The organism is Lutibacter aestuarii, from assembly GCF_042676885.1.
GTDB classification, from domain to species: Bacteria; Bacteroidota; Bacteroidia; order Flavobacteriales; family Flavobacteriaceae; genus Lutibacter; species Lutibacter aestuarii.
In genome coordinates this window covers 749,034-798,381 of record NZ_JBHTIC010000008.1, presented here as the reverse complement: position 1 = coordinate 798,381, position 49,348 = coordinate 749,034, and the positions used below count along the sequence as shown (strand labels likewise).

At 29.8% G+C, this 49,348-nt stretch carries 47 protein-coding genes (1 of these 47 running past the window's edge); 20 read left to right on the top strand and 27 right to left on the bottom strand.

Annotated features, from left to right (window positions below):
- Nucleotides 1–148: 148 nt before the first annotated feature.
- Nucleotides 149–841 (top strand): (d)CMP kinase, encoded by a 693-nt coding sequence (gene cmk, locus ACFQZW_RS11250; protein WP_298288299.1) that lies wholly within the window; start codon nucleotides 149–151, stop codon nucleotides 839–841.
- On the opposite strand, the gene ACFQZW_RS11245 is transcribed toward cmk, so the two are convergent.
- On the bottom strand, nucleotides 827–1,459 hold the full coding sequence (locus ACFQZW_RS11245; RefSeq protein WP_372801279.1) for a 7-carboxy-7-deazaguanine synthase QueE: 633 nt from the start codon (nucleotides 1,457–1,459) through the stop codon (nucleotides 827–829). The two genes, cmk and ACFQZW_RS11245, sit on opposite strands and share 15 nt — an antisense overlap.
- Before the next feature lie 107 nt (nucleotides 1,460–1,566).
- Between ACFQZW_RS11245 and ACFQZW_RS11240 the strand changes: the two genes are divergently transcribed.
- Nucleotides 1,567–3,078 carry a helicase HerA-like domain-containing protein gene (locus ACFQZW_RS11240; RefSeq protein ID WP_386783044.1) on the top strand — a complete coding sequence of 504 codons (1,512 nt, stop codon included), beginning with the start codon at nucleotides 1,567–1,569 and terminating at the stop codon, nucleotides 3,076–3,078.
- A 60-nt stretch (nucleotides 3,079–3,138) separates the two neighbouring features.
- Nucleotides 3,139–3,705 (top strand): hypothetical protein, encoded by a 567-nt coding sequence (locus ACFQZW_RS11235; RefSeq protein ID WP_386783042.1) that lies wholly within the window; start codon nucleotides 3,139–3,141, stop codon nucleotides 3,703–3,705.
- Here the strand turns inward: ACFQZW_RS11235 and ACFQZW_RS11230 are convergent.
- Nucleotides 3,702–5,060, bottom strand: coding sequence for an MBL fold metallo-hydrolase RNA specificity domain-containing protein (locus ACFQZW_RS11230; protein ID WP_386783040.1), 1,359 nt, complete (start codon nucleotides 5,058–5,060; stop codon nucleotides 3,702–3,704). The two genes, ACFQZW_RS11235 and ACFQZW_RS11230, sit on opposite strands and share 4 nt — an antisense overlap.
- Nucleotides 5,061–5,213: 153 nt before the next feature.
- Between ACFQZW_RS11230 and ACFQZW_RS11225 the strand changes: the two genes are divergently transcribed.
- On the top strand, nucleotides 5,214–5,570 hold the full coding sequence (locus tag ACFQZW_RS11225) for a cupin domain-containing protein (protein ID WP_298263361.1): 357 nt from the start codon (nucleotides 5,214–5,216) through the stop codon (nucleotides 5,568–5,570).
- A gap of 59 nt (nucleotides 5,571–5,629) precedes the next feature.
- Here the strand turns inward: ACFQZW_RS11225 and folD are convergent, their stop codons facing one another.
- Both folD and ffh read right to left on the bottom strand, forming a co-directional pair.
- Complete coding sequence (gene folD, locus ACFQZW_RS11220) at nucleotides 5,630–6,505, bottom strand: bifunctional methylenetetrahydrofolate dehydrogenase/methenyltetrahydrofolate cyclohydrolase FolD (protein ID WP_386783037.1); 876 nt, start codon at nucleotides 6,503–6,505, stop codon at nucleotides 5,630–5,632.
- A 57-nt stretch (nucleotides 6,506–6,562) separates the two neighbouring features.
- A complete protein-coding gene (gene ffh / locus ACFQZW_RS11215) occupies nucleotides 6,563–7,894 on the bottom strand; it encodes a signal recognition particle protein (protein WP_298263359.1) in 1,332 nt (443 codons plus the stop codon).
- A gap of 352 nt (nucleotides 7,895–8,246) precedes the next feature.
- On the opposite strand from ffh, the gene ACFQZW_RS11210 reads away from it, so the two are divergent.
- Nucleotides 8,247–8,987 carry a hypothetical protein gene (locus ACFQZW_RS11210; RefSeq protein ID WP_298263357.1) on the top strand — a complete coding sequence of 247 codons (741 nt, stop codon included), beginning with the start codon at nucleotides 8,247–8,249 and terminating at the stop codon, nucleotides 8,985–8,987.
- Between the two features lie 52 nt (nucleotides 8,988–9,039).
- Here ACFQZW_RS11210 and ACFQZW_RS11205 read toward each other — a convergent pair whose 3' ends face one another.
- The 4 genes from ACFQZW_RS11205 to ACFQZW_RS11190 all read right to left on the bottom strand — a co-directional run bounded on the left by ACFQZW_RS11205 (nucleotide 9,040) and on the right by ACFQZW_RS11190 (nucleotide 13,447).
- The gene (locus ACFQZW_RS11205; protein WP_386783034.1) at nucleotides 9,040–9,639 is read right to left on the bottom strand and encodes a DUF1801 domain-containing protein; all 600 of its coding nucleotides are present in this window, start codon (nucleotides 9,637–9,639) and stop codon (nucleotides 9,040–9,042) included.
- 31 nt (nucleotides 9,640–9,670) lie between these two features.
- Entirely contained in the window at nucleotides 9,671–10,153 is a 483-nt protein-coding gene (msrB, locus tag ACFQZW_RS11200) for a peptide-methionine (R)-S-oxide reductase MsrB (protein ID WP_298263354.1), read from the bottom strand.
- A 56-nt stretch (nucleotides 10,154–10,209) separates the two neighbouring features.
- Nucleotides 10,210–12,453, bottom strand: coding sequence for a tetratricopeptide repeat protein (locus tag ACFQZW_RS11195; protein ID WP_386783032.1), 2,244 nt, complete (start codon nucleotides 12,451–12,453; stop codon nucleotides 10,210–10,212).
- A 112-nt stretch (nucleotides 12,454–12,565) separates the two neighbouring features.
- Entirely contained in the window at nucleotides 12,566–13,447 is an 882-nt protein-coding gene (locus ACFQZW_RS11190) for an alpha/beta hydrolase family protein (RefSeq protein ID WP_386783030.1), read from the bottom strand.
- 73 nt (nucleotides 13,448–13,520) lie between these two features.
- Here ACFQZW_RS11190 and ACFQZW_RS11185 point away from each other — a divergent pair, with 73 nt between their 5' ends.
- The 6 genes from ACFQZW_RS11185 to ACFQZW_RS11160 all read left to right on the top strand — a co-directional run bounded on the left by ACFQZW_RS11185 (nucleotide 13,521) and on the right by ACFQZW_RS11160 (nucleotide 18,781).
- Entirely contained in the window at nucleotides 13,521–14,327 is an 807-nt protein-coding gene (locus ACFQZW_RS11185; protein ID WP_298263349.1) for a M48 family metallopeptidase, read from the top strand.
- Nucleotides 14,328–14,416: 89 nt separating this feature from the next.
- Nucleotides 14,417–15,727: an MFS transporter gene (locus ACFQZW_RS11180; RefSeq protein ID WP_386783027.1), complete on the top strand. Its 1,311-nt coding sequence runs from the start codon at nucleotides 14,417–14,419 to the stop codon at nucleotides 15,725–15,727.
- Nucleotides 15,717–16,913, top strand: coding sequence for an L-2-hydroxyglutarate oxidase (gene lhgO, locus ACFQZW_RS11175; RefSeq protein ID WP_386783025.1), 1,197 nt, complete (start codon nucleotides 15,717–15,719; stop codon nucleotides 16,911–16,913). The genes ACFQZW_RS11180 and lhgO overlap by 11 nt, the downstream gene beginning before the upstream one ends.
- Before the next feature lie 5 nt (nucleotides 16,914–16,918).
- Nucleotides 16,919–17,341, top strand: coding sequence for a secondary thiamine-phosphate synthase enzyme YjbQ (locus ACFQZW_RS11170; RefSeq protein WP_386783066.1), 423 nt, complete (start codon nucleotides 16,919–16,921; stop codon nucleotides 17,339–17,341).
- A gap of 127 nt (nucleotides 17,342–17,468) precedes the next feature.
- Nucleotides 17,469–18,071: a transcriptional regulator gene (locus ACFQZW_RS11165; RefSeq protein WP_298288334.1), complete on the top strand. Its 603-nt coding sequence runs from the start codon at nucleotides 17,469–17,471 to the stop codon at nucleotides 18,069–18,071.
- Nucleotides 18,065–18,781: a DUF3307 domain-containing protein gene (locus ACFQZW_RS11160; RefSeq protein WP_386783022.1), complete on the top strand. Its 717-nt coding sequence runs from the start codon at nucleotides 18,065–18,067 to the stop codon at nucleotides 18,779–18,781. Before ACFQZW_RS11165 ends, ACFQZW_RS11160 begins: the two co-directional genes overlap by 7 nt.
- Nucleotides 18,782–18,928: 147 nt before the next feature.
- On the opposite strand, the gene ACFQZW_RS11155 is transcribed toward ACFQZW_RS11160, so the two are convergent.
- The 5 genes from ACFQZW_RS11155 to ACFQZW_RS11135 all read right to left on the bottom strand — a co-directional run bounded on the left by ACFQZW_RS11155 (nucleotide 18,929) and on the right by ACFQZW_RS11135 (nucleotide 25,854).
- Nucleotides 18,929–19,372, bottom strand: coding sequence for a hydrogenase maturation protease (locus ACFQZW_RS11155; RefSeq protein ID WP_386783020.1), 444 nt, complete (start codon nucleotides 19,370–19,372; stop codon nucleotides 18,929–18,931).
- Nucleotides 19,356–20,807 carry a Ni/Fe hydrogenase subunit alpha gene (locus tag ACFQZW_RS11150; RefSeq protein WP_298263340.1) on the bottom strand — a complete coding sequence of 484 codons (1,452 nt, stop codon included), beginning with the start codon at nucleotides 20,805–20,807 and terminating at the stop codon, nucleotides 19,356–19,358. Before ACFQZW_RS11150 ends, ACFQZW_RS11155 begins: the two co-directional genes overlap by 17 nt.
- 17 nt (nucleotides 20,808–20,824) lie before the next feature.
- Nucleotides 20,825–22,087 carry an NADH-quinone oxidoreductase subunit B family protein gene (locus ACFQZW_RS11145; RefSeq protein ID WP_298263339.1) on the bottom strand — a complete coding sequence of 421 codons (1,263 nt, stop codon included), beginning with the start codon at nucleotides 22,085–22,087 and terminating at the stop codon, nucleotides 20,825–20,827.
- A gap of 17 nt (nucleotides 22,088–22,104) precedes the next feature.
- Nucleotides 22,105–23,832 (bottom strand): NAD(P)H-dependent oxidoreductase subunit E, encoded by a 1,728-nt coding sequence (locus ACFQZW_RS11140; RefSeq protein WP_372802170.1) that lies wholly within the window; start codon nucleotides 23,830–23,832, stop codon nucleotides 22,105–22,107.
- Nucleotides 23,833–24,129: 297 nt separating this feature from the next.
- Nucleotides 24,130–25,854, bottom strand: coding sequence for an NAD(P)H-dependent oxidoreductase subunit E (locus tag ACFQZW_RS11135; protein ID WP_386783016.1), 1,725 nt, complete (start codon nucleotides 25,852–25,854; stop codon nucleotides 24,130–24,132).
- A 338-nt stretch (nucleotides 25,855–26,192) separates the two neighbouring features.
- Between ACFQZW_RS11135 and ACFQZW_RS11130 the strand changes: the two genes are divergently transcribed.
- Nucleotides 26,193–26,825 (top strand): DUF5020 family protein, encoded by a 633-nt coding sequence (locus tag ACFQZW_RS11130; protein ID WP_298263334.1) that lies wholly within the window; start codon nucleotides 26,193–26,195, stop codon nucleotides 26,823–26,825.
- A 14-nt stretch (nucleotides 26,826–26,839) separates the two neighbouring features.
- On the top strand, nucleotides 26,840–28,135 hold the full coding sequence (locus ACFQZW_RS11125; protein WP_298263333.1) for an NCS2 family permease: 1,296 nt from the start codon (nucleotides 26,840–26,842) through the stop codon (nucleotides 28,133–28,135).
- Nucleotides 28,136–28,212: 77 nt separating this feature from the next.
- On the opposite strand, the gene ACFQZW_RS11120 is transcribed toward ACFQZW_RS11125, so the two are convergent.
- Entirely contained in the window at nucleotides 28,213–29,430 is a 1,218-nt protein-coding gene (locus tag ACFQZW_RS11120; RefSeq protein ID WP_298263331.1) for a uracil-xanthine permease family protein, read from the bottom strand.
- A gap of 583 nt (nucleotides 29,431–30,013) precedes the next feature.
- On the opposite strand from ACFQZW_RS11120, the gene ACFQZW_RS11115 reads away from it, so the two are divergent.
- From ACFQZW_RS11115 to ACFQZW_RS11105, 3 genes are read left to right on the top strand one after another with little or no spacing between them, the layout of a single operon-like run.
- Nucleotides 30,014–31,570, top strand: coding sequence for an acyl-CoA carboxylase subunit beta (locus ACFQZW_RS11115; RefSeq protein WP_298263329.1), 1,557 nt, complete (start codon nucleotides 30,014–30,016; stop codon nucleotides 31,568–31,570).
- 10 nt (nucleotides 31,571–31,580) lie between these two features.
- Nucleotides 31,581–31,763 carry a hypothetical protein gene (locus ACFQZW_RS11110; protein WP_298263327.1) on the top strand — a complete coding sequence of 61 codons (183 nt, stop codon included), beginning with the start codon at nucleotides 31,581–31,583 and terminating at the stop codon, nucleotides 31,761–31,763.
- A gap of 26 nt (nucleotides 31,764–31,789) precedes the next feature.
- Nucleotides 31,790–33,691, top strand: coding sequence for a pyruvate carboxylase subunit B (locus ACFQZW_RS11105; protein ID WP_372800315.1), 1,902 nt, complete (start codon nucleotides 31,790–31,792; stop codon nucleotides 33,689–33,691).
- Nucleotides 33,692–33,773: 82 nt separating this feature from the next.
- Here ACFQZW_RS11105 and ACFQZW_RS11100 read toward each other — a convergent pair whose 3' ends face one another.
- From ACFQZW_RS11100 to ACFQZW_RS11040, 13 genes are all read right to left on the bottom strand, one after another.
- Nucleotides 33,774–36,032 (bottom strand): TonB-dependent receptor, encoded by a 2,259-nt coding sequence (locus ACFQZW_RS11100; RefSeq protein WP_386783011.1) that lies wholly within the window; start codon nucleotides 36,030–36,032, stop codon nucleotides 33,774–33,776.
- 41 nt (nucleotides 36,033–36,073) lie between these two features.
- The gene (locus ACFQZW_RS11095; protein WP_386783009.1) at nucleotides 36,074–36,403 is read right to left on the bottom strand and encodes a hypothetical protein; all 330 of its coding nucleotides are present in this window, start codon (nucleotides 36,401–36,403) and stop codon (nucleotides 36,074–36,076) included.
- Nucleotides 36,404–36,438: 35 nt separating this feature from the next.
- Complete coding sequence (locus ACFQZW_RS11090) at nucleotides 36,439–36,624, bottom strand: YgaP family membrane protein (protein ID WP_298263322.1); 186 nt, start codon at nucleotides 36,622–36,624, stop codon at nucleotides 36,439–36,441.
- Between the two features lie 16 nt (nucleotides 36,625–36,640).
- Entirely contained in the window at nucleotides 36,641–36,946 is a 306-nt protein-coding gene (locus tag ACFQZW_RS11085; RefSeq protein WP_298288372.1) for a hypothetical protein, read from the bottom strand.
- Between the two features lie 7 nt (nucleotides 36,947–36,953).
- Nucleotides 36,954–40,145 carry an efflux RND transporter permease subunit gene (locus ACFQZW_RS11080; RefSeq protein WP_386783006.1) on the bottom strand — a complete coding sequence of 1,064 codons (3,192 nt, stop codon included), beginning with the start codon at nucleotides 40,143–40,145 and terminating at the stop codon, nucleotides 36,954–36,956.
- A 2-nt stretch (nucleotides 40,146–40,147) separates the two neighbouring features.
- On the bottom strand, nucleotides 40,148–41,218 hold the full coding sequence (locus ACFQZW_RS11075; protein ID WP_386783004.1) for an efflux RND transporter periplasmic adaptor subunit: 1,071 nt from the start codon (nucleotides 41,216–41,218) through the stop codon (nucleotides 40,148–40,150).
- A gap of 33 nt (nucleotides 41,219–41,251) precedes the next feature.
- A complete protein-coding gene (locus ACFQZW_RS11070; protein ID WP_386783002.1) occupies nucleotides 41,252–42,562 on the bottom strand; it encodes a TolC family protein in 1,311 nt (436 codons plus the stop codon).
- 164 nt (nucleotides 42,563–42,726) lie between these two features.
- Nucleotides 42,727–43,761, bottom strand: a complete 1,035-nt coding sequence (locus tag ACFQZW_RS11065) for an AI-2E family transporter (RefSeq protein ID WP_298263315.1) — start codon at nucleotides 43,759–43,761, stop codon at nucleotides 42,727–42,729.
- Nucleotides 43,762–43,797: 36 nt separating this feature from the next.
- The gene (locus tag ACFQZW_RS11060) at nucleotides 43,798–44,649 is read right to left on the bottom strand and encodes a TerC family protein (RefSeq protein ID WP_298263313.1); all 852 of its coding nucleotides are present in this window, start codon (nucleotides 44,647–44,649) and stop codon (nucleotides 43,798–43,800) included.
- 3 nt (nucleotides 44,650–44,652) lie between these two features.
- Nucleotides 44,653–45,024, bottom strand: coding sequence for a hypothetical protein (locus ACFQZW_RS11055; protein ID WP_298263311.1), 372 nt, complete (start codon nucleotides 45,022–45,024; stop codon nucleotides 44,653–44,655).
- Between the two features lie 10 nt (nucleotides 45,025–45,034).
- Entirely contained in the window at nucleotides 45,035–46,378 is a 1,344-nt protein-coding gene (purB, locus tag ACFQZW_RS11050; protein ID WP_298288382.1) for an adenylosuccinate lyase, read from the bottom strand.
- A gap of 58 nt (nucleotides 46,379–46,436) precedes the next feature.
- Entirely contained in the window at nucleotides 46,437–47,006 is a 570-nt protein-coding gene (locus ACFQZW_RS11045; RefSeq protein ID WP_386782998.1) for an adenylosuccinate lyase, read from the bottom strand.
- The gene (locus tag ACFQZW_RS11040) at nucleotides 46,999–47,124 is read right to left on the bottom strand and encodes a hypothetical protein (protein ID WP_298263307.1); all 126 of its coding nucleotides are present in this window, start codon (nucleotides 47,122–47,124) and stop codon (nucleotides 46,999–47,001) included. Before ACFQZW_RS11040 ends, ACFQZW_RS11045 begins: the two co-directional genes overlap by 8 nt.
- A 64-nt stretch (nucleotides 47,125–47,188) precedes the next feature.
- On the opposite strand from ACFQZW_RS11040, the gene ACFQZW_RS11035 reads away from it, so the two are divergent.
- The 4 genes in view from ACFQZW_RS11035 to ACFQZW_RS11020 are tightly spaced (at most 52 nt apart) and all read left to right on the top strand, a layout consistent with a single transcriptional unit that may run on beyond the window.
- Nucleotides 47,189–48,175, top strand: coding sequence for a DUF1028 domain-containing protein (locus ACFQZW_RS11035; protein ID WP_386782996.1), 987 nt, complete (start codon nucleotides 47,189–47,191; stop codon nucleotides 48,173–48,175).
- Nucleotides 48,176–48,179: 4 nt separating this feature from the next.
- Nucleotides 48,180–48,617, top strand: coding sequence for a heme-binding domain-containing protein (locus tag ACFQZW_RS11030; protein WP_298263305.1), 438 nt, complete (start codon nucleotides 48,180–48,182; stop codon nucleotides 48,615–48,617).
- Nucleotides 48,618–49,274: a toxin-antitoxin system YwqK family antitoxin gene (locus ACFQZW_RS11025; protein ID WP_298263303.1), complete on the top strand. Its 657-nt coding sequence runs from the start codon at nucleotides 48,618–48,620 to the stop codon at nucleotides 49,272–49,274. It abuts the gene before it with no gap.
- 52 nt (nucleotides 49,275–49,326) lie between these two features.
- A protein-coding gene (locus ACFQZW_RS11020; protein WP_298288391.1) for a carbonic anhydrase crosses the window boundary here: on the top strand, nucleotides 49,327–49,348 show its 5' portion. 605 nt of this gene lie beyond the right edge of the window; the window shows 22 of its 627 coding nt (coding positions 1–22); its start codon is at nucleotides 49,327–49,329; its stop codon lies beyond the right edge, outside the window.

Sequence of the window (49,348 nt, the reverse complement as noted above, 5' to 3'; positions counted from 1 at the left end):
GCAGATGGTACTGCCACTCGGTGGGAGAGTATGTCACCGCCTTTCTTTTGAAAACCTTCAACTTTATTGTTGAAGGTTTTTTTTTATCCCTTTTTCTACGCTAATATTCTTTAATATATTAGTTTTGTAGTTTAAAATCAATTGAAATTTGGAAAAAATAACTATTGCTATTGACGGGTTTTCTTCAACTGGAAAAAGCACCATAGCTAAACAATTAGCTAACAAATTAAAATATATATATGTAGATACTGGTGCTATGTATCGGGCGGTTACATTATACGCTATGAATCATAATTTGATTTCTAAAGGTCAATTTAAAAAAAATGAATTGATTAATAATCTTAATAAAATACATATATCTTTTAAATTTAACTCACAGCTTGGATTTGCAGAAGTATATTTGAATAATATGAATGTTGAACATAAAATACGTACTATTGAAGTATCTGAGTTAGTGAGTGAGATAGCAAAAGTATCAGAAGTGAGAAAGAAACTTGTTGAACAACAACAAGAGATGGGGAAAAATAAAGGAGTGGTAATGGATGGAAGAGATATTGGAACTGTTGTATTTCCAAATGCGGAGTTGAAGCTTTTTATGAATGCTTCAGTAGAAACAAGAGCTCAAAGAAGATATGATGAATTATTGAAGAGAGGAGACAAGGTTACATTTGAAGAAATTTTGAAAAATGTTAAATATAGAGATCATGTTGATTCAACAAGATTAGACTCTCCATTGATAAAAGCTAAAGATGCTATAGAAATTGACAATTCCGAATTAACTTTAAACGAACAATTTGAAAAAATTGATAAGTTAGTTCAAGAAAAGTTAAGGAATGTTTAAGTATTTATGAGTTTGTAATGAAATTTTCCAATTAGGATTTTTCATAACGTAATCAACTATTAAAGGTGTCATTTTTTCTCTATTACTCCATTCTGGTTGTAAAAAAAGCTCACAATTTTTTGAGACTTTAGATGCTTGTTCTTCGGCAAACTTAAAATCATTTTTATTATAAACAATAATTTTTAACTCATTAGCTACAATATATATATCATTTAACGGTAGTTTTGTTTTTTTAGGAGAAAGACATATCCAATTCCACTTGCCACTAATTTTATACGCACCAGATGTTTCTATATGAGTTTTTACATTGCTTTGGTGTAAAGCGTTGGTAATATAGTCTAAATTCCACATTAAAGGCTCACCACCCGTTATTACAACTGTGTTTGCATATTTTTTAGCATTTTCAACAATTGCATCTGTTTTTGTTGGAGGGTGTAATTTTGCATTCCAGCTTTCTTTTACATCGCACCAGTGACACCCCACATCACAACCACCAATTCTAATAAAATAAGCTGCCTTTCCAGTATGAAATCCTTCACCTTGAATTGTGTAAAAATCTTCCATTAATGGAAGCATTTCTCCTTTATTAATAAGTTCTTGTGTGTGTTGATTTATCATTTTGCAAATATAGGGATTCAGTATGATAATAAATAAAATGAATTTAATTTATCATCAAATTTTTAATTTGAAATTTATAACTGTATTTTTATCAAAAATATTTTAAAATGGATAGAAAAGAAGCTTTTTTCAATCATATTATTGAAGGCTATCAAACCAAGGGAGATTCTTTAGTATTAGGCTCAGCTATGTTAGATGGTAAAACCATAAAAGATGCATTTGTAAAAATTCCATTAAAAACTTTAAATAGACATGGATTGATTGCAGGTGCTACAGGAACAGGTAAAACAAAGTCTTTACAAGTAATGGCAGAAAATTTATCTGAAAAAGGAATTCCGGTATTATTAATGGATATTAAAGGAGATTTGAGTGGTTTAGCGCAAGCAAGTGAAGGTCATCAAAAAATTGATGAGCGCCATGCAGCTATAGGATTACCATTTGAAGCTAAAAAGTTCCCTTTAGAAATTCTATCAATATCAGAGCAAAATGGAGTTCGTTTACGAGCTACTATTTCAGAATTTGGCCCTGTACTTCTTTCAAGAATATTAGATTTAAGTGAAACCCAAAGTGGTATAGTTTCTATTATTTTTAAATATTGTGATGATCATAAACTACCACTATTAGATTTAAAAGATTTTAAAAAAGTATTACAGTTTGCTACAGAAGAAGGAAAAGACGAAATTCAAACTGAGTATGGAAGAATTTCATCTGCTAGTACAGGAGCCATTCTAAGAAAAATTGTAGAGATAGATCAACAAGGAGGAGATTTATTTTTTGGAGAACGTTCTTTTGAGGTAAAAGATTTGGTGAGAAAAGATGAGAATGGAAATGGAATTATTTCTGTACTGCGTTTAACAGATATCCAAGATAAACCAAAATTATTTTCAACTTTTATGCTGCAATTATTGGCTGAAGTTTATGCTACATTTCCTGAACAAGGTGATAGTGATAAACCTGAACTGGTAATTTTTATAGACGAAGCTCATTTAATTTTTAAAGAAGCTTCAAAAGCATTACTTTCTCAAATTGAAAGTATTGTAAAATTGATTAGATCTAAAGGAATTGGATTATTTTTTGTAACTCAAAACCCTAAAGATGTACCAGAAGATGTTTTAGCACAATTAGGTTTAAAAATTCAACACGCTTTGAGAGCTTTTACTGCAAAAGATAGAAAAGCTATTAAATTAGCAGCTGAAAATTACCCAGATTCTGAATATTATGATGTTGATGAAACTCTAACTCAATTAGGTATTGGAGAAGCTTTTGTTTCAGTTTTAAATGAAAAAGGTCGTCCAACCCCTTTAGCAGCTACTTTAATGCGTGCTCCAATGAGCAGAATGGATGTTTTAACTAAGAGTGAACTAAAACAACTAATTGACAACTCTAGGCTGTATTATAAATACAATGATGTTATTGATAGAGACAGTGCTTATGAAATTTTGAATGAAAAAATTGAAAAAATTAACGAGCAAGAAGAAGTTGAAGAAAGAAAAAAAGAAGCATCAAGAACTAAAAATACAGCTTCAAGAAGAAGCACACGAATGAATCCAGTTATTAAAGTTGTAACAAGCGCAACTTTTATTAGAGGTGTTTTAGGAATATTAAAAAGAGTTTTATAATATTTGTGCAAATAAGTTTGAAATATTTACGTTAATACAAAATAGTTAAAAAAAATATAAATGTCATTTTTTAGAAAAATCGTAATTTTTTTAGTAGCAGTAGCTTTTATTCAATGTGCTAAAGAAAACCAATATTTAATTGAAAAAGGTAAAGTAGGTGTTTTAACTAATGAAACCACCATTAAAGAATTAAATTCAATTTTTATAAAGGATTCAATTGTTTCAAATTTATCATTGACTGATACAATTTCAAATAAATTATTTTCAGTAACAAATGATGAATATGTGGTGTTTTCTAAAGAAGGAAAAAAACTATTAGAAATTGAGCCAACCCAAGCAAATGATTCTACTTCAAAAATTAAAAGCATTCAAATTTTTGATAACTCATATAAAACAAATAAGGGAATTTCATTGCAATCAACATTTAAAGATATCCATGAAACTTATATGGTAAATAATGTAGAAACTACGTTAACTTCTGCTATGCTATTTATTGATGAACTTAATGCAACTATAGCTATTGACAAAAAAGAGTTGGGTTTAAATAGTTTTAGTAGAGAAGAAGTAACGATAGATCAAATACCTGATTTGGCTAAAATTAAATATTTTACAATTTGGTTTAATTAGTTTAAATAATACTCGTTATTCATTTTTGCTACAGTACATTTCCAACCTAGTGCTGTTTTTATTTTTACTTTTAATGCTTGACTTTGGTGCGGTTCTCCATGATTTATAATGGTTAAATTTGGAGCTTCTTTAAAATGTTGTAACCAATCTAATAATTCACTTTGGTCTGCATGACCAGAAAATTCATTTATTTTAAATACTTCGGCTTTGATTGGGTGATATTTTCCAAAAAATTTCAATTCAGAATCTCCAGAAAGTAAAGACCTACCTCTAGTACCTTCAGCTTGGTAACCAACAATTAAAATACTGTTTTTTTTATCAGAAATTAACTTATCTAAGTAATGTAAAACTCTTCCACCAGTAATCATTCCACTACCAGCTATTACAATTTTAGGATTTAAATCATTTACTATACTTTTAGAAGTAGTTACATCACTAATTAAGTGTACAGTATTAATCATACTATTAATATCTTCTTCAGTTAAGGTATGATAATTGGTGTATTTAAAATAAACTTCAGTTGCATTTACCCCCATTGGACTATCTAGATATATGGGTATTTGAGGTAATTTATGTTCTCTTTTAAGTAGGCTTAAAAAATAAATTATTTCTTGAGCTCTTTCTACTGAAAAGCTTGGAATGATTAAAATCCCACCTTTTGAGTAGGTTAACTTTATATATCTTAATAATTGCGCTGTTATTTTTCTTTTTTTATGAAGCCTGTTGCCGTAAGTAGATTCAATAACAACATAATCAGCTTTGTCTATGTATTTGTACCTAGGAAGTAATATCGGTTTTTTTCTTCCAATATCACCTGAGAATACAATTATTTTTCCTTTAATATTTAGAAGAACAAATGCACTTCCCAAAATATGTCCACTATTTAAGAATTTAAATTGTATATCAATATTTATAGGATACCAAGTGTTTAACTCAAATGATTTTAGTTGATTTATAGTTTTTTTAGCGTCATTTATGGTATATAAAGGAAAAGCCGGTTTATGGTTTGAATAGCTATATTTATTAGCTCTTTTAGCATCTTCTTCTTGAATTTTAGCGCTATCTAATAAAATAATTTTAGCCAAATCTTCAGTTGCCTTGGTGCAATAAATATTTTTTGTATAACCATTTTTCACCAATACAGGAAGGTATCCAATATGATCTAAATGTGCGTGAGTTAGGATTACTAAATTCAATTCATCTAAATCTATTGGAAGTTTATCCCAATTTTTACGTCTTAATTCTTTCAATCCTTGAAATAGCCCACAATCAATTAATATTTTTGTAAAATCACTTTCTAACAAGGCTTTTGATCCAGTTACGGTGCCTGCACCACCAAAAAATGTTAGCTTCATCTTTAAGTTGTATTAAGTTAGTAATAAGTGTTATAAGTCTTTCTAATTTACAATTTTAAAATGACATTTGCTAAGCTTTATATTATGAAACTTCTACATACTTTTTATGCAATTGATTTATTACTTTTATAAGTATTAATAATGATAATAAAAATGAAAAAATTTGATGTACAAAAAAATCCTTTTGTGGTTCCAACGAATGATGGTAAATTAATTGAAGAACATTTTGGTTTGGCAAGTATAAATTCTGAGCTAAGTTTAGCACATATGATTGCCCCTCCTAAATGGAGTGAACCTTTTCAAAAACCTGAATTTGATGAATACACTTATATTATTAAAGGGAAGAAGCAATTTAATATTGAAGGTGAATTGATTGTTTTAGAAGCAGGACAATCTATAAAAATTTTAAAAGGAACAAGAGTTCAATATGCGAATCCATTTGATGAAGAGTGCGAATATTTGTCAGTATGTTTACCTGCTTTTTCAATAGATTTAGTGAATAGGGAATAATAAAAAAGCTTCAATATTAATTTAATTAATATTGAAGTTTTTTTTGAAATTATTTGAATTTAACTTTTTCTCTCGCATGCTAATAAGGTATTTTTCATAAGCATTGCAATGGTCATTGGACCAACACCTCCTGGAACAGGAGTAATATAAGCTGATTTTGGACTTACGCTATCAAAATGTACATCTCCTGCTAAGCGGTAGCCTCTTTTTTTAGTTTCATCTTTTACACGAGTAATTCCAACATCAATAATAGTTACACCTTCTTTTACCATATCTCCAGTCAAAAATTCAGGAATACCTAAAGCCGCAACTATAATATCGGCATTTAAGGTAAATTCTTTAAGGTTTTTAGTTCTGCTATGGGCAACTGTAACGGTAGCATTTCCAGCATTTCTTTTTTGACTCATCAAAATACTCATTGGTCTACCAACAATATGACTTCTACCAATTACAACTACATGTTTACCTGATGTTTCTACATTATATCTTTCTAGTAATTCTAATATTCCAAATGGTGTAGCTGGTATAAAACTTGGTAAATCTAGGGTCATTCTACCAACATTAGTTGGATGAAAACCATCAACGTCTTTATCAGGATCAACAGCCATTAAAACCTTTTGTTCATCAATATGCTTTGGTAATGGTAATTGAACTATAAAACCGTCAATGTCTTTATTTGTATTAAGATTATGAATTTCTTCTAGTAACTTTTCTTCAGTAGTTTCTTCTGGAAGTTCAATAAGTGTAGAATTAAAACCTACTAGTTCACAGGCTTTTACTTTGGCACTTACATAAGTCATACTAGCACCATCGTTGCCTACTAATATAGCAGCTAAATGTGGTGTTTTTTTTACTTGATTTTTAAGCTTTTTTACTGATTCAGCAATTTCTAGCTTTAAGTCTGCTGAAGTTTTTTTTCCATCTAATAGTACCATTCTATAAATTTTTAGTATAAAAAAAAGGCAAACTTATTTAGTTTACCTTTTAGTATGTTATTTTCCCATTCCTTTCATCATTTGCATCATTTGTCTGCCTCCACCACCTTGCATCATTTTCATCATTTTACTCATTTGAGTAAATTGTTTAAGCAATTGATTGACTTCTTGTATTGTTGTTCCTGATCCTTTAGCAATCCTCTTTTTTCTACTAGCATTGATTACTTTTGGTTCGCTTCTTTCTTCTGGAGTCATAGAATGAATAATGGCTTCTATTCCTTTAAAAGCATCATCATCTATATCTACATCTTTCATCATTTTTCCGGCTCCAGGAATCATACCCATCAAATCTTTCATGTTTCCCATTTTTTTGATTTGTTGAATTTGTTTCAAGAAATCGTCAAAACCGAATTGATTTTTAGCTATTTTCTTTTGAATTTTACGGGCCTCTTCTTCATCATATTGTTCTTGAGCACGTTCAACTAAAGAAACAACATCACCCATTCCTAAAATTCTATCAGCCATACGGTTTGGATGGAACACATCAATAGCTTCCATTTTTTCACCAGTACCAATAAATTTAATAGGTTTGTTTACAACAGATTTTATAGATAAAGCGGCTCCACCACGCGTATCGCCATCTAATTTGGTAAGTACAACTCCTTCAAAATTTAAAATATCATTAAAAGCTTTTGCTGTATTTACAGCGTCTTGTCCAGTCATAGAATCTACAACAAACAATGTTTCTTGTGGGCTTACAGCTTTATGAATATTAGAAATCTCAGTCATCATAGCGTCATCTACAGCTAAACGACCAGCGGTATCTATAATAACAACATTTTTACCAGTATTTTTTGCGTGTTTTATGGCATTTTGTGAAATTTCAACTGGGTTTTGGTTGCCTTCTTCGGCATACACTTCAACACCAACTTGTTCACCTACAACTTTCAACTGATTTATTGCAGCAGGTCTATAAACATCACAACCAACTAATAAAACATTTTTTGCTTTTTTTGTTTTTAAGTAATTAGCAAGTTTTCCAGAAAAAGTAGTTTTACCTGAACCTTGTAAACCAGACATTAAAATAACCGTTGGTGTACCAGAAAGGTTAATACCTACGGTTTCACCTCCCATTAATGCAGTAAGCTCATCTTTTACAATTTTTACCATTAATTGACCAGGGTTCAATGTTGTTAAAACATCTTGACCAAGGGCTTTTTCTTTAACAGTTTTTGTAAAGTTTTTTGCTATCTTAAAATTAACATCGGCATCTAAAAGTGCTCTTCGAACTTCTTTTAGAGTTTCAGCAACGTTTACTTCGGTAATTTTTCCGTGTCCTTTTAATACATGAAAGGCCTTATCTAATTTATCACTTAAATTATTAAACATATTCTTGCTTCAATTTTTAGAATTGCAAAGATAATAAAAACTGTGAAATTGAGTACTGAAACTTTGTTTCTTATAAATAATAAAAGGCAGGTTAATTTAGATTTCAAATTTAATAAGAATTCTATTTTAACTTCCTAATAAGCTAATTGATGAATAACAATAATTTGATTTTTTTTATTGTTAAGTGATTAATATTTATTATATTAGTTGTTAGTATGTAACCAATGTTACATAAAGTTTTACTTATCCTAAATTTTTAAAGATTAAGCTTACCCCAATTTTCGACTCCAAAGTTAGATTTGATATCAAATAGTTTGATATATAATAATAGTACTAACTAATACTTTAAGCAATGAAAACAACATCAATTTTTTTAGCAATGTTATTTTGTATAGCAATGTTAACAACTTCTGAGGTAAAAGCCCAAGAAGAAACTTATGGGATGGCAGAAATTACTTATATGCTTCCTAAAATTGGAATGGAAAAAAGCTTTGAAAATGCTGTGAAAATGCATAATGAAAAGTTTCATAATCAAGATCCTTTTAAAGGATCCTTAGATTATATTTTAACAGGAAAAGAAGCGGGTTGGTATGTGTGGATAATGGGACCTTGTACTTTTTCAGATTTAGATAATCGTCCTGAAAACGAAGCACATACAAACGATTGGGCAAAGAATGTATCACCGAAAGTTCAAAAATATGGTAGAACTGAATATTGGCGTTACAATAAAAAGCTTTCATATTCATCAAAAGGATCAACGCCAAAATATGAAAATATTTGGTTTGTAGATATTAAAAGAGGACAGTATTATAAATTTAAAGAGTTTATTACTAAAATTCAAAAGTCTTATGAGAAAAAAGAAACCGAAAATTTTAGTATATATGAAAACCAATTTAATGAAGGTGATGGGAGAGACGTGGCGATTGTTTGGGAATTTAATAACTGGGCTGAATTTGATAAAGATGATGGTGGAATAAAAAAGTACTATGAAGAATTATATGGTGAAGGAAGTTGGGAAAATGCCTTGAAAGACTGGCAAGAATTTACTGAATCAATAAAGTCCCAACTATGGAGAATAGGTGTATATAAATAAATTGTAATGAATTAATTTTTAAGCACAAACCATTTAGGTTTGTGCTTTTTTACTAAAATTGCTCGTGTATTTTTAAATTTTTTTCGAGTTTTTTAATTGTTTTTTCCAATCGGGTTATTCGGGTGGTCTCTTTTTTAGCTTCAGTTATGTACTTTACATATTCTTTACGATACGTATAAGCCATGTTTTCAAAATTAAGCCTTGCTAATTTGTTTTTATGTAATGCTATTTCAAGTAATTTAGGAATTATAATTTCACGAGTTTTATGTGCACTGCATAAATTGGTTTCATTTTTTTGAAAGGCTTCTTTTAAATAATCTAATAATTGAGTTTGATTGATTTCTTTTGCGCTTGTAAATTTTATTGTGCGAGTATTTTTAGCATCACAATTGTTGTCAAATAATTTATGTTTGTCGCTCATATTAGCTCCATGAAAAAAGGTGAATGATACATGGTTTTTAAATGCCGCAACTCCACAAATCATAGTTTTTTTACTAAATATAGGAATATTCCACTTCCAATCTTCATAAACTTTTGTTTCTGTTTGATGAATTAAATTACGAAGCTCTGTACATATATTTTTAGAAAATAACGGTAAGTTTTCAATATATTGATCAATTAAAATTGTTGCATTTAGATTAATTTGAGCCATATTATTATAAATATTTTAAAAGTAAAAGTCCTTATTTTTCACCTTTAACAAATTTTATGGAAGTTGTATTAACACAATACCTTTTTCCAGTAGTTTCTTTTGGTCCGTCGTCAAAAATATGACCAAGATGACTATTACAAGCGGCACATATAATTTCAGTTCTAATCATTCCATGACTAGTATCTCTCACAAAGTTTACGGTTCCTTCAATGGCATCATCAAATGAAGGCCAGCCACAATGAGATTCAAATTTACTGTTAGATTTAAATAATTGCAAATTACAAGCGGCACAATGATAAGTTCCTTTTTCAAAATGAGAAGTTAAACCACCTTGACTTGGCCTATCTGTTCCTTTTTGTCTTAAAACATAGTATTCTTGTTCAGTTAAGGTTTGTTTCCACTCTTGTTCAGTTTTAATAACTTTTTTTATCATGGTTTTATTTTTTTTGACTTGTGAAAATACTTGGGTGTTTGCTATAGAGATTAAAAATAATGTAATGAGTAATTTTTTCATAATTAAAATATTGTTTTAAAATTTTGTCGCAAAAAGAGTTAATTTCTTACGTTATTTTAATTAGAGTTGCTAATTTGTTGATACTGTTTATTGTTTGGGTATGTTTTAACAAGTATTGTTGCTATTTTTTTTGCTTCAGAAATTTCATTATTATTTAAATGAATGGAATAGGCAAGCGTAAGTAATTCTTCGTTGTTTGGGTAGGTTTTAAGAGCTTTCATAATGGTTGAAATTGCTTGCTTGTGCTGACCTAAATCATTTTGTAATACAGCAAAGTAATAATGGTTTTGTGGATCATTTTTAATAATATTTATTGCTGTTTTTAAGGTGTTTAAAGCTTTTTGTTTATCACCCATTCTTATATAGGCAAATGCGAGAGCTTGATAGGCGACAGAAAATGTTTTATCAATAGAGATAATTTTTTTAAGAATTGCAATGCATTCTTCATTTTTTCCTTGCATTCTTTTTAAATCGGCAAAATTAATTTTTGCGATTAGATTTAAGGTATCCAAAGCAACAGCTTTTTTAAAATAGTCTTCTGCTTGCTCTTGTTTTCCTAAGTTAAGTGCAGCAACCCCCAATGAAGACAATCCTAAAGCACGATCTTGCCAATACAATAATTGGTTTATATATTCCTTTCTGGCATTAATTAATACAGCTTGCTGTTCCTTTGGAACGTTTGTTATAGGAATGTCATAAATTAAGCTATTAGCCATATACCTAACACCGTAAATAGAGTCTTTAGTTAATGGTAAAGCATATTCAAATTGTTGTTGTTTTGGCAAGTTTTTTAAAGATTCCAGTCCTGCTCTTCTAACCAAAGGACTTGAAGAAGCCAAAGCCATTTCTAAGTTTTCAAATGCCATAGGATTGTTACTGTAATCTTGAAATCTAATGGCGGTACCAATAACAATATGTGCCATATTTTTATCATTAATAACTTTGTTTAATGCTTTTTGAGCTTCAGGTTGATTGGTTCTAACTTTATGAAAAGCAAATCCATAATGAGGTATGGTATCATATTTATTACCATACCAGTTTTTAAACGCAGCTAAAGACCATTCATTTGATTTGTCTTTATGACAATTATTACAGGCATTGGTAGCACCTGTTTTAACACTAATATCAGGTCTTGGAATCCTCATACTATGGTCAGAGCGTGGATCTACTACCATAACAGTTATTTTTGGCATATGACAACTAATACAACTAGCCCCATCACTATTTTCTTCGTGTTTATGATGGTTGGTAGATTTATACTTTTGAGGCATGTGACATTGAAAGCAGACATTATCTTTTTCAATTTTTAGTTGCCCACTATGTACATTATGGCAATCTTTACAAGTAACTCCCTTTGCATACATTTTACTTTGAAGAAATGAACCATATACATAATCTTCATCATTATTTGTTCCATCATCATTATAAAGAGGGTAGTCTAAATAAGCTACTTGATGGGTGTGTTCTAACATTTTTCCAAATGTAAATTCATCAGTTAATTGTGATCTTCTTGAATGACATCTCCCACACCATTCCACTTGCATATTAGATTTTCGTGGCTTGCTTCTTGTTACCAAGGCAGTATTAGGATCAATTTTCCAATGAGCAGAATCTCTATCCATAATATCAAAAATCAATCCCATGTTTTTAACTTTTTGATCTTTGTTCTCTGCCCATTTAGCGTGTACGTCACCAGGTCCATGACAAGCTTCACAGGAAACATTAATTTCATCAAAAGTAGTATTGTAAGTTTGTGTTTTAAGATCGTAGTTTTTTTTCACATTGGTAGAATGACATTCAGCGCACATATAATTCCAATTTTGAAGTGGGCGCCCCCAGTTTAATTCATCATGTGAGGCTATAAATTCATCTGGATATAAGTGTTGCCATTTTTGACCCCCTTCATCTTTGGCTCTAGAATCCCAAAAAGGAGTTATAACCTGTAATTTTCCATTTGGAAATTCAACCAAATATTGTTGTAAAGGATAGTGACCAAATGTATATTTTACTTTGTAATCATGATAATTTCCATCAGGACCTTGTGTGTTAATGATAAAAGAGTCATCTTGTTTTAAAAAAGTACTTGTAACCCCATAAATGGTATATTTTGAATTGTTGAAATCGCCAAGAACAGTGCTGTCAGTGGGTAATTGCATTGCAAGTTGATGATCGGAACCAAGCCAATCTTTATATTCTTTTTCATGGCATGAAGAGCATTTATCCGAACCAATAAACCCAACATCATGTTTATGATTATTCAATTCAATTTGAAGTGCTGAATATTCATTCTTTGGTTCCATTTTACAGGAAACAATCCCAATAAATAAAATTGAAATTAGAAATAGAAATTTAAAATTTGATGTCAAGTTTAGATATTTAAATTAGCTACAAATTTACTTAAAAAAGAATGAGTTATTTTTCTTTGAGTATAAAATCTAAAATTTTTGAAATTACATAATCATCTTTTAAAATTCGAGTATGCCCTAAACTGTTCGTAATTAAAAGCTCACCATTTTTAACATATTTTCTAATATTTATAGCGCAGCTTACAGGAACTTCTTTATCATTAGTATCATGAATTATTAATGTTGGAATATTTACTTTTTTAGCAGCTTCACTAGTTGAATAATTGTCAATATTTTCTCCAAATTTTTTAAAGAAATAATTTTTCATTTTATGAATAATTTTTGGATTTAAATCCAATTTATTTATAAAAGCGGCAATAATATCTGTTATAATGTCACCAGCACCAATAATTACTGCTTTTTTAGTAAATACTCCTTGTTTTATACTATTTAAAGTTGCCATACCTCCTAAAGAGTGTCCAATTATAATTTCAAAAGGACCATATTTTTGTTCTAAAAATTTAGCTGAAGCTATAAATTCTGTCATCATAGTAGTTTTACTTTCTGAATTTCCATGAGCAGGAGCATCAAAACTAATGGTCATTAATCCATTTTCTAACAATTTGTCAGCAATTTTATAGAGTTGAGTTCCTCTTCCAGACCAACCGTGAATTAATAAAACCTTTCTTTTGGAATATCCATAAGAGTACAGCATTATTTTTTTGCCAATTTCAGGAATTAAAATCATTTCTTTTTGAGCACTTTTAGCCATCATTTCTTCACGTTTAGGAGGTTTATGCTTTATTGGAGTTCTAAAAAGTTTTACAGCATATAGTGTAGCAAGATGTAAAGAGATACTTTGAAGTATTTTTCCTGTTAAAATGATAGATTTTGGTATTTGAGAAATGTTTTTTGATTTCTTTAAATTAGTAGGGGTACTTTGTTTCATAAAAATTTTAAATTTGCGTATAAAGATAGAATTTGTAATTTTATAAATACTCACCCAATAAAAAAACTGAAAAATGAAAAAATTAATTTCCTTAGCAATAGTTACACTTTTTATAGTTAGTTGCAGTACGGTACCAATAACAGGTAGAAAAAGAGTTAATATCATGAATGATGCTGAAATTTTACCTGCAAGCTTTGCTCAATATGAAGGGTTTTTAAAAGAGAACAAACTATCAACTAATGCAAAAATGACCAATGAAGTTCAAAAAGTAGGTTTAAACATTTCAAAAGCTGTAGATAAGTTCATGCGAGCAAATGGTATGGTTGCAGAAGCAAATGCTTATAGATGGGAATTCAATTTAATTGAAGATAAAACAGTAAATGCTTGGTGTATGCCTGGAGGTAAAGTAGTTTTTTATACAGGAATATTACCAATATGTGATAATACAGATGGTATAGCTGCGGTTATGGGACATGAAGTTGCTCATGCTTTTGCCAAACATGGGCAAGAACGTATGACAAGTGCTTATGGTCAACAATTAGGTGGAGTTGCTGTAGCTTTAGGAACTAATAATAAAGATCCTAAAGCAAAACAATTATGGAATACTATTTATGGAATAGGTTCTCAAGTTGGAATGCTAGCGTATAGCAGAACTCATGAAACGGAAGCAGATAAATTGGGGATGGTTTTTATGATAATGGCAGGTTACCAACCTCAAGAAGCAATTAATGTTTGGATTAGAATGAGTCAAAGAGCAAATAGTGGAAGCGCGCCTCCTGAGTTTTTAAGTACGCACCCTTCTAACGAAACTAGAATAAAAAACTTAAAAGCATATTTACCAACAGCAATAGAGCTAGCAAATAAATATAATGCACAGTAGTTTTAAGAAATTAAAATTCATAAAAGAATTTTTATAGTATATTGTAAACCGTTCTCAATTTTGAGTACGGTTTTTTTAGTTTAAATAGTATGTTACAAAAAGGAAATAAAAAATTAATAAATGCTTGGGCATTTTACGATTGGGCAAACTCAGTTTATTCATTAGTTATAAGTACAGCTGTTTTTCCAATTTATTACAGTAGTTTAACAGCTTCTTTTTCAAATATTGAAGGAAAAATAAACTTTTTAGGTACTCAATGGAATCCAACTACTTTATATGATTATACCTTAGCTTTTTCTTTTTTAATTGTTGCTTTTATTTCTCCAATTTTATCGGGTATCGCAGATTACACAGGAAATAAATTGAAGTTTTTAAAAGGATTCTGTTTATTAGGTTCGCTTTCAGTAATGAGCTTATTCTTTTTTAAAGGTGAAGAAACATTATGGGTTGGAATATTATTTACAATTTTAGCTAGTATTGGTTTTTGGGGAAGTATTGTTTTTTATAATGCATATTTGCCCGAAGTAGCCTATCCTGAACAACAAGATGATGTTAGTGCTAAAGGATTTATTTTTGGATATTCGGGCTCTATTTTATTACTTTTATTAAGTTTAATAATGATAAATAAACCTGAATTATTTGGATTGCCAGGAGCAGGTTTTGCATCTCGACTAACTTTTTTAATTGTTGGAATATGGTGGTTTGGATTTGCACATATTACCTATGCAAAATTGCCTAATAATGTTTATAATAAAAAACCTGCTAAAGACTTTATTTGGAAAGGCTTACATGAATTAAAAGTAGTAGGGTTGGAGTTGAAACAACATCCTGAATTAAAATTTTTCTTAACCTCATTTTTTATGTACAGTGTGGGAGTTCAAACAATTATTTTAATGGCTGGAATTTTTGGAAGTAGAGAGTTAGGATTGCCAACTACAGATTTAATTGCGGTTATTTTATTGGTTCAAATTGTAGCTATTTTTGGAGCTTTCCTCTTTTCAAGAGTTTCAGATAAAATTGGAAATATCTCCACTTTAAAAATTACCATAGCTATATGGACAATTGTTTGTTTTGTAGCTTTTTTATTAGATAAGGAGCAAGAGTATGTTCATTTTTATTTTTATGGTTTAGGAGCTCTTATTGGTTTAGTAATGGGAGCAATTCAGTCGCTTTCGCGTTCTACATATTCTAAATTGTTGCCTGAAACACAAGACCATGCTACTTATTTTAGCTTTTTTGATGTTACTGAAAAAATAGCCATTGTATTTGGTATGATTGTTTTTGGATTGCTAAATTCTTTAACAGGATCTATGCAATATAGTGTATTGTTTTTAGCAGTTTTCTTTTTAATATCTTTTGTTTTACTGAACTTTGTAGGAAAAACAAAATATGTTCAATAAATATGATTTTATTGTTGTTGGTGGAGGTATAGTAGGGTTAGCATCTGCGTACAAACTTCAGTTAAAATTTCCAAAAAAATCAATTGCTATTTTAGAAAAAGAGAATGAAGTTGGAAAACACCAAACTGGAAGAAATTCAGGTGTAATGCATTCGGGGATTTATTATAAACCAGGAAGTTACAAAGCTAAAAACTGTAAAAATGGTCACCAACAATTAGTGGAGTTTGCCAAAAAAACTAATGTAAAACATGATGTTTGTGGAAAAATTATAGTGGCAACTACCAGTCAGGAACTCCCAATTTTAGAAGATGTTTATAGACGAGGTGTTAAAAATGAAACCGAAGGAATTTGCTTTTTAAATGCAGATGAAATAACTCAAAAAGAGCCTTATATAAAAGGAATAAAAGCTATTTGGGTTCCAACAGCTGGAATTATTGATTATGTGGGTGTCTGCAATTCCTTTGTTAAAGAAATAACAAAAATCAATTTAAAAAGTAAACTTTTTCCTTCTTGTGAAGTTATTGGTATTAATTCCTTAAATAATGGTACCGAACTCAAAACTACAAAAGGTAATTTTAGTGCAGATCAAGTATTATTTTGTGGTGGACTGCAATCCGATAGAATTGCGCAAAAAGATGACTTAAAATTAGATTTAAGAATTGTTGGTTTTAGAGGGGATTATTACGAATTAAAATCCGAAGCTTCGCATAAAATTAAAAATTTAGTTTACCCTGTTCCCAATCCCAAATTTCCATTTTTAGGAGTTCACTTTACTAGAATGGTTGATGGAAGTATTGAGTGTGGTCCTAATGCGGTTTTTACATTTAAAAGAGAAGGCTATCAAAAAAATAGTTTTAATTTAAAAGATACTTTAGAAGCATTAACTTTTAAAGGAACTTGGAAATTATTTGGAAGGCATTGGAGAAAAGGAATTGATGAGTATAAACGTGCTTTTTCAAAACATTTATTTGTAAAAGAATTACAGAAAATGATGCCTTCTTTAACAGTTGAAGATGTGCAACCAACTAGGTCAGGAGTTAGAGCGCAAGCAATAGACTTCAATGGAAATATGGTTGATGATTTTAAAATAGAAAAGAAAAATAATAACATTCATGTGATAAATGCTCCATCTCCAGCAGCTACAGCCTGCTTGGCTATCGCAGATGAAATTATTGATAAAATATAAAAATGATGAAATTTTATCAAAAAGAGTTGAATTTAAAACCTAAAAATAGAGGGTTTCATTTAATTACAGAAGAAGTACTGGCAGTAATTTCAGAAATAAAAAACATAAGTATTGGTCAGCTACATGTGTTTATAAAACACACTTCGGCTAGTTTAACAATAAATGAAAATGCTGATGCTACGGTAAGAAAAGATTTTGAAAGTCATTTTAATCATTTAGTACCAGAAAGCATGCCGTATTTTATTCATACCTATGAAGGCTTAGACGATATGCCTGCACATATAAAAAATTCATTGTTAGGATGTTCTATTCAAATACCTATTACAAATGGAAGTTTAAATTTGGGTGTTTGGCAAGGAATTTATTTATGTGAGCACAGAAATTCAGGAGGCTCCAGAAGCTTAGTTCTTACAGCTTTTGGGAAATAATTTTATTCACCTTATAGGTTGTATGTTAAATTATTCATTATAAAGGTTATATTTTAAATTATTCACTTTAAAGGTTATATTTTGAATTAAATTATGTATATTTGATTTATATTCAAAAAAATATTAAATGACAAGTGTAATAACAGGAGATATTATAAATTCTAGAAATATTAAGCCTCAATACTGGATGCCAATTCTAAAAAGTGTTTTAAACAACTATGGTTTAGAACCCTTGCAATGGGAAATTTATAGGGGCGATAGTTTTCAATTAGAAGTACCACCAAAAAAAGCTTTATTAGCAGCAATTTATATAAAAGCATGTATAAGAAGTATTGAAGGATTAGATGTTAGACTGGCTATTGGTATTGGAGAAAAGTCTTATATTTCAGAAAAAATAACAGCTTCAAACGGAAGTGTATTTATCAATTCAGGAGAATGTTTTGAAAATTTAAAGAAAAGTATTTTAGCCATTAAATCACCTTTTCCTGATTTTGATATTCAAATGAATTTAGCATTTGATTTAGCACAATTAACCATAAATAGATGGACTCAAAAATCTGCTGAAATAGTTAAAGTATCCATTGAAAATCCTAATTCTACTCAAAAACAAATGGCTAATATGTTACATAAAACACAAAGTTCAGTTAGTAAAAGTTTAAAAATAGCAGGATTTGATGAAATTATGAAAATGGAACGTTATTATAGAAATCAAATAACAAAATTATGTTAGAACTTGTTTTAAAATTATTTTTGGCACATATAGTTGGAGATTTTGTTTTTCAGCCTAATAAATGGGTTAAAAGCAAGGAAGATAAAAAATACAAATCACCATATTTATATTGGCATATTTTAATTCACACCATTGCTTTACTAATTGCGCTTCAGTTTAATTTTAATTATTGGTTAGGAATTTTAATAATAGTTTGTTCTCATTATTTGATTGATTTATCCAAATTATATTTAATAAAAGAAATAAATGTTAGATGGCTATTTTTATGGGATCAATTGGCTCATTTAGTGGTAATTTTTGGAGTAGTGAGAATTTATGAAATTTATGAGGTTGATGTTTCAATATTTTATAAGCCTCAATTGTTACTATTTATTATAGCTGTTTTACTTGTAACTATTGTAGCTTCAATTGTTATGAAGCTAATCATTTCTAAATGGGAGTTAAATAGCAATTCAAATGAAATGTCGTTAAATGATGCTGGAAAATATATAGGTATTTTAGAGCGTCTTTTTATTTTTGTGTTTATTATTACAAATAATTGGCAAGGTATAGGGTTTTTATTGGCTGCTAAGTCTGTTTTTAGGTTTGGAGACTTGTCAAGATCTGAAGATAGAAAACTTACTGAATATATTTTAATTGGTACTTTGTTAAGCTTTGGATTGGCAATTTTAGTTGGGATGGGGTATAATTATATCTTAACAACTTTATAATCTTTATTGAAAATACCTACAATTAAACTAGATAATATGTCTTTAATTAATGTTTCTTTAGATATTCCTTGTTTTAAAAGAGCAAACAATTTAGGAATAAATTCTTTTTGCATTTTAAATGAAAGTTAGAATACAAGTTTAATGATTTTAAGGAGTAAAATTTTTAAAATAAGAAACCGTTTTTTTTAAATTTTCGGTTGCTTCATTACTAAGTCCAATTTGAATATCCCAAACATATCCTTGTATTTTTATGATATAAGATTTAGGTTTTTTTTGATAAATGGTTTCACATAGGTTTAAAATTTGATTGGGAGGCACTTCATGAGTTGAAAAGGCTACTTTTTCAGCTGGCAAAACACGTTCTATTTCAAAACCGTTATTTAGTTGAGTTTTACAGGCATCAACAAAAATGACCTTCTCATATTTGGCAATCAATTCTGCATCTTCCACCATTAATTGATATTTGTATAATAGGCTATCTTCATGATAACCTTCTTTTTCTAAATGTTCTAAAAAACACCAACCAAGACCATCATCTTGGCGTGTGTTATTTCCTATTCCAATAATTAGGGTGTTATCTAATTTTTTCATCTAATAAATTTCCTTGAAGATCTTCTAATTGTACTATTAAAGGCATTTGTCCTAGCGCGTGAGTTGCACAGCTTAAACAAGGGTCGTATGCTCTTATAGCCATTTCAATTTGGTTGAGCATAGGCTCTGTAATTTCTGGTTTATGATTTAAAACTTCATTTGCAATAGTTCTAACACCTCTATTCATTGCTTCATTATTATGTGTAGTTGAAACTATTAAATTACATTTAGTAATTAAGCCTTTGTCATCGGTATGATATTCGTGAATAAGAGTTCCCCTTGGAGCTTCAATAATTCCTATTCCTTTATTTCTAGGAGTTCCTTTTGTTACTAAATCTGTACCCATTAAATCTTCATCTAATAAGAGTTCTTTTATTAGTTCGGCACAATGTAACATTTCAATTAAACGCGCCCAATGTGTATGCATGGTCATATTATTAGGCTTGTCTTGTGTATATGCCTTGAAAATTTGACGTTCAATTTCGGCATAATATGTAGGAATATGAGAACAAGTGTTTATACGAGCTAATGGACCAACTCTATTCCAACCATTTTCTCTTCCATATTTTGTCATGTATGGAAATTTTAGATATGACCATGGTTCAACAGCTTCTTTGAAATGATAACGATACTCTATGTCTTCTATGTTTAATAGCTCATTTCCTTCTGAATCTATTGAACGTAAACGGCCGTCATATAATTCCATAGCTCCAGTTTCTTTATGTACTAAACCTAAATGGTTAGATGGGTAGGCAGCAAAATTATCAATCCATGGTGCGTTATCAAAATGATAAGCTTTCATAAAATCAATAATTTCTTTAGACCATTCTATCATAGTATCTACATTTGGAATTTGTTTTCCATCTAAAAAGTACTCGCGTTCTTCTTTTGTAAATGTTTTATGAACACCTCCTGGAACTGCTAAAATTCCGTGTATTTTTTTCCCTGCCAATGCTTTAATAATTTCTTGCCCAAATTTGCGCATTAAGATGCCTTTTTTAGCAAGTTCTTGGTTTTCTGTAGCTACAGCAACAATATTTCTTTTCTCTGCTGGAGCATCAATTCCAAATAATATATCTGGAGAGGCTAAATAGAAAAAGTGTAAAGAGTGAGATTGAAAAACTTGACCGTAATGTAATAACTTACGAAGTTTAGTTGCTGTAGGTGTTAAATTTTCAGGATCTACACCAACTAATTGGTCGATGGCTTTGGCAGCAGCAATATGGTGGCTTACAGGGCAAATACCACACAAGCGTTGAACCAAAACAGGTGCTTCCCAATAAGGATGACCTTGGATAAATTTTTCAAACCCTCTAAATTCAACAATATGTAAAAAAGCATCTTCAACTTTGCCTTCTTCATTCATTTTAATGGTTACTTTTCCGTGTCCTTCCACACGTGTAACAGGTTCTATAACTATTTTCTTTTTGTTCATTTTGGTTGTTTTAATAGTTAGTCGTACTTAAACTCAGGGTATGCAATGGAGTATTCTTCTTCAAAAAGAATATGTTTTACTACGTTCCAAATATGATTGGCATTTGGTGGACAGCCTGGAATATGATAATCAATTTTCACTACTTCATGGTTAGAATAAACTTTATTTAAAATTTTAGGAATATCCTCATGATTAGGGATAATGATTTCATTTTCTTCGCTGGTCATAGAGTTTAAATAGGCTTCTTTTAAACATTCTTCTAATGGTACAGTATTTCTAATGGCAGGTAATCCACCCCAAATAGCACATTCACCCACAGAAACTAAAATGTCACAATTTTTACGAAATTCTCTAAGGACTTCAATATTATGTGTATTACAACAACCGCCTTCAATTAAACCAATGTCGCAATGTTCGGTGAAATTTTTAATGTCTGTAATTGGAGATTTATTAAATTCTACCACTTCAATTAAATCTAAAATGCCTAGATCTACATCGAGCATAGACATATGGCAGCCAAAACAACCTGCTAAAGAGGTGGTAGCAATTCTTTTTTTCTTATGAGTGGTTTTATGTTTTTTAATTTCATTAAATGAAATATTTTTTTCTTTATTAGAATAATCAAATTCACGATTTCCAAAAGGCTTTCCAAACGATTTTCCTTTAACTAAAATAGACCCTGTTGGACAAATATGCATTGCATGTTCGGCTTGAGTGTCAGAAAGTTTAGCTTCTTGCTCGTAATCTATTGAAACGAGTGTTTTATTGCCTCTGTTTGTGAAATTAAATACGCGATTTCCATCGGTGGTTCTAACTTCTTCAATACAACGTTTACATTTGATACATCTGTTTTGGTTTACAACAATTCTCTCTGGACGTGCGTCTACAATACGATCTACAAAAAGATGAGGGAAACGAGTGTATCTAATTCCGGTTTCGTAGCCAAGGTTTTGCATTTGACAATCACCACTTTTTTCACATGAAGGACAAAAGTGATTTCCTTCTACAAACATCATTTCTAAAATGGCTTTTCGAGCATCTAATAGTTCTGGAGTATTTACTTCAATATCCATCCCTTCATCAACATTTAAAGTACATCCAGCAATAGTTCTCCCATTATTTTTTACTGTACAAACTCTACAGCTTCCTAAAGGATTTAAATGTTTGAAGTGACAAAGTGTAGGAATAAAAATTCCATTTTGCTTAGCTGCTTCAATTAAGTTTTGTCCTTGTTCAGCTGTACAATTTCTTCCATCTATTTTAAATGATATATTTTTCATTAGTAACAATTTTAAAACTATAATTGAGTGTCTTTAATAATACTATCAAATTCATGAATGGCATTTTCCATATCAAATTCAACATGTTGGTCTTCATTTGAAGGGGCTATTTTTATATTGAAATAATCTGGAAATTTATCTATAGCCATCATTAATGAATTTGGAGAAGTTTTTCCTAATCCACATCTGCTAGAAAGTTTGATGATTTTTCCCCATTGTTTAATGTCATCCAAATCTTCTTGAGAACATAGACCTCGCTGAATCTTTTTTACTTTTTCTGTTAAAATAAAATTTCCTGCTCTACAAGGTGTACAAACGCCACAAGACTCTTCTTTGAAAAATTCCATAAAATTTCTAAAAATTTGAAGAATGTCTCTGTTGCGATTAAATACCATAAGAGCTCCACCACATAACAAATCTTCTTTGCAAATTTTTCTGTCAAACTCCGAACTATTAATACAGTCTCCAGAAGGTCCGCTAACTTGAAGAAAATATGGAGCTGTAGCTTGACTCATTTCTATTCCTAAAAGTTCTTTAAAACTTGTTCCATACTCAATTTCATAAATACCGGGTTTTGCCACATCACCAGAAATACTTATAAGTTTAGTTCCAGGAGATTCCTCTGTTCCTAAACTTAAAAAGAAATCTTCTCCTAACTCAATAATTCTTGAAGCGTAGGCCAAAGTTTCAACATTATTCACTACTGTAGGTTTATGTTTAAAACCGTGTTTTGTTGCAGACCACATACGTACTGGGGGTTCACCTCTTCTACCTTCCATAGATTCAATAAGTGCAGATGCTGCACCACAAACATAGGAGCCAGCACCTATTTGATAGCGTATGTCAAAATCATATCCTTCAACACCTAGTATGTTTTTGCCTAATAGATTTTTTGAATAAAATTCTTCTAAAAGTTTTTCTAATTCAGGTAATAGGTAAAGGTATTCGGCTCTTAAATAGATGATTCCTTCTTTTGCACCTGTTGCATACCCAGCCAAAATCATACCTTCATACAAGAGACCAGGTACATGTTGTAAGATAGCTCGGTCTTTAAATGTTCCAGGTTCGCCTTCATCTGCATTACAAATAATATATTTAATGTCATCTACATTGTTTTTGCACGATTGCCACTTGTAACCAGCTGGGAAAAATGCACCCCCCAATCCTAGTAATTTAGATTTTGTTATTTTATCAATAACTTCTTGTGAACTATATTTAAGACCTTCTTTAATGCTTTTACCCATTACATAAGGTCTAAACAATACCGTTTTATCCTCTTTGGGAGTATATTGAATTTTGCTTTTAGTTTTACTAGCAAAATCTTTTAAATTTTCACCATTTTTAATTTTTTGAATAATTAACTTTACTTTTTTAGGAGTTAAGTCTGTAAAAGGTAAAAAATTAATCAGGGCGGCAGGTTCTTGGTCATTTAAACCAATACAAGAGGTTTCAAATAAGGAAAATTCATCGTTACCTTGTTCATTAAAATTACATCCGGTTTCTTTTTCAAATGTAGTTTTAATGTCTTCAAAACCTTTTAGTTCAGAGATAATATTATTGTTTAAATAAATGATATTTTTTCCTGTAGGTTGTTTATGGAAAAAATGATAAAATGAAATCACACTTTCAATTTCAATATTTGAAACTTGTAATGATTTAGAAATTTTGGAAATTGCATTTTTTGAAATATATCCAAATTCATGTTGATATTCCCATAGTTTATTTAACAACTGTGTTCTATCCATAAGAAAGTATATTGATGTTTGCTGTAATTAAAGTTACGAATAAAGAATAGCAAGAAAAACACCATTTTAAACGTTTTAGAACGATTTGTTTATATTGAAGTATTTTACGGAAGCAACGTATGGTTTTTATAAAAAAATCAGTATTTTTTTTTATACATTCTAATTTTTGATATTTTTTATTACATTATTAATTTAATGTAAATGTAAAAAACGTATGATAAATATCATAAAAAATATATTTATTGTAAAATAACAGCTTAATAATTAGGTATTTAATAAGAAAAATAAATTTCAATATTAAAATTGAGTAGTTTTAATAATTGAGTCATAATCATAAACTGCTTCTTCCATGTCAAATTCGATTGAGCAATTATCTGTACAAGTTTTTACTTTTAAGTTGAAATAATCTTTAAACTTATCTATAGCCATACTAAAAGTTTTTGTTGAGGTTTGACCCAAACCACATCTACTTGTTAATGAAACAATTTTACCCCATTCTTTAATTTCTTCCAAATCCTTTGAAGTACATATTCCTTTTTTAATTTTCTTAATTTTTTCATACAAAATTTGGTTTCCAGCTCTACAAGGTGTGCAAGAACCACATGATTCTTCATTAAAAAATTTCATGAAATTTTCTATGATTTGTAAAATACTTCTGTAGCGATTAAATACCATAATAGATCCGCCACAAATTAAATCTTCTTTGCAAATTTTTCTATCGAATTCCATTTCATTGATACATTCTCCAGATGGTCCGCTAATTTGAAGATAATAAGGAGCTGTTGCTTGAGATAAATGAAGTAGTTCTTTTATGGTAGTTCCCCATTCAATTTCATAAATTCCTGGTTTTGCAACATCTCCAGAAATGCTAATTAGTTTAGTACCTTTACTTTTTTGAGTTCCTATATTTGAGAAAAAGTCGGTTCCTAATTCAATAATTCTGGCAGCTTTTGCAAAAGTTTCAACATTGTTTACAACAGTTGAGTTTCCAAAATAACCATATTCAGTAGGAAAATATTTACGTATTCTAGGTTCTCCTCGTTTTCCTTCTAAAGATTCAATTAAAGCCGTTTCAGCACCACACACATAGGCACCTGCCCCTAATTGTATCTTTATATTAAACTTAAAATCTTTCATTCCCAATATTTCATTCCCTAAATAACCTTTATTTTTAAATTTCTGTATGGCATTTTTAATTTTTTTGAATAAATAGGTATATTCAGCACGTAAATAAATTATTCCTTTGGAGGCTCCAGTTATATAAGAAGCAATTATCATCCCTTCAATGACCAATTCAGGTACGTTATTAAGCAAAGATTTATCTTTGAAAGTTCCTGGTTCTCCTTCATCTGCATTACAAATAATATATTTTTTGGTTGAATTGCTTTCTTTGCAATATTTCCATTTTAAACCAGTTGAAAAAAATGCGCCTCCGTGACCTTCAAGGTTTGTTTTAAATAAAGTGCTTAATAATTCTTCGGGAGAGTATTTAAGTATTTTTTTTATTGAATTACCTAAAAAATAGTCTCTAAAAAAAATTGTTTTATTGCCAGAAGGTATGTATTGGATTTTACTTGTAGGGTTGTTTTGTAGTGTTTCTAATGAAACACCAATTTTTAATTTTTGTACAATAGATTTTACCTTTTCTGGATTTAAATTTGTGAATGGATGAAAATTAATAAGTGCTGCAGGCTCTTGGTCACTTAATCCAATACAAGAAGTTTCAAATAAAGAAAATAAAGTGTTGTCGCAGTATTTTCCAAAAGTACATCCCGTTTCTTTTTCAAAAGCAGTTTTAACTAATTCAAAGCCTTTGTGTTCAGAAATTATACTATTATTTAGATAAATAATGTATTTTCCAGTAGGTTGTCTGTGGAAGAAGTGGTAAAAAGAAATAACTCCTTCAATTTCAATTTTTGAAACCCTTAATTTTTGAGCAATCTCAGAAATGGCATTGTCAGATATAAAGCCAAATTTATTTTGAAACTCCCAAAGGCGGGTTAGTAGCCTTGACCGTTTCATAAGTAATTGTTTAGTAGTTTTATTACTTAAATTTACTTCTTAATTATCTGATAATCAAATTATTTGATCGATTTGTAGGATTGTTAAATTTTTATAGAAACCATTGTATGATTATGATTTAAATTTTAAAAAATGGCTGTTATTTTTTTGAAAACCTCTTTTTATTGTGAATTTTTCAATGAATATTTCTTTTTTAAGTTTAACCTTTGTGTGATGTGCTATTTATTTTGATTTTAAATAGTTAATTACGTGTTAATAATTGAATTTTTTAAATAAGACTATATAGTGTTTTATATGGTATTTTTGTTCTTTTATTTAAATATTCAACACAACACAAAATGAGAAAACTAATTACTTTAATTACAATTTTTGTAACAGCAGCTGTTACTGCACAAAACTTACAACTTCATAGAGATTTTGAAAGAGGCCATTTTACAACCACATTTGAATACTTTAAAATGGATAAATATGGTAACACTTTTACCTTTATTGATTTTGATTATAATTCCGCTATTGGAACAAGTGCTGCCTATTATGAGATAGCTCGTGTTTTAAAAACAGAAAAAATGCCAGTGGGATTGCATGTAGAATATAATGCCGGAAATTCCAATCAATTTAGTTATAATGAAGCTTGGATTTTTGGAGCTAACTATTCAAAAGGAAATGCGAAATGGGGATTTTCAACATACGCAGGTTATAAAGCTTTTACTGGAGCAAATAAAGGAAACTTTCAAATTACAGGAACTTGGTATGTTCATTTAATTGAAAATAAATTGACATTTTCTGGATTTGCAGATCTATGGTCTGAAAATGGATTGTCCGAAAAAACGGTATTTTTATCTGAGCCACAATTATGGTATCATTTAAATAAAAGTTTTTCAATTGGAAGTGAAATAGAGTTAACAAATAATTTTGCTTACGAATTTGAATTTAATGTGAGACCTACTCTAGCTATTAAATGGAATATATAATCTAAACTAAAATTATGTTAGACAAATTTTTTAAAATCACGGAAAATAAATCAACCTTAAAAACAGAAATAATTGCTGGGATAACCACTTTTATGACAATGGTTTATATTTTAGCAGTAAACCCTGGAATTTTAAGTGAAGCAGGTATGGATAAAGATGCTGTTTTTACTGCAACAGCCTTATCTGCGGTTATAGCAACTCTAGTAATGGCTTTGGTGGCTAAGCTGCCTTTCGCATTAGCACCAGGAATGGGTTTAAATGCTTTTTTTGCATTTACTGTTGTACTTGGAATGGGGTATTCTTGGCAATTTGCATTAACAGCAGTATTTTTAGAAGGAATTATATTTATTCTATTAACAGCGTTTAACATACGAGAATTAATTGTAAATTCAATTCCGCTTAATTTAAAACATGCAGTTTCAGTTGGAATAGGGTTATTTATTGCTTTTATAGGGTTAAAAGGAACAGGTTTAATAGTTGATAATCCAGCAACATTAGTTAGTTTGGGAAGTATGAAAAACCCAAATGTATTAGTTGGTTTGGCTGGGGTTTTAATTATAGGAATTTTGTTAACTAAAAAAGTAAAAGGAGCAATTTTATTAGGTATTTTAATTTCAACAGTTATAGGGTTATTTGTTGGAGTTACAATAATTCCTGAAAACTTTAGCATTGTAAGTTTACCACCATCAATTGAACCTATCTTTTTTAAATTTGATTTCTCGCAAATTTTTACTTTAGACATGCTAATTGTGTTATTTACATTTTTATTTGTAGATATGTTTGATACGGTTGGAACTTTAGTTGGAGTTTCATCAAAATCGGGAATGTTAGATAAAGAAGGAAAAGTGCCTAGAGTAAAACAAGCTTTATTCGCAGATTCTATAGGGACTTTTGTTGGAGCAATTTTAGGAACTTCAACAGTTACAACTTATGTGGAAAGTGCTGCAGGTGTAGCCGAAGGAGGTAAAACGGGTATGACAGCCTTAACGGTAGCTGGAATGTTTGCTTTGTCTTTATTTTTTGCGCCATTATTTATGATTATTCCAGCAGCTGCTACAGCTCCAGCTTTAATAATTGTTGGGCTATTTATGATTTCTCCAATAATGAAAATTGATTTAAATGATTTTACGGAAGCTATTCCTGCATTTTTTACCATTATAATGATGCCTTTGACCTATAGTATTGCTGAGGGAATTGTTTTTGGAATGCTTTCATTTGTATTGTTAAAATTACTTACAGGAAGATATAAAGAAGTAACACCTATTATGGTTGTAATAGCAATATTATTTATTATTAAGTTTTTTGTTTAAACTACTTTCAAAGTTATCCTAAATAAAAAGCCCTCTTTTTAAAATTAAAAGAGGGCTTTTTACAAAGTAAATTTAAACTACTTTTTTGTTGGTTTAGGTTTTGGTAAAATTAAGTTTAAGATTACTCCAACAACAGAGGCTAATCCTATACCAGCTAATGTAAAGTTGTCATAGCCAATTTGAGCTCCTCCAATACCAACGGTTAAAATAATAGACACAATCACTTGGTTTCTGGTCACTGAAAAATCTGTTTTTGCTTCAATTAAAGTTTTAATACCAATACTTGCAATCATTCCAAAAAGCAATAACATGATACCGCCTAAAACAGCTTGAGGAATTGTTTTTAAAATAGCGCTAATTTTTCCTATTAAAGAGAAAATAATTGCGGTTACAGCAGCTATTCTTAATACCCTAGGATCTACAATTTTTGTTAAAGCAACAGCGCCTGTTACTTCTGAATATGTTGTATTTGGTGGACCGCCAAAAAAGCCTGCAAACGCTGTTGCAATACCATCTCCTAATAGTGTTCTGTGTAAGCCAGGATCCTTAACAAACTTTTTGTTTGCTACTCCACTAATAGCATACATATCTCCAATATGTTCAATTATTGGAGCTATAGCTACAGGAATCATATATAAAATTGCTCCCCAGTTAAATTCTGGTGTTGTAAATTTTGGTAGTGAAAACCAAGCAGCTTCATTCACTAAAGAAAAATCAACTTGCCCCATAAAAATTGAAATTAGGTATCCAACAATAATTCCAATAAATATGGGTATTAGTTTTAAGAGCCCTTTGGCAAAAGAAACGATAATTATGGCGGTTGCTAAAACAACAATAGCGATAAGCCAGTTGGTTTTAGCCATATCTACGCCAGCGGTTGCAAGTGATAAACCAATAATCATAATTACTGGACCTACCACCACAGCAGGAAAAAGTTTTTCAATGATTCTTAGTCCCCATAATTTAATGATGGTCGAAACAATGCTATAAACAATTCCAACCGCAATAATTCCACCTAAAGTTCCAGGGTATCCATAAAGTTTTGTAGCAGCAATAATAGGGGCGATAAAAGCAAAGCTACTACCTAAAAAAACAGGAACTTTTCCTTTCGTTATTAGGTGAAAAATAAGGGTTCCAACTCCTGCAGTAAATAATGCTACTGCAGGGTCAATATCAATTAATAGAGGAACCAATACGGTTGCGCCAAATGCCACAAATAAAAATTGAACCCCAATAACAATTCTTTTTGTAGTGTTTGAAGTATCGGTTAAAGTTTGGTTTTGTGAAGATTTCATATAGGTTGAAAATTTAATTTTGCTAATTTAATTCAAATTGACAAAGCGATGTATGCTTAATGAAGAAAGAATATAGAGAAATGATAGATTTAGAATCATTCTAAAAAAAAATGAAATAATAAAAATGATTTTATATGCAGAAATTATATGAAAAAGCTTAAAATTTTTATTAAAAGTCATATGTTTTTAATAAAAATAAGAAGATGTAAAATCAATAATAAAAGAACAATTTTTTTCTTCGAAAACGTTGTAAATGGCGCTTTTTTTTAGGTGAAAAAATTATCCTTTTTTAGACTAAATAAACTCTTTCTTATATAAAATAAAAAAATAGCTTTAAATTTATTTTTGTTAAAATAATAATAAATACGCTTTATAATTGTTTTTTGTTAAAAAAACAATTATAAATACAGGTATTTTTAAGAAATTATCAATTATTTAATTGAATTAAATTTGGTGAAAAAATCTATTGAATGAATCTAAACTGACGTTTGTAAGCTTTTTTTTATAAACTAAATGATAACTTTGTTACAAACGAAATTCTTAAAAATGAATTATTAAAAATTTTAGATAAATAATAAGTAATATGAAAGTTGCTGATAAAATATCTCATTTAATTGCTAAACGTGAAAAAGTAGCCTTAATGGGAGGTGAAAAAAGAATTGAAAACCAACATTCTAAAGGAAAGTTAACAGCTCGTGAGCGGTTAAACCTTTTATTTGATGAAGATAGTTTTCATGAAATAGATTCACTTGTAAAACACAGATCTGTAAATTTTGGTATGGAAGCCATTGAAATAGAATCGGATGGTGTTATAGTTGGTTACGGTTTAATCAATGGAAGAACAGTATTTGCATATTCACAAGATTTTACATCAAGAGGAGGTTCTTTAGGAGAAATGAATGCTTCTAAAATTTGTAAAATTATGGATTTAGCTATTAAAGCTGGCGCCCCTATAGTTGGTTTAAATGATTCCGGAGGGGCTAGAGTTGAGGAAGGAGTTGATGCATTAAAAGGATATGGCGATATTTTCTTTAGAAACTCGAGAGCTTCAGGAGTGGTACCACAAATTTCAGCAATTATGGGACCTTGTGCTGGAGGAGCTGTTTATTCGCCAGCAATGACAGATTTTGTTTTTATGGTAAAAAAGCAAAGCCATATGTTTATTACCAGTCCTTATGTAATTAAAACAGTTACTGGTGAAGAAACTACATTTGAAGATTTAGGTGGTGCAATGGTGCACAATTCAAAAAGTGGTAATGCTCATTTTGCTTGTGAAAGTGATGAGGACTGTATTGAGCAGATACGAGAACTGTTAGATTATTTACCAAATAATAATATGGAAAATGCTCCAGTTTTAGACATGGAGGATGATCCAAAAAGATCTTGTGATTTATTAGATACTTTAATACCAGATGATTCTAAGATGCCTTACGATATGAAGGTGGTTATTGAAGAAGTTTTAGATGAAGGAGAGTTTTACGAAGTTCATGAATATTTTGCAGAAAATTGTATTGTTGGTTTTGGAAGACTTAATAATAGATCTGTTGGTGTAATAGCAAATCAACCTATGTTTTTAGCGGGTTGTTTAGATATAGATGCATCTGATAAAATAAGTAGATTTATGAGAACTTGTGACGCTTTCAATATTCCAATAATAACTTTTGTTGATGTTCCTGGGTACTTGCCTGGAGTTCATCAAGAATGGAATGGAATTATTAGACACGGAGCAAAATTACTATGGAGTTACTCTGAAGCTACAGTGCCTAAATTAACAGTTGTTGTTAGAAAAGATTATGGAGGTGCTTATTTAGCAATGAGTTCTAAACATCTGGGAGCAGATATGGTTTTTGCTTGGCCAACTTCTGAAATAGCTGTTATGGGAGCTAAAGGAGCAGTTGAAGTAATTTCTAATTATAAAAAAGAAATTAATGATGCAGAAGATAAAGCAGCAAAAACACAAGAAAAAATAGAGGAGTATGAAACTACATTTAATGTACCTTATTTAGCAGCTGAAAGAGGTTATATTGACGAGGTAATTTTACCAAGTGAAACTAGAGAAAGACTTATTTCAGCATTAGAAGCTTTAAGTTCTAAAAATGAAGTGCTTCCACCAAAAAAACACGGAAACATCCCACAATAATTTTATAATTATGACTTTAACTGAAAAAAAGAAACGCGCAGCGATAATAGCAGTAGGTTATTATATGCAAACCCAAAACACCAATACCAACTTATCCAACGATAAATGGGGAAAAATGGGAATAAGTAGAACAATTCATGATAGAGAAATTCTACAGCGTAAAGGTAAAACTATTGGAATTAAAGTTTTTTAATGTAAACTATTTAAATTTAATTGAAAATGAAATTTGACAACCACGGAATATTAAAAATGGCACCCATTGATTATAGTGCTAATAGAGTAAAAGCTGAAAATCCAATCAAAATTCAAGATTTAAGCTTTCGTGATGGACATCAATCGTTATTTGCAACAAGAGGTAGAACTGAAGATATGATTCCACTTGCTGAGCAAATGGATGAAATAGGTTTTCATGCAATGGAAACTTGGGGTGGAGCAACTTTTGATACCATGCATAGATATCTTGGAGAAGATCCTTGGGAAAGGTTAAGAATTCTGAAAAAATACATGCCTAAAACACCATTTTTTATGTTGTTAAGAGGTCAAAATGTGGTAGGATATAGAAATTATGCTGATGATGTTGTAGAAAATTTTGTTCAAAGAGCTTGTGATAATGGTGTAGATATATTTAGATGTTTTGATGCTCTTAATGATTATAGAAACTTTGAAACTGCGGCTAAAGTTGTTAAACAAAATAAAATGCACTTTCAAGGAACCATCTGTTATACATTAACTGAACCAAGAATGGGTGGTAAAATTTATAACTTAGAGTACTATGTTAATAAGGCTAAAGAATTAATAGATTTTGGCGTTGATTCAATTTGTATAAAAGATATGGCAGGTTTAATTGCTCCATATGATATTTACAATTTAATAGTTGAATTAAAAAAAATAACAGACATTCCTTTAAATCTTCATACACATTTTACATCAGGTATGGGAGATTTAGCAATTTTTAAAGCCATTGAAGCAGGCGTTGATATTGTGGATACTTGTATGTCTCCTTACGCTTATAGAACTTCACATGCTGCAATTGAACCTTTAGTTATTTCTTTATTAGGAACCAATAGAGATACTGGTTTTGATATTCAAAAATTATCAAAAATTAGTGCTCAAATGGAAGAAATAATTCCTAAGTATAAACATTTAGCAAACAATCCTAAATACTCAATTATTGATACGGATGTAATTTTACATCAAACTCCAGGAGGAATGTTATCTAATTTAGTAAATCAATTAAAAGCAATGGATTCATTAGATAAGCTAGATGATGTGTTTAGAATGCTTCCAAAAGTACGAAAAGATTTAGGGCAAATTCCATTGGTAACTCCTACCAGTCAGATAGTTGGTGTTCAAACAGTTAATAATGTTTTATTTGATTCTTACGAAGGAGAATATTCAAGGATAACTCAAGAAGTGAAAGATCTTTGCTATGGTTTGTATGGTAAAACAACCAAACCAATTAATGAGGAGCTTAGAAAAAAAGCTTTAAAGGATTACCCAAGAGGCGAGCAACATATTGAATGTAGACCAGGAAGTATTTTAGAACCAGAAATGAATGCTGTTAAAGAAAAATCTGATGGTTTGGCTAAAGACATTGATGATGAATTAATTTTAGCACTATACCCTGTTACTGGAAAAAGATTCTTAAAGTGGAAATATGGACTTGAAGATAAGCCTAAAGATGTAATTCCTAAAACACTTGAAGATGTTAAAAAAGAAAGTGATTTAATAGCAAAAGCATTAGCAGGAGAACTTACTGCAGGTAAAAAGTCTAATGGACAAATGCATGAGATGGAAGTAATTGTTGATGGAGAAAAGTTTAATGTAGCCATTCCTAATGCAAAAGGAAGTGTTAGACCAGCACGTAAAAAGAAAGAAAGTAAAGAGAATAAAGGAAAAAATACGGATGAAAAAGCGGTATTATCTCCAATTCCAGGTATGATTGTTGAATACAAAAAGAAAAACGGTGATAAAGTTAAAGAAGGTGAAGTTGTTGTAGTTCTTGAGGCTATGAAAATGATGAATAATTTTGAAGCAAATAGAGATGGTGTATTGTCAGGAATCAATTATGATTCGGGTGATTCAGTTGCTAAAAATGACGTACTTTTTGTAATAGATTAAGATAGACTTTTATTTACATAAAAAAAGGAGTTTAGAATAATGATTTTCTAAACTCCTTTTTTGTTTCATTAAATAAAACTATTTAAATATTAAATTGAATTCTTGCTATAAAATTTCTTCCAATATTATTAAATTCATTCACTTTTAAGCGTGAAAGATGAGAGATATATGAAGTATTAAATAAGTTATTTACATTCAAACTTAGATCTAATGAAATTTTAGAAAGCTTTATTTTTCCACCCATACCAACATTTACAAGGTTGTACCCATTACTTGTAGTTTCGAACTCACTAATTTTATCTTGTTTAAAAGTGCTTTCTAAAGAAATAGAAGTAAATCCGTTTTTCAACCATTTATTTATGTCGTACTCAGCTCTTAAAGTATTTGTCAATTTGTGAGCCGGAATTAAAGGTAAATACGCTTTATTATCTTGTTTACCTATCACAAACTCAAAACTACTGTGTAAATGTAGCCAATCTATTGGGTGTGGATGTAAATGTGCTCCAAATTCACCTCCATAAAGCTTGGCATCATCTTGAATGTATTGGTAAATAGCAAACTCTTCTTCAAAATTACCAGTAGGTGAAATAAAGATATAATTGTTTATGCGATTGTAAAATCCGTTTGCAAATATTTCAAAATGTTGCGAATCATATTCAAATGAAATGTCTGACTGAAAATTTCGTTCACTGTTTAAATCATTATTTCCAATTTCAAACCTATTTGAGCCGTGATGTACTCCATTTGAAGTCAATTCAGCAAGGTTAGGGGCTCTAAATCCTGTAGCAAAATTAATTCTACTTATTATTTTGTTGAATAGTTTTGTTTTATACCCTAATGAAGCGGTAAAATTTTCAAATGTTTTATCAATTGGATCAAAAATATGCTCTTCATCTTCATGTAAAACAATATGTTTTTCAGTTTTTAAAGATCTAGTATCAAATCTAATTCCTCCCTGAATACTGTGCTCTTTCCAATTATAAAAGGCAGTAAAAAAAGATCCAAAATCATTTAAAGTTGCATTGGGAATTAAAATTTCTTCACCAAAATTATCATTTTTTTGGTGTAATCCTTGAAAACCTAGTATGGTTTCAAATTTATTTAGCTTAGGTAAATGCCATTTAACATCATAACTATATGTATGTAATTTTAAAAATAATGATGGATGAAGAGGTTCATCATGTTCTTCATCTTCATGAGTAGCTTCTTCTTCATGATGATGTTCTTCAAATTCTTTTCTTTCATTTAAAGTATACCCAAAAGTGCTAGTTATTTTTGAATTAGATAGAAAAAAATTATTAGACCAACTAAGCATTTTAGTTGTTAAATCTTGATAAGGCAATAGTGGTGTTTTATGGTTGTTTTGTATTCCAATTTCTTCAGGAATACCCACTTTGGTTGAATTGTAATTGAAACGTAAGGTGCTCGAAATAAAATTACTGTTAAAGCCAATAGCACTATTAAAAATAGTTTCATTAAATCTGGTATTGGTAATTCTAGTGTTGTTAGGTGTTTTATAATCACTATGAGAGTTTCTAGAACCATTGGCTAAAAATTTCCAAGAATCGTAAGATTGTTTAGCTCCGAAAGTAGTATTTGTTCCTTGAGTATTTGAATGATAGGATTGATTATAGGTAAAGTCAAATGAATTAGCATCAGCGAATTTTAGAGGATTGAAATATATAACACCTCCCAATGCATCGGAACCATATAATAGAGACGCAGGTCCTTTAATAACTTCCACACTTTCAATACTAGATTCATCAATTCCTAACCCATGTTCATCCCCAAACTGTTGATTTTCAAGTCTTATTCCTTGAGAGTAAACGAGTACCCGATTACCTCTTAATCCTCTAATAATAGGTTTTCCAATTCCAACACCTGTAGAAACTTGTGAAACTCCAGCAATGGTGTTAAGTCCATCCATTAAAGTAGCAGCACCTTTATGTTGTAGTTGTTGGATGCTGGCTTTTTCTACCTTCATTACATTTTCAGATTGTAGCTTGTTAAATGGAGTAGCAATAATAATTTCTTCCATTTTAAATACTGCTTCTTCTAAAGTAAAATTAAGTATCATTTCACTTTTATCAAAAGTGACTGTTTTAGATTGTGTTTCAAATCCAATATAAACTGCCGTAATTTTGATGGGAATATTTGGTAAATTTTTTAATTCATAATAACCATTTTCATCTGTAGAGGTTCCTTTTTGTAAGTCTTCTATATAAATTTGAACCCCTAATAATGGTTCGTTTTGGGTAGTTTTAATAATGCCCGATATTTTATTTTGAGCTTGTGCAACAAACGCCATACCTATAAATAGGTAGCTTAAATATATTTTCATATTTTAATAATTTTTATTTATGGATACTAATTTTAGATCAGCTATAAAATCATTAAAAAAGGAGGAGCTCTAGAAGATTTATGTTGAATATTTGTTGAAGAAAAGCTTTCTTCAGAGCAATAAATAGAACTGTTATTTATTTGTTTATCAACTAATTTATGAGTTGACGAAAAATCTATAGCATTGGAGTTTATCTTGAAATGAAAAACTGAGCAATCAATTTCGTGAGTATCAAAATGAACGATATTTTGAGCATTACAAACATGATGACTATGGTTTTCAAAAGAATGTATAAACTGTACTGCAAAGGGAAGCAGTACAGCTATAATTAATACTTTTGAGATGATATGTTTGTAAAACTGTTTAATCACAAATTAGTTTAAGGCTACAAACTTACAAAAGTTTGTTAATCTTTAATGCCAAATTTTTCTAAAATCACTTCAAGCAAACACCATTTAGTTATAGATGATTGCAATAAATTAACGCCTACAAATGCAGTAAACCACAACCAATTTAAATTTACATATAATGCAAGTATTAAACTTATTAAAATAAAGCTTCCTGCAAATGCTCTAACAATTCTTTGTTTCATTTTCTTATTTTTTTAATTATATAGATTGTTCAATATTAAGTACAATTGCTTTCACTGGGTTTTTTGAAGTATTATTTGAGTTGAAAGTTTCAACTTCATTTAGCATTTTAGCTATTAATTCTTCAGATGTAAATGTGAAAAACATTTTAGAATCAAAGGTATCTCTATGAGATGAAAACCAATTATCTTGAATATTTGTTGGTAGTTGAAGTTTATGACCTTGTATATCCAAAGTGCTATATACTTCAATTTTTGATTTTTTGAAAAGTTTACAAATGTTCTTTTCAAACTCCAATATACTTGTTATTATTAATAATTTCATTTATTACTTAGTTTTGATGTTTGTGTTTTTCTGTCATATAATATACTAATGGTACCACCAAAAGAGTTAAAATTGTAGCAGTAATTGTTCCTCCCATTAAGGAAATTGCTAAACCTTGGAATATTGGGTCAAATAAAATGACAAATGCTCCAATTACTACTGTCCCAGCAGTTAATAAAATTGGAGTAGTTCTTACTGCTCCAGCTTCTATTACAGCTTGTTTTAAAGGAATCCCATCTTCTAAACGTAGTTCAATAAAATCTATTAATAATACTGAATTCCTCACCATGATACCTGCTAAAGCAATCATACCAATCATTGAAGTAGCAGTAAAAAACGCACCCATTAACCAATGACCTACTATAATACCTACAAGAGATAGTGGAATGGCAACAAGCATTACCAATGGTGCTTTAAAATTTTGGAACCAACCTACAATCAATAAATAAATTACAAAAATAGCTACAGCAAAGGCAGCACCTAAATCTCTAAATACTTCATAAGTAATTTGCCATTCACCGTCCCATTTTATAGTATAATTATCTTCGTGTGTAGGTTGCTGATTAAATGCTTCATTTAGAGAGTATCCCTCAGGAATAGTTATTTCGTTTAATCTATCACTCATATTTAAAATTCCATAAACAGGGCTTTCTAATTCTCCAGCCATATCGGCAAGAACATACACTACGCGTTTTTGATTTTTTCTATAAATAGCTTTATCAACAATTTTTTGTTCAACTTTTATTAAATCTCCAACAGGAATAGCTATTCCCATTTGTGAAATAACTTTTAGTTGTTTGAGGTCATTAATAGATGATTTTTCTTTTTCATCAATAGCTAAAACCACTCCAACTTGGTCATTGGCAGTTTCTTTGTATAAAGTTGAAATAGGCTGCTCTGAAAGAGCCATTTTTAGAGTTGCTACAACCTGTTGGGGTGCAACTCCATTTAGCATTGCTTTTTCTTTATCAACAACAAAATTAAATTCTTTTTGGTCTGCTTCAATCATATCATCAACATCAACAATATCACTTGTTGAAGACACAATTTGTCTGAGTTGTTTGGCTATTTTTATCTGCTCTTTGTAATCTGGTCCATAAACTTCTGCAACAATTGTTGAAAGCACAGGTGGTCCAGGAGGTACTTCAACTAATTTGATATTAGCATTGAATTTTTTTCCAATTAATTGAATATCAGTTCTTAGTTTTTTTACAACATCATGACTTTGTTCTGAGCGTTGAGATTTATCAATTAAGTTCACTTGAATGTCGGCAGTATTAGATCCTCCACGTAAATCGTAATGACGAACCAAGCCATTAAAGGTAATAGGTGCAGAAGTGCCTACAAAACTCTGATAGTTATCAACTTCAGGTCTTTGAGATAAATAATTTGCAATTTCTCTAGTTACTGCTGATGTTTTTTCAAGTGTTGTACCTTCAGGCATATCTATTACAACTTGAAATTCATTTTTATTATCAAAAGGCAACATTTTAACTGCTACACCTTTGGTATAAAATAAAGCCATTGAACCCAACAGAAGTAGTGTTGTAAAGCCTAAAAAAGCCCAACGTTTTTTTCTGTTTTCAATGAGAGGTTTTTCAAATTTATTATAAATTTTATAGATTTTAGAAGTTTCTAAACCTTGTTCTTCTTTTTCTTCTTGTTTGTCTTTTTCTCTTAAAATATAATATCCTAAATATGGAGTAATTGTTAAGGCTACAAATAAAGAAATAATCATAGCTAGCGAAGCTCCTATTGGCATTGGACTCATATATGGTCCCATTAAACCAGATACAAACGCCATTGGCAGTACAGATGCGATAACAGTAAATGTTGCTAAAATTGTTGGGTTACCAACTTCATTAATAGCATATAATGCAGCTTGTTTAAAAGGCAATCGTTTCATTTTAAAATGCCTATGCATATTTTCGGCAATAATAATGGAGTCGTCAACCACAATACCCGTAACAAATACTAATGCAAATAAGGTAATTCTATTTAAGGTGTAATCTAGCATATAATAGCTAAATAGAGTCATAGCGAAAGTTATAGGTACAGATAAAAACACTACCAATCCACCACGCCATCCCATAGCTAGCATAACTACTATGGTTACAGCAATAATAGATCCAAACAAGTGCATTAATAATTCTGATACTTTGTGTGAAGCTGTTTCACCATAATTTCTAGTAACAGTCATATGCACATCATCAGGAAGTAGGTTTTGTCTTAAATGCTCAACCTTTTCTAATATTTTTTCAGAAACTTTCATAGCATCAGCCCCTTTTCTTTTTCCTACAGAAATAGTTACTGCAGGGTATTCTGAGTGGTAGGTGTTAGAAAGTTCATTGGCTTTTCCGTAACCAAATGAAACATACTCTTTAGGTATTTCAGGTCCATCAGTAATAGTTGCTATTTGTTTAAGGTATATTGGCTTATTTTGTTGTACTCCAACAACTAAATTTTCAACATCTTTTACATTGCTTAAAAAATTACCAGTATTTATTAAATATTCTGTATTGTTTTGATCAAAACTACCTGAATTTAATTGTTGATTATTGACTTGAATTTTTTGAGTAATACTCAACAAATCTAAGCCGCTTTCTGCCATTTTATCTTTATCTAAAATCACACGAACTTGACGATTTCTACCTCCAATTTTTTTGGTAATAGCAACATCATTTATTTTTTCAATTTCACTAGTTAATTCACTAGCAATTTGTTTCAATTGGTAATCGTCATAATTTTCACTCCATAATGTTAACGCAAGCATAGGTACATCATCAATAGCTCTTGTTTTTACTAAAGGAATTGAAACTCCCTGAGGCATTTGATCCATATGCTTCATAATTTCGTTATAAAGCTTTACAAAAGAACGTTCAATATCTTCTCCTACATAAAATTGAACAATTAGCATAGCTTGTTCATTCATTGAAGTAGAGTACACATATTCTATTCCTTTGATATTAGAAACAATTTTTTCTAATGGTTTAATAACTCTAGACTCAACCTCTTGAGGGCTTGCGCCAGGATATTGTACAAAAATATCAGCTATAGGTACATCAATTTGAGGTTCTTCTTCTCGTGGAATTAAAAACGAACTATATATACCAATAACCATAAACATAATCATTAGTAAAACAGTAAGTTTTGAATTCATAAATACTTTGGCAATACTACCAGCTAATCCATCTTTCATAATTATTGAATTTGAAGTTTAGCACCATTTGTTAATTTACTTTTTGAAGACACTACAAATTGTTCGTCAACTGATAAGCCAGATAAAATTTCTGTTTTATCACCAAATTGTCTTCCTAAACGTAACCAACGTAATAAAGCTGTATTATTTTGACCAACTACATAGACTCCGGTTAGTTCACCTTTGTGAATTAAAGCATTTGTTGGAACTAATATTTTTGATGCAGTTGTGGTATTTTCTGTAGGAAACTGAATAGATGTAAACATCCCGGATAATAAATTAACTTCAGATTTATCTAACACTACTTTCACCAAGTACTGTCCTCCAGTATTTTTAGTTGAGGTACTTACTTCTGTAACTTTACCAGTTAGCTTTTGGTTGGTAGATTTTACAATTACTTGTACTGTAGTTCCAGTTTTTATACTTGTTATTTCAGATTCTGGAACCATTGCAATAACTTGAAAATTAGTTGGATTTTCAATACTTAACAAAGGTATTCCAGGGGTCGCCAGATCTCCTTTGTTAATAAATTTACCTGTAATTACACCGCTAAATGGAGCAGTAATATTTGAATAAGATAATTGTGCATTTACTTGATTTTTCATTTGATTAGCAGCTTCTAAGCGTGCTTTTGCCATTTGAAAGTTAGCAGTTATGTCATCCATTTCTTTTTGAGAAGCACTATTGGTTTCGAATAAAGATTTAAATCTATTATAATCTTTTTCAGCATTTTTATAAGCTGCAGTTGCTTCTGTAATTGAAGCATTGATTTGAGCTTTTTGAGCGGCAATATCTGCACTGTTTATGCTAATTAACAACTGTCCTTTTGTAACTTTTTGACCAACATTTACATGAATTTTAGTTACAAATCCCATCATTCGTGTACTAATATTTGCATTTTGTACGGCTTCAATTTTTCCACTTGCAGTAATAAAAGTTCCGTTTTCTGTTGAAGGAGTGCTAACAATTACACTTACGGTAGGTCTGTTATCTACAGTTTCTTTTTTACTTTCACCACAACTTGTTGTAACTATTAGAGTTAATATGGCTATAATTTGTATGGTATTTTTCATTGAGTGTATTTTTTAGAATAGTAATTTTTTAATTTATTTTGTTAAAAAAGCGACATAAGCTTTTGTGAAATTATAATTGTATACAGTTTGAAGATATTCTAATTCTTTTTGAAGATATTTTGTTTCTGATGTTAATAAATCAGACGATTTTTCTAATCCTTGCTTAAATCTATTTGTTCTAATGCGTAAGGCTTCTTTAGATTGTTCAACAGCCAAACTTGTTAATGCTAATTGATTTTCAATGTCTTTTAATTGTCTTTTAGCTTTATTATATTCTAACTGACTTTGATTTTTATATTTTGTTAAGTTAATTTCGGCTTTATCTAATTCAGCTTTACTTTTTTGGGTTTTACCTATACTTTTAAACCCATCAAAAACATTCCAAGATAATTGGGCGCCTATTAAATAACCTTTGGCATTGGTACCTAAAAATTTATCATCATATAGTTCATAAGTTCCAAAAGCATTTAATTTAGGTAAATAGCTTGCTTTATTAGCCTTGTGCATATTACTATAAGCTTCAGTACTTTTAGTCATCGCTTCAATATCAGCTCTGGTATTTGATAATTCATCGCTATAAATACCTAAATTAATTTCAGCAATTAACATGTCTGAAGGAACTAATGTTGAATTATTAGTTTCTCCCATTAAAAACCATAGATAATCTGAAGCATTTTTTACATTACTAGTTGCTTGTTGTAGTTTGTTTATAATCTCATTCACATGAACTTCTACTAATAAAATATCAGCTTTTTGAAGATAGCCTTGTAAAAAGTTATTTTCAGCAATTTTTTTATTTTCTAATGCAGCTTCTTTCGCCTTTTCTAAAACTTCAACAGCTTTATATGCAACTTGTAATTGCATATATGCTTTGGTAACTTCTAATTGAATGTATTCTTTTGTTCTTGTGCCTTGCAATTCAATAGCTATCATTTTTGCTTTTGCAGCCTTTCTCATAAAAATACCATCTGCATTAAAAATTGGCTGTTGCACTTCAATTTTAGTAGTGAAATTTTTTATTTCATCTGGATCATTTAATAATGTTGGATTAAAATCAGCCTGAGTTAAAATTTCTTGATTCAATTTAGAACCAAATGCCATTAAAGGATTAGTTGTGGAAATACCTGTGTGTGAAATGTTAACATTAGGCAATAAAATTGAATTTGTTTGGTTGTACTCTGCTTTAGCAATAGTATAATCTTTTTCTGAAATTTTAATGGTTTGATTGTACTCCTCAACTTTAGAAATAATTTCATTTAAAGAAATAGAAACTTTTTCTTGCGCATTGATGAAGAAGCTATTAAAATTTAAAAAAAGAAATATGAATAGATATTTTCCTCGCATAGTTTTTGTTTTTTAGTTTATGCAAAAATACTTGAGGTGAAAAGGGTAGACCGTAATAAACATTACAAACATTTGTAACATTTATTGCACAATATTAAATTGTAAAATCTATAGTTTAAAGATACAAAATTATAAAGTGAAAAATAATTGTTTTTTCAAAAAAATTAATGTGTTCCAGATAAAAAACTTGCTAATAATTTGGTTTTAGGAAATTGCTCTAAAATAATTTTAATAAAAACGGTTAATGGAATGGCCATGATTAAACCAGGAATTCCCCAAATAAAGCCCCAAAGCATTAACATAACTAAAATGGTTATAATATTTATGGAGAATGATTTACCCATGAAAATAGGCTCTAATACACCACCAAATAGTACTTGAACTCCAGTAATTGTTACAATAAAAAAGAATAAGGTGCTTGTAGGGTCTAACTGAACAAATGCAAATAATGCTAATAAGATAACAGAAATAAATGATCCAATCATTTGAACAAAATTAATAACAAAAGCAAAAAGCCCCCAAAATATCGGAAACTTAATATCAAAAAACACACAAGCTAATCCAATACCAATACCTGTAAATAAGCTTATTAATATTTTAACTTTAATAAATTTTAATAAATCTTTTTCAATTTTCATAAAAGTTTTAACTGACGCAAACTTTTGTTTAAGAATAGTGTTGTTTAATAGCTTTTCAAAATTGATAGATTCAGCCAACCATAAAACAACAAAAAAAGCAGTCATTAGCGTCATAGAAAGGGTATTGCTAATAAATTCTAATGTGGAGCCAAAATTTTTTGAAATGTTTTCTTTTTGAAACAAATTAGAAAAAATATTTCCTTTATCACTAAAGTATTCTATTCCAAAAAACTGTTCAATTACGCTGAATAAATTGGTTAATTTGGTAGAAGCTTTTTGAATAAAAAAGTTATCAGCAGCTAAAATTTCTCTACTGGATAATTTAATAAGTTCTCCTCCAATTTTAAATATAACTCCAAAAATTAAGAGAATTACAAAAATACTGATGAATTTAGGAACATTTCTTTTGTTAAACCATCTCATTAGTGGTAAAAACAGCAATGCAATAAACATTGAAGCTATTAGAGGAATAAAAATAAAAGAAAGTATTTTTAGTAAATAAAAAATAAGGGGTATTACAATTACCAATAATAAAATATTAGTTGTTTTTCTATCGTTCATGTTTTTAGCGATGGTATCTTTTTATAATTCTTAAAATTAGTCGTTTAGCTTCTTGTCTTTTAATTTTTCATCAAGAATAGTAGAATTGTGAAGTTGAACAGGTTTTTTTCCTTTTTTCATTTTTAAATTCAAAAATTCTACAAATAGAGAGAAGAATATTGCAAAATATAAATAGCCTTTTGGTATGCTGTGTACCATATTTCCAAAAAATTCAAAATGCGCCAAATGCGAACCTTCAGCCAATAGCATAACCCCAATCAATAATAGAAAGGATAAACCTAAAATTTGAATTGTAGGATGTTCATTTACAAATTTACTTACTGGTCCAGCAAAAACAAGCATTATAATTATTGAAACTACAATAGCAATAATTATAATAACCATTCCTCCAAAATATCCAAATCCGGCAGGTGGATTGTCAAAACTTACCAAACCAATCGCAGTCAAAATACTATCAAAAGAAAATACCAAATCTAGCATTACAATTTGAATAATGGCATTTAAAACTGTAGTACTGGTTTTTACTTCTTTACCATTTACATCCCCTTCTAATTTGTGGTGAATTTCAGAAACACTTTTGTATAATAAGAAAATTCCTCCTGCAATTATAATTAAACTTTGTCCTGTGATTCCAGCTTTTAACCAAGAGGTGTCAACATGGACTAATACATTTTGTAGTTGAAGTACCCAAGAAATTCCAAATAACAAGCCAATACGAAAAACCATTGCTAGTAATAATCCTATATTTCTAGCTTTTGGTCTGTCTTTTTCTTCAAGTTTATTTGAAACTATTGAAATAAATACAATGTTGTCTATCCCTAAAACAATTTCTAAAAAAACGAGTGTTAAAAGCGCTATCCATGTATCTGGTTGTAAAAATATTTCCATGAGCTAGTCAGCTATTTTAAAAATTTCACCTTTTTGAACAAAGTTAGAATGCCCAATTACAGCTTCAAATTCATAAGAATTTTTATTGATGTTTGTAATTTTAACATGTATTGGATCTTCATCTATAGCTGTTTTAGGGTGTAACATTTTTAAAGTATAATTAAAATTGTTTTTCCATAAAATACTTAAAGTATCTATTCTACCTTCATATTTTTCAATTTGAATAGTGTCATTCCTAATAACAATGGTTTTTCCATATCCTTTACCTTCAGGAATTTCAAACGTTCCTGTTTTAAAGCGATCCGCATTTAAAGGTTCATTTTTACAGCTTATAAAAAGTGTGAAAATTGAAATTATTAGTAGTGTCTTTTTCATATTTAATAGTTTAAATTCCAGTATAATTACTAGGGGTTATTTGTTTTAGCTCTGTTTTAATTTCGGTTGAAACATCTAAGCTGTCAATAAAATCAGCCATTGATTTTTGAGTGATTTTTTCATTAGTCCTTGTCAATCCTTTTAAAGCTTCATACGGGTTGGGATAGGCTTCTCTTCTTAAAATAGTTTGAATAGCTTCAGCAACCACTGCCCAATGATTTTCTAAATCTTCAGCAAATTTAGTTTCATTAATTAATAATTTGTTTAACCCCTTTAACGTAGAAGTAAACCCAATAATTGTATGTGCAAATGGAACTCCTACATTTCTTAGAACAGTAGAATCAGTTAAATCACGTTGTAAACGTGAAACTGGAAGCTTAGCAGCCAAATGCTCAAAAATAGCATTGGCAATTCCTAAGTTTCCTTCCGAGTTTTCAAAATCTATCGGATTCACTTTATGTGGCATTGCTGATGAACCAACTTCTCCTTTTTTAATTTTTTGTTTGAAATAGTCCATTGAAACATAGGTCCAAACATCTCTATTAAAGTCAATTAGTATAGTGTTAATGCGCTTTTGAGCGTCAAAAATACCCGCTAAATGATCGTAATGTTCAATTTGTGTTGTAGGAAACGAATGATGCAGTCCTAATATTTTTTCAACAAAGTGAGTTCCAAAAGCTTTCCAATCAATAGTTGGATAAGCAACTTTATGGGCATTAAAATTACCAGTAGCACCACCAAATTTAGCTGCGTATGGTATATTTTGCAATTGTGTTATTTGTTGTTCAATGCGTTCAATAAACACCAAAATCTCTTTTCCTAATCGAGTAGGTGAAGCAGGTTGTCCGTGTGTACGAGCTAACATTGGAACATTAGCCCATTCAGCAGCTAAACCTCTTAATTTTTCTAATAGTATTGCTAATTCAGGATAATAAACAGCGTCAAATGCATCGTTTATAGATAATGGAACTGAAGTGTTATTTATGTCTTGAGAAGTTAAACCAAAATGGATAAACTCTTTATATTGCTGAAGATTTAAGCTGTCAAATTTTTCTTTTATAAAATATTCAACAGCTTTTACATCATGATTAGTAATGCCTTCAATATCTTTAATTTTTTGTGCATCTTTTGAAGTGAAATTTTTATAAATATTTCTCAGCTCATTAAAGAGATTGGTGTTGAAATTTGCTAATTGTGGTAGCGGAATTTCACACAATGCAATAAAATATTCAATTTCTACTTTTACTCTGTATTTTATAAGTGCTTCTTCTGAAAAAAAAGGAGCTAAACTTTCTACTTTACTTCTGTATCTTCCATCAATTGGAGATATGGCATTTAAATTTGTTAAAGACATTTTTTAGTTTTGTGTTGAAAAATGCAAAATTAATGAATATTAGCCAAAATAAGTAGTTTTATTTTTTGTTTATCAAGGCTAAAGTAATCTTGCCTCTTGCTTTGTATGCTGCTGTTTCTTTTGCCATGTTTTGTTGGATTATTAATTTTAATTCTTCGTGAACCCAATCATAGTTTTTTCCAAATAAAAATAAAGTAGTCATTGTATACGCTTTTACTGCAACTTTATGATTGCTAATCATCCAATCAAAACCTGTTTCAATTATTTGATCAATATGTTTTGAATTCAATTTTGTTTTTATCACTGAATCTTTTTTTGTGTTATAGGCAATGGCTAAAAAATTACAAATTTTTGCAACCGGCCTAACAGCACTATCAAAAGTTACTTTACTAATGTTTTCAGTGAAATAGCTTAAATGAGGTGCTAACCATTCTAATTTTTGTTCGCAAACAAATTCTAAAACCCAAGCAGCTTTAATGGAAGTTTTAGCTGTTACATCAAAAACTAATTCAAGTAAAAACTTAAAAAGATTGGGGTTTTCTATTACTAAATTGGCAACGCGTAACCTATTTACTATTTTGGCATTTTGAATGTTTTCTAATTGTTGAATTAAATAATCCTTATCCATTCTTCTTTTTCTTATCTTTTTTAGGAGAAAGTTTAATCATTAAATAAACAAAAGCAATTAGCACATGTAAAATAACAATTGCCATAATGGTATAAAACCAAAAATTTGAAATACCCATAATTAAATTTTGTGATTAAATTTATAAAAGAAAGTAATATCTTTAATGTTTAAAATTAAAAAATATGAAATTTTTAAGAGTGTTTATGGTTATTTTCTTTTTTGGAAGTAACCTTTTTGGGCAACAGGTATTTTCCAAAAAAGAACCATTTGCTCACACGTATTCAATTGTGGCAAGAGATACAGTAACAGGAGAAATGGGAGTGGCAGTTCAATCAAATTGGTTTTCTGTTGGAAGTTTAGTTGTTTGGGGTAAAGCAGGTGTTGGTGTGGTTGCCACACAATCTTTTATAAATCCTTCTTTTGGTCCAAGAGGATTGGCATTGTTAGAAAATGGATTAACCCCAGCTTTAGCAGTAAAAGCATTGTTAGAATTAGATGAAGGACGTGAAGTAAGGCAGTTAGCTATTTTAGATGTTCAAGGAAATGTAGAGGCTTATACAGGTAAAAATTGTATTGATGCAGCTGGACATATTGTTGGTGATAATTTTTCAGTTCAAGCAAATCTAATGGATAAAAATACGGTTTGGCCTGCTATGGCTGAAGCATTCAAAAAATCTAAAGGTAGTTTAGCAGAAAGAATGTTAATTGCAATGGAAGCTGCTCAAAATGAGGGAGGAGATATTAGAGGAAAGCAATCTGCAGCAATTTTAGTCGTTAAAGGAGAGAGTGCAGGTCATAGTTGGGAAGACATAGTTGTTGATTTAAGGGTTGAAGATCATAAAAACCCACTGCAAGAAATGAAAAGGTTACTTACAATTCATAAAGCATATGATTTTATGAATAAGGGTGATTTAGCCGTAGAAATCGGAGATAATATATTGGCTAAACAGCTTTATAAGAATGCACAAAAGCTGAATCCTAATAATTTAGAAATGAAATATTGGTATGCAATTACTTTGGCCAATAATGGAGAAATGGAGGAAGCAAAGTCAATTTTAAAAAATATTTTTAAAAAAAATAAAAAATGGAAAGAGTTAACACCTAGGTTAGTAAAACCTAAATTGTTGACTATCTCAAAAACAGAATTACAAGAAATTTTAAATCTATAAAAAAATGAAAAAAGTACTATTAATTATGTTGGTTTTAGTGGTTGTTATGCAATTTATTCGTCCAGAAAAAAACAATTCTAAAGATTATACTAATGATATCTCAACGGTTGTTGATGTTCCTAATGATGTGCAAGAAATATTAAAAACTTCTTGTGCTGATTGTCATTCAAACAATACTGTTTATCCTTGGTATAGTGAAATTGCGCCTGTGTCTTGGTATTTGGCATCGCACGTAAATGATGGGAAAAAACATTTAAATTTTTCTGAATGGACATCATATAATCAAAATCAACAAAGCCATATTAAAAAAGACTTAGAAGAAGTAATGGAAGAAAATGAAATGCCATTAAAAAGTTATTTGATTGTTCATAAAGATGCTAAATTATCGGCAAAACAACATGAAATTTTATCGAATTGGATACAGACTATTAATGTAAAATAAATGAAATTTAAATACGCTTATCTGTTATTATTTTGTGGAGTTTTTATTGTTTCTGCTCAAGAAAAAATCAATCAATTTGATGCCAATGGAAAAAGAACAGGAGTTTGGAAAAAGTATTATGCAAATAAACGTTTACGCTACCAAGGTCAATTTGAAGGAGGAAAAGAAGTAGGAGAATTTAAATTTTACAGCGCTCAAAACTCAGAGCACCCCATATCTATAAAAATATTTCAAGAAAACAGTGCAATCTCAATAGTAAAGTTTTTTACTATAAAAGGCGTTTTGGAAAGTGAAGGGCAACTTAATCAAAAAAATAGGATAGGAAAATGGGTATTTTATCATAAGGATGGTAAAACCATGCTCTCGGAAGAATTTTATGTAGATGGTTTATTAGAAGGAGTCTCGAAAACTTATTTTGAAAATGGAAAAATTGCCGAAATTCTAAACTATAAACAAGGTAAATTGCAGGGTAACGTTAAAAGGTATTCGGATACAGGAGTTTTATTAGATGATTTAAATTATGAAGATGGTAAGCGTCAAGGAATTGCTAAGTTTTATAATATAAAAGGAAAGTTAATTTATACTGGAAGTTATAAAAATGATGAAAAAGTAGGTAAGTGGAAATATTTTGAAGATGTAAAAAAATTAAAACAATAATCATATATTGCGCCTAATTTTAAAAGCAAATTAACAACAAAACTAATAGAAATTGGATATATCAAAAATTTTTT

Bases quoted from the DNA above. Each gene is read 5' to 3' on its own strand.
- ACFQZW_RS11235 (WP_386783042.1), top strand. From the start codon at position 3,139: ATGTCATTTTTTAGAAAAATCGTAATTTTTTTAGTAGCAGTAGCTTTT.
- ACFQZW_RS11180 (WP_386783027.1), top strand. From the start codon at position 14,417: ATGTTACAAAAAGGAAATAAAAAATTAATAAATGCTTGGGCATTTTAC.
- ACFQZW_RS11120 (WP_298263331.1), bottom strand. From the start codon at position 29,430: ATGAAATCTTCACAAAACCAAACTTTAACCGATACTTCAAACACTACA.
- ACFQZW_RS11140 (WP_372802170.1), bottom strand. From the start codon at position 23,832: ATGGATAGAACACAGTTGTTAAATAAACTATGGGAATATCAACATGAA.
- ACFQZW_RS11100 (WP_386783011.1), bottom strand. From the start codon at position 36,032: ATGAAAATATATTTAAGCTACCTATTTATAGGTATGGCGTTTGTTGCA.
- ACFQZW_RS11205 (WP_386783034.1), bottom strand. From the start codon at position 9,639: ATGGCTCAAATTAATCTAAATGCAACAATTTTAATTGATCAATATATT.
- ACFQZW_RS11170 (WP_386783066.1), top strand. From the start codon at position 16,919: ATGAAATTTTATCAAAAAGAGTTGAATTTAAAACCTAAAAATAGAGGG.
- purB (WP_298288382.1), bottom strand. From the start codon at position 46,378: ATGTCTTTAACAAATTTAAATGCCATATCTCCAATTGATGGAAGATAC.
- ACFQZW_RS11055 (WP_298263311.1), bottom strand. From the start codon at position 45,024: ATGAAAAAGACACTACTAATAATTTCAATTTTCACACTTTTTATAAGC.
- ACFQZW_RS11225 (WP_298263361.1), top strand. From the start codon at position 5,214: ATGAAAAAATTTGATGTACAAAAAAATCCTTTTGTGGTTCCAACGAAT.
- ACFQZW_RS11025 (WP_298263303.1), top strand. From the start codon at position 48,618: ATGAAATTTAAATACGCTTATCTGTTATTATTTTGTGGAGTTTTTATT.
- ACFQZW_RS11185 (WP_298263349.1), top strand. From the start codon at position 13,521: ATGAAAAAATTAATTTCCTTAGCAATAGTTACACTTTTTATAGTTAGT.
- ACFQZW_RS11155 (WP_386783020.1), bottom strand. From the start codon at position 19,372: ATGAAAAAATTAGATAACACCCTAATTATTGGAATAGGAAATAACACA.
- ACFQZW_RS11230 (WP_386783040.1), bottom strand. From the start codon at position 5,060: ATGAAGCTAACATTTTTTGGTGGTGCAGGCACCGTAACTGGATCAAAA.
- ACFQZW_RS11045 (WP_386782998.1), bottom strand. From the start codon at position 47,006: ATGGATAAGGATTATTTAATTCAACAATTAGAAAACATTCAAAATGCC.
- ACFQZW_RS11110 (WP_298263327.1), top strand. From the start codon at position 31,581: ATGACTTTAACTGAAAAAAAGAAACGCGCAGCGATAATAGCAGTAGGT.
- ACFQZW_RS11035 (WP_386782996.1), top strand. From the start codon at position 47,189: ATGAAATTTTTAAGAGTGTTTATGGTTATTTTCTTTTTTGGAAGTAAC.
- ffh (WP_298263359.1), bottom strand. From the start codon at position 7,894: ATGTTTAATAATTTAAGTGATAAATTAGATAAGGCCTTTCATGTATTA.
- ACFQZW_RS11190 (WP_386783030.1), bottom strand. From the start codon at position 13,447: ATGAAACAAAGTACCCCTACTAATTTAAAGAAATCAAAAAACATTTCT.
- ACFQZW_RS11070 (WP_386783002.1), bottom strand. From the start codon at position 42,562: ATGCGAGGAAAATATCTATTCATATTTCTTTTTTTAAATTTTAATAGC.
- ACFQZW_RS11150 (WP_298263340.1), bottom strand. From the start codon at position 20,807: ATGAACAAAAAGAAAATAGTTATAGAACCTGTTACACGTGTGGAAGGA.
- ACFQZW_RS11135 (WP_386783016.1), bottom strand. From the start codon at position 25,854: ATGAAACGGTCAAGGCTACTAACCCGCCTTTGGGAGTTTCAAAATAAA.
- ACFQZW_RS11075 (WP_386783004.1), bottom strand. From the start codon at position 41,218: ATGAAAAATACCATACAAATTATAGCCATATTAACTCTAATAGTTACA.
- ACFQZW_RS11105 (WP_372800315.1), top strand. From the start codon at position 31,790: ATGAAATTTGACAACCACGGAATATTAAAAATGGCACCCATTGATTAT.
- ACFQZW_RS11090 (WP_298263322.1), bottom strand. From the start codon at position 36,624: ATGAAACAAAGAATTGTTAGAGCATTTGCAGGAAGCTTTATTTTAATA.
- ACFQZW_RS11245 (WP_372801279.1), bottom strand. From the start codon at position 1,459: ATGATAAATCAACACACACAAGAACTTATTAATAAAGGAGAAATGCTT.
- ACFQZW_RS11195 (WP_386783032.1), bottom strand. From the start codon at position 12,453: ATGGAACCAAAGAATGAATATTCAGCACTTCAAATTGAATTGAATAAT.
- ACFQZW_RS11080 (WP_386783006.1), bottom strand. From the start codon at position 40,145: ATGAAAGATGGATTAGCTGGTAGTATTGCCAAAGTATTTATGAATTCA.
- ACFQZW_RS11115 (WP_298263329.1), top strand. From the start codon at position 30,014: ATGAAAGTTGCTGATAAAATATCTCATTTAATTGCTAAACGTGAAAAA.
- ACFQZW_RS11040 (WP_298263307.1), bottom strand. From the start codon at position 47,124: ATGGGTATTTCAAATTTTTGGTTTTATACCATTATGGCAATTGTTATT.
- ACFQZW_RS11030 (WP_298263305.1), top strand. From the start codon at position 48,180: ATGAAAAAAGTACTATTAATTATGTTGGTTTTAGTGGTTGTTATGCAA.
- lhgO (WP_386783025.1), top strand. From the start codon at position 15,717: ATGTTCAATAAATATGATTTTATTGTTGTTGGTGGAGGTATAGTAGGG.
- ACFQZW_RS11130 (WP_298263334.1), top strand. From the start codon at position 26,193: ATGAGAAAACTAATTACTTTAATTACAATTTTTGTAACAGCAGCTGTT.
- folD (WP_386783037.1), bottom strand. From the start codon at position 6,505: ATGGTACTATTAGATGGAAAAAAAACTTCAGCAGACTTAAAGCTAGAA.
- ACFQZW_RS11060 (WP_298263313.1), bottom strand. From the start codon at position 44,649: ATGGAAATATTTTTACAACCAGATACATGGATAGCGCTTTTAACACTC.
- ACFQZW_RS11210 (WP_298263357.1), top strand. From the start codon at position 8,247: ATGAAAACAACATCAATTTTTTTAGCAATGTTATTTTGTATAGCAATG.
- ACFQZW_RS11085 (WP_298288372.1), bottom strand. From the start codon at position 36,946: ATGAAATTATTAATAATAACAAGTATATTGGAGTTTGAAAAGAACATT.
- ACFQZW_RS11165 (WP_298288334.1), top strand. From the start codon at position 17,469: ATGACAAGTGTAATAACAGGAGATATTATAAATTCTAGAAATATTAAG.
- ACFQZW_RS11065 (WP_298263315.1), bottom strand. From the start codon at position 43,761: ATGAACGATAGAAAAACAACTAATATTTTATTATTGGTAATTGTAATA.
- ACFQZW_RS11240 (WP_386783044.1), top strand. From the start codon at position 1,567: ATGGATAGAAAAGAAGCTTTTTTCAATCATATTATTGAAGGCTATCAA.
- ACFQZW_RS11125 (WP_298263333.1), top strand. From the start codon at position 26,840: ATGTTAGACAAATTTTTTAAAATCACGGAAAATAAATCAACCTTAAAA.
- ACFQZW_RS11145 (WP_298263339.1), bottom strand. From the start codon at position 22,087: ATGAAAAATATATCATTTAAAATAGATGGAAGAAATTGTACAGCTGAA.
- msrB (WP_298263354.1), bottom strand. From the start codon at position 10,153: ATGAAAAAATTACTCATTACATTATTTTTAATCTCTATAGCAAACACC.
- ACFQZW_RS11160 (WP_386783022.1), top strand. From the start codon at position 18,065: ATGTTAGAACTTGTTTTAAAATTATTTTTGGCACATATAGTTGGAGAT.